This window comes from Geobacillus sp. CCR (assembly GCF_052906625.1).
In genome coordinates, this window is record NZ_JBREBQ010000001.1 from 1 (window position 1) to 52614 (window position 52614).

At 47.6% G+C, this 52614-nt stretch carries 81 protein-coding genes and 1 pseudogene (1 of these 82 only partly in view); 3 read left to right on the forward strand and 79 right to left on the reverse strand.

Annotated elements, in window-relative coordinates:
• Positions 1–565 precede the first annotated feature (565 nt).
• Positions 566–1402 carry a ParM/StbA family protein gene (locus ACVBDQ_RS00005; protein ID WP_016062776.1) on the reverse strand — a complete coding sequence of 279 codons (837 nt, stop codon included), beginning with the start codon at positions 1400–1402 and terminating at the stop codon, positions 566–568.
• A gap of 213 nt (positions 1403–1615) precedes the next feature.
• On the opposite strand from ACVBDQ_RS00005, the gene ACVBDQ_RS00010 reads away from it, so the two are divergent.
• Positions 1616–1864: a helix-turn-helix transcriptional regulator gene (locus ACVBDQ_RS00010; protein WP_446662932.1), complete on the forward strand. Its 249-nt coding sequence runs from the start codon at positions 1616–1618 to the stop codon at positions 1862–1864.
• A 35-nt stretch (positions 1865–1899) separates the two neighbouring features.
• Here the strand turns inward: ACVBDQ_RS00010 and ACVBDQ_RS00015 are convergent, their stop codons facing one another.
• The 73 genes from ACVBDQ_RS00015 to ACVBDQ_RS00375 all read right to left on the reverse strand — a co-directional run bounded on the left by ACVBDQ_RS00015 (position 1900) and on the right by ACVBDQ_RS00375 (position 45473).
• Positions 1900–2481: a hypothetical protein gene (locus ACVBDQ_RS00015; RefSeq protein WP_446662933.1), complete on the reverse strand. Its 582-nt coding sequence runs from the start codon at positions 2479–2481 to the stop codon at positions 1900–1902.
• An 84-nt stretch (positions 2482–2565) separates the two neighbouring features.
• Complete coding sequence (locus ACVBDQ_RS00020) at positions 2566–2757, reverse strand: hypothetical protein (protein ID WP_446662934.1); 192 nt, start codon at positions 2755–2757, stop codon at positions 2566–2568.
• 62 nt (positions 2758–2819) lie between these two features.
• A complete protein-coding gene (locus tag ACVBDQ_RS00025) occupies positions 2820–3503 on the reverse strand; it encodes an N-acetylmuramoyl-L-alanine amidase (RefSeq protein WP_446662935.1) in 684 nt (227 codons plus the stop codon).
• Positions 3503–3763: a hypothetical protein gene (locus ACVBDQ_RS00030; RefSeq protein WP_446662936.1), complete on the reverse strand. Its 261-nt coding sequence runs from the start codon at positions 3761–3763 to the stop codon at positions 3503–3505. The genes ACVBDQ_RS00025 and ACVBDQ_RS00030 overlap by 1 nt, the downstream gene beginning before the upstream one ends.
• Positions 3763–3981 carry a hemolysin XhlA family protein gene (locus tag ACVBDQ_RS00035; RefSeq protein WP_446662937.1) on the reverse strand — a complete coding sequence of 73 codons (219 nt, stop codon included), beginning with the start codon at positions 3979–3981 and terminating at the stop codon, positions 3763–3765. Before ACVBDQ_RS00035 ends, ACVBDQ_RS00030 begins: the two co-directional genes overlap by 1 nt.
• Before the next feature lie 57 nt (positions 3982–4038).
• Positions 4039–4176, reverse strand: coding sequence for a hypothetical protein (locus ACVBDQ_RS00040; RefSeq protein ID WP_446662938.1), 138 nt, complete (start codon positions 4174–4176; stop codon positions 4039–4041).
• 1 nt (position 4177) lies between these two features.
• Positions 4178–4489, reverse strand: coding sequence for a hypothetical protein (locus tag ACVBDQ_RS00045; RefSeq protein ID WP_446662939.1), 312 nt, complete (start codon positions 4487–4489; stop codon positions 4178–4180).
• A gap of 5 nt (positions 4490–4494) precedes the next feature.
• On the reverse strand, positions 4495–5460 hold the full coding sequence (locus ACVBDQ_RS00050) for a YncE family protein (RefSeq protein ID WP_446662940.1): 966 nt from the start codon (positions 5458–5460) through the stop codon (positions 4495–4497).
• A complete protein-coding gene (locus ACVBDQ_RS00055) occupies positions 5460–6491 on the reverse strand; it encodes a tail fiber protein (protein WP_446662941.1) in 1032 nt (343 codons plus the stop codon). Before ACVBDQ_RS00055 ends, ACVBDQ_RS00050 begins: the two co-directional genes overlap by 1 nt.
• 12 nt (positions 6492–6503) lie before the next feature.
• Positions 6504–7145, reverse strand: coding sequence for a hypothetical protein (locus ACVBDQ_RS00060; protein WP_446662942.1), 642 nt, complete (start codon positions 7143–7145; stop codon positions 6504–6506).
• A complete protein-coding gene (locus ACVBDQ_RS00065) occupies positions 7142–8317 on the reverse strand; it encodes a baseplate J/gp47 family protein (protein ID WP_446662943.1) in 1176 nt (391 codons plus the stop codon). Before ACVBDQ_RS00065 ends, ACVBDQ_RS00060 begins: the two co-directional genes overlap by 4 nt.
• Complete coding sequence (locus tag ACVBDQ_RS00070; protein WP_446662944.1) at positions 8310–8663, reverse strand: DUF2634 domain-containing protein; 354 nt, start codon at positions 8661–8663, stop codon at positions 8310–8312. The genes ACVBDQ_RS00065 and ACVBDQ_RS00070 overlap by 8 nt, the downstream gene beginning before the upstream one ends.
• Complete coding sequence (locus ACVBDQ_RS00075; RefSeq protein ID WP_446662945.1) at positions 8660–9037, reverse strand: Gp138 family membrane-puncturing spike protein; 378 nt, start codon at positions 9035–9037, stop codon at positions 8660–8662. The genes ACVBDQ_RS00070 and ACVBDQ_RS00075 overlap by 4 nt, the downstream gene beginning before the upstream one ends.
• A gap of 1 nt (position 9038) precedes the next feature.
• Positions 9039–9860 carry a phage protein gene (locus ACVBDQ_RS00080; protein WP_446662946.1) on the reverse strand — a complete coding sequence of 274 codons (822 nt, stop codon included), beginning with the start codon at positions 9858–9860 and terminating at the stop codon, positions 9039–9041.
• On the reverse strand, positions 9850–10167 hold the full coding sequence (locus tag ACVBDQ_RS00085; protein ID WP_446662947.1) for a phage baseplate plug family protein: 318 nt from the start codon (positions 10165–10167) through the stop codon (positions 9850–9852). Before ACVBDQ_RS00085 ends, ACVBDQ_RS00080 begins: the two co-directional genes overlap by 11 nt.
• A 1-nt stretch (position 10168) precedes the next feature.
• Positions 10169–10729, reverse strand: a complete 561-nt coding sequence (locus ACVBDQ_RS00090; RefSeq protein WP_446662948.1) for a LysM peptidoglycan-binding domain-containing protein — start codon at positions 10727–10729, stop codon at positions 10169–10171.
• The gene (locus ACVBDQ_RS00095; protein ID WP_446662949.1) at positions 10729–13827 is read right to left on the reverse strand and encodes a transglycosylase SLT domain-containing protein; all 3099 of its coding nucleotides are present in this window, start codon (positions 13825–13827) and stop codon (positions 10729–10731) included. The genes ACVBDQ_RS00090 and ACVBDQ_RS00095 overlap by 1 nt, the downstream gene beginning before the upstream one ends.
• 204 nt (positions 13828–14031) lie before the next feature.
• On the reverse strand, positions 14032–14295 hold the full coding sequence (locus ACVBDQ_RS00100) for a hypothetical protein (RefSeq protein WP_446662950.1): 264 nt from the start codon (positions 14293–14295) through the stop codon (positions 14032–14034).
• Between the two features lie 26 nt (positions 14296–14321).
• On the reverse strand, positions 14322–14726 hold the full coding sequence (locus ACVBDQ_RS00105) for a phage structural protein (RefSeq protein ID WP_446662951.1): 405 nt from the start codon (positions 14724–14726) through the stop codon (positions 14322–14324).
• A gap of 14 nt (positions 14727–14740) precedes the next feature.
• Positions 14741–15751, reverse strand: a complete 1011-nt coding sequence (locus ACVBDQ_RS00110) for a DUF3383 family protein (RefSeq protein WP_446662952.1) — start codon at positions 15749–15751, stop codon at positions 14741–14743.
• A gap of 5 nt (positions 15752–15756) precedes the next feature.
• Positions 15757–16236 carry a phage neck terminator protein gene (locus tag ACVBDQ_RS00115; protein ID WP_446662953.1) on the reverse strand — a complete coding sequence of 160 codons (480 nt, stop codon included), beginning with the start codon at positions 16234–16236 and terminating at the stop codon, positions 15757–15759.
• The gene (locus tag ACVBDQ_RS00120; protein WP_446662954.1) at positions 16233–16574 is read right to left on the reverse strand and encodes a hypothetical protein; all 342 of its coding nucleotides are present in this window, start codon (positions 16572–16574) and stop codon (positions 16233–16235) included. The genes ACVBDQ_RS00115 and ACVBDQ_RS00120 overlap by 4 nt, the downstream gene beginning before the upstream one ends.
• Before the next feature lie 11 nt (positions 16575–16585).
• On the reverse strand, positions 16586–17092 hold the full coding sequence (locus ACVBDQ_RS00125) for a hypothetical protein (RefSeq protein WP_446662955.1): 507 nt from the start codon (positions 17090–17092) through the stop codon (positions 16586–16588).
• Positions 17089–17397 (reverse strand): phage head-tail connector protein, encoded by a 309-nt coding sequence (locus ACVBDQ_RS00130; protein ID WP_446662956.1) that lies wholly within the window; start codon positions 17395–17397, stop codon positions 17089–17091. Before ACVBDQ_RS00130 ends, ACVBDQ_RS00125 begins: the two co-directional genes overlap by 4 nt.
• Complete coding sequence (locus tag ACVBDQ_RS00135) at positions 17397–17618, reverse strand: hypothetical protein (RefSeq protein WP_446662957.1); 222 nt, start codon at positions 17616–17618, stop codon at positions 17397–17399. Before ACVBDQ_RS00135 ends, ACVBDQ_RS00130 begins: the two co-directional genes overlap by 1 nt.
• The gene (locus tag ACVBDQ_RS00140; protein ID WP_446662958.1) at positions 17615–18520 is read right to left on the reverse strand and encodes a phage minor head protein; all 906 of its coding nucleotides are present in this window, start codon (positions 18518–18520) and stop codon (positions 17615–17617) included. The genes ACVBDQ_RS00135 and ACVBDQ_RS00140 overlap by 4 nt, the downstream gene beginning before the upstream one ends.
• Positions 18517–18669, reverse strand: a complete 153-nt coding sequence (locus tag ACVBDQ_RS00145; RefSeq protein ID WP_446662959.1) for a hypothetical protein — start codon at positions 18667–18669, stop codon at positions 18517–18519. The genes ACVBDQ_RS00140 and ACVBDQ_RS00145 overlap by 4 nt, the downstream gene beginning before the upstream one ends.
• 53 nt (positions 18670–18722) lie before the next feature.
• Positions 18723–19592, reverse strand: a complete 870-nt coding sequence (locus ACVBDQ_RS00150; RefSeq protein WP_446662960.1) for a phage major capsid protein — start codon at positions 19590–19592, stop codon at positions 18723–18725.
• Positions 19593–19606: 14 nt separating this feature from the next.
• Positions 19607–20311 (reverse strand): DUF4355 domain-containing protein, encoded by a 705-nt coding sequence (locus ACVBDQ_RS00155; RefSeq protein WP_446662961.1) that lies wholly within the window; start codon positions 20309–20311, stop codon positions 19607–19609.
• 116 nt (positions 20312–20427) lie between these two features.
• Positions 20428–21798 carry a phage portal protein gene (locus ACVBDQ_RS00160; protein WP_446662962.1) on the reverse strand — a complete coding sequence of 457 codons (1371 nt, stop codon included), beginning with the start codon at positions 21796–21798 and terminating at the stop codon, positions 20428–20430.
• A 218-nt stretch (positions 21799–22016) separates the two neighbouring features.
• Positions 22017–23297: a PBSX family phage terminase large subunit gene (locus tag ACVBDQ_RS00165; protein ID WP_446662963.1), complete on the reverse strand. Its 1281-nt coding sequence runs from the start codon at positions 23295–23297 to the stop codon at positions 22017–22019.
• Complete coding sequence (locus ACVBDQ_RS00170) at positions 23287–24153, reverse strand: terminase small subunit (protein ID WP_446662964.1); 867 nt, start codon at positions 24151–24153, stop codon at positions 23287–23289. The genes ACVBDQ_RS00165 and ACVBDQ_RS00170 overlap by 11 nt, the downstream gene beginning before the upstream one ends.
• A 57-nt stretch (positions 24154–24210) precedes the next feature.
• The gene (locus tag ACVBDQ_RS00175; RefSeq protein ID WP_446662965.1) at positions 24211–24588 is read right to left on the reverse strand and encodes an HNH endonuclease; all 378 of its coding nucleotides are present in this window, start codon (positions 24586–24588) and stop codon (positions 24211–24213) included.
• Between the two features lie 2 nt (positions 24589–24590).
• Entirely contained in the window at positions 24591–24878 is a 288-nt protein-coding gene (locus ACVBDQ_RS00180; protein WP_446662966.1) for an ImmA/IrrE family metallo-endopeptidase, read from the reverse strand.
• Between the two features lie 484 nt (positions 24879–25362).
• Complete coding sequence (locus ACVBDQ_RS00185) at positions 25363–25827, reverse strand: hypothetical protein (protein ID WP_446662967.1); 465 nt, start codon at positions 25825–25827, stop codon at positions 25363–25365.
• A gap of 401 nt (positions 25828–26228) precedes the next feature.
• A complete protein-coding gene (locus tag ACVBDQ_RS00190) occupies positions 26229–27008 on the reverse strand; it encodes a helix-turn-helix domain-containing protein (RefSeq protein WP_446662968.1) in 780 nt (259 codons plus the stop codon).
• A gap of 123 nt (positions 27009–27131) precedes the next feature.
• Complete coding sequence (locus ACVBDQ_RS00195) at positions 27132–27563, reverse strand: transcriptional regulator (protein ID WP_446662969.1); 432 nt, start codon at positions 27561–27563, stop codon at positions 27132–27134.
• 146 nt (positions 27564–27709) lie between these two features.
• The gene (locus ACVBDQ_RS00200; RefSeq protein ID WP_446662970.1) at positions 27710–28045 is read right to left on the reverse strand and encodes a hypothetical protein; all 336 of its coding nucleotides are present in this window, start codon (positions 28043–28045) and stop codon (positions 27710–27712) included.
• A complete protein-coding gene (locus ACVBDQ_RS00205) occupies positions 28042–28287 on the reverse strand; it encodes a hypothetical protein (RefSeq protein WP_446662971.1) in 246 nt (81 codons plus the stop codon). Before ACVBDQ_RS00205 ends, ACVBDQ_RS00200 begins: the two co-directional genes overlap by 4 nt.
• Before the next feature lie 59 nt (positions 28288–28346).
• Entirely contained in the window at positions 28347–29141 is a 795-nt protein-coding gene (thyA, locus tag ACVBDQ_RS00210) for a thymidylate synthase (RefSeq protein ID WP_446662972.1), read from the reverse strand.
• Positions 29142–29152: 11 nt separating this feature from the next.
• Positions 29153–29581: a hypothetical protein gene (locus ACVBDQ_RS00215; RefSeq protein ID WP_446662973.1), complete on the reverse strand. Its 429-nt coding sequence runs from the start codon at positions 29579–29581 to the stop codon at positions 29153–29155.
• Between the two features lie 4 nt (positions 29582–29585).
• Entirely contained in the window at positions 29586–29813 is a 228-nt protein-coding gene (locus ACVBDQ_RS00220) for a DUF3310 domain-containing protein (RefSeq protein WP_446662974.1), read from the reverse strand.
• Positions 29814–29827: 14 nt separating this feature from the next.
• Positions 29828–30118: a hypothetical protein gene (locus ACVBDQ_RS00225; protein WP_446662975.1), complete on the reverse strand. Its 291-nt coding sequence runs from the start codon at positions 30116–30118 to the stop codon at positions 29828–29830.
• Between the two features lie 170 nt (positions 30119–30288).
• The gene (locus ACVBDQ_RS00230; protein ID WP_318549334.1) at positions 30289–30465 is read right to left on the reverse strand and encodes a hypothetical protein; all 177 of its coding nucleotides are present in this window, start codon (positions 30463–30465) and stop codon (positions 30289–30291) included.
• Between the two features lie 11 nt (positions 30466–30476).
• On the reverse strand, positions 30477–30656 hold the full coding sequence (locus ACVBDQ_RS00235) for a hypothetical protein (RefSeq protein ID WP_446662976.1): 180 nt from the start codon (positions 30654–30656) through the stop codon (positions 30477–30479).
• Between the two features lie 17 nt (positions 30657–30673).
• Positions 30674–31327 carry a hypothetical protein gene (locus ACVBDQ_RS00240; protein ID WP_446662977.1) on the reverse strand — a complete coding sequence of 218 codons (654 nt, stop codon included), beginning with the start codon at positions 31325–31327 and terminating at the stop codon, positions 30674–30676.
• Between the two features lie 236 nt (positions 31328–31563).
• A complete protein-coding gene (locus tag ACVBDQ_RS00245) occupies positions 31564–32076 on the reverse strand; it encodes a dUTP diphosphatase (RefSeq protein WP_446662978.1) in 513 nt (170 codons plus the stop codon).
• On the reverse strand, positions 32033–32266 hold the full coding sequence (locus ACVBDQ_RS00250; RefSeq protein WP_446662979.1) for a hypothetical protein: 234 nt from the start codon (positions 32264–32266) through the stop codon (positions 32033–32035). The genes ACVBDQ_RS00245 and ACVBDQ_RS00250 overlap by 44 nt, the downstream gene beginning before the upstream one ends.
• Positions 32267–32692: 426 nt before the next feature.
• On the reverse strand, positions 32693–32875 hold the full coding sequence (locus tag ACVBDQ_RS00255) for a hypothetical protein (protein WP_446662980.1): 183 nt from the start codon (positions 32873–32875) through the stop codon (positions 32693–32695).
• Between the two features lie 12 nt (positions 32876–32887).
• Positions 32888–33055: a hypothetical protein gene (locus ACVBDQ_RS00260; protein WP_200899930.1), complete on the reverse strand. Its 168-nt coding sequence runs from the start codon at positions 33053–33055 to the stop codon at positions 32888–32890.
• A gap of 208 nt (positions 33056–33263) precedes the next feature.
• Complete coding sequence (locus ACVBDQ_RS00265; RefSeq protein WP_446662981.1) at positions 33264–34091, reverse strand: ATP-binding protein; 828 nt, start codon at positions 34089–34091, stop codon at positions 33264–33266.
• The gene (locus ACVBDQ_RS00270; RefSeq protein ID WP_446663006.1) at positions 34033–34803 is read right to left on the reverse strand and encodes a hypothetical protein; all 771 of its coding nucleotides are present in this window, start codon (positions 34801–34803) and stop codon (positions 34033–34035) included. Before ACVBDQ_RS00270 ends, ACVBDQ_RS00265 begins: the two co-directional genes overlap by 59 nt.
• Before the next feature lie 322 nt (positions 34804–35125).
• A complete protein-coding gene (gene recT / locus ACVBDQ_RS00275) occupies positions 35126–35971 on the reverse strand; it encodes a recombination protein RecT (RefSeq protein ID WP_446662982.1) in 846 nt (281 codons plus the stop codon).
• 15 nt (positions 35972–35986) lie between these two features.
• Entirely contained in the window at positions 35987–36163 is a 177-nt protein-coding gene (locus ACVBDQ_RS00280) for a hypothetical protein (RefSeq protein WP_446662983.1), read from the reverse strand.
• Between the two features lie 126 nt (positions 36164–36289).
• Complete coding sequence (gene ssb / locus ACVBDQ_RS00285) at positions 36290–36775, reverse strand: single-stranded DNA-binding protein (RefSeq protein ID WP_446662984.1); 486 nt, start codon at positions 36773–36775, stop codon at positions 36290–36292.
• Positions 36776–36847: 72 nt separating this feature from the next.
• The gene (locus ACVBDQ_RS00290) at positions 36848–37399 is read right to left on the reverse strand and encodes an HNH endonuclease (protein WP_446662985.1); all 552 of its coding nucleotides are present in this window, start codon (positions 37397–37399) and stop codon (positions 36848–36850) included.
• Positions 37396–37845: a hypothetical protein gene (locus tag ACVBDQ_RS00295; protein ID WP_446662986.1), complete on the reverse strand. Its 450-nt coding sequence runs from the start codon at positions 37843–37845 to the stop codon at positions 37396–37398. The genes ACVBDQ_RS00290 and ACVBDQ_RS00295 overlap by 4 nt, the downstream gene beginning before the upstream one ends.
• On the reverse strand, positions 37829–39079 hold the full coding sequence (locus tag ACVBDQ_RS00300) for a replicative DNA helicase (RefSeq protein ID WP_446663007.1): 1251 nt from the start codon (positions 39077–39079) through the stop codon (positions 37829–37831). The genes ACVBDQ_RS00295 and ACVBDQ_RS00300 overlap by 17 nt, the downstream gene beginning before the upstream one ends.
• Positions 39079–39336, reverse strand: coding sequence for a replicative helicase loader/inhibitor (locus ACVBDQ_RS00305; protein WP_446662987.1), 258 nt, complete (start codon positions 39334–39336; stop codon positions 39079–39081). The genes ACVBDQ_RS00300 and ACVBDQ_RS00305 overlap by 1 nt, the downstream gene beginning before the upstream one ends.
• The gene (locus tag ACVBDQ_RS00310; RefSeq protein ID WP_446662988.1) at positions 39336–40106 is read right to left on the reverse strand and encodes a DNA-binding protein; all 771 of its coding nucleotides are present in this window, start codon (positions 40104–40106) and stop codon (positions 39336–39338) included. The genes ACVBDQ_RS00305 and ACVBDQ_RS00310 overlap by 1 nt, the downstream gene beginning before the upstream one ends.
• A gap of 4 nt (positions 40107–40110) precedes the next feature.
• Positions 40111–40308, reverse strand: a complete 198-nt coding sequence (locus ACVBDQ_RS00315; RefSeq protein WP_446662989.1) for a hypothetical protein — start codon at positions 40306–40308, stop codon at positions 40111–40113.
• Positions 40301–40456, reverse strand: a complete 156-nt coding sequence (locus ACVBDQ_RS00320) for a hypothetical protein (RefSeq protein WP_446662990.1) — start codon at positions 40454–40456, stop codon at positions 40301–40303. Before ACVBDQ_RS00320 ends, ACVBDQ_RS00315 begins: the two co-directional genes overlap by 8 nt.
• Entirely contained in the window at positions 40453–41049 is a 597-nt protein-coding gene (locus tag ACVBDQ_RS00325) for an ERF family protein (RefSeq protein ID WP_446662991.1), read from the reverse strand. The genes ACVBDQ_RS00320 and ACVBDQ_RS00325 overlap by 4 nt, the downstream gene beginning before the upstream one ends.
• Complete coding sequence (locus ACVBDQ_RS00330; RefSeq protein WP_446662992.1) at positions 41046–41525, reverse strand: siphovirus Gp157 family protein; 480 nt, start codon at positions 41523–41525, stop codon at positions 41046–41048. Before ACVBDQ_RS00330 ends, ACVBDQ_RS00325 begins: the two co-directional genes overlap by 4 nt.
• 95 nt (positions 41526–41620) lie before the next feature.
• Positions 41621–41827, reverse strand: a complete 207-nt coding sequence (locus tag ACVBDQ_RS00335; RefSeq protein ID WP_446662993.1) for a hypothetical protein — start codon at positions 41825–41827, stop codon at positions 41621–41623.
• Between the two features lie 351 nt (positions 41828–42178).
• The gene (locus tag ACVBDQ_RS00340; protein ID WP_446662994.1) at positions 42179–42442 is read right to left on the reverse strand and encodes a hypothetical protein; all 264 of its coding nucleotides are present in this window, start codon (positions 42440–42442) and stop codon (positions 42179–42181) included.
• On the reverse strand, positions 42439–42720 hold the full coding sequence (locus ACVBDQ_RS00345) for an AbrB/MazE/SpoVT family DNA-binding domain-containing protein (protein ID WP_079935592.1): 282 nt from the start codon (positions 42718–42720) through the stop codon (positions 42439–42441). Before ACVBDQ_RS00345 ends, ACVBDQ_RS00340 begins: the two co-directional genes overlap by 4 nt.
• On the reverse strand, positions 42717–43499 hold the full coding sequence (locus ACVBDQ_RS00350) for a Rha family transcriptional regulator (RefSeq protein WP_446662995.1): 783 nt from the start codon (positions 43497–43499) through the stop codon (positions 42717–42719). The genes ACVBDQ_RS00345 and ACVBDQ_RS00350 overlap by 4 nt, the downstream gene beginning before the upstream one ends.
• A gap of 24 nt (positions 43500–43523) precedes the next feature.
• Entirely contained in the window at positions 43524–43934 is a 411-nt protein-coding gene (locus ACVBDQ_RS00355; protein WP_446662996.1) for a hypothetical protein, read from the reverse strand.
• A 44-nt stretch (positions 43935–43978) separates the two neighbouring features.
• Positions 43979–44251 carry a hypothetical protein gene (locus tag ACVBDQ_RS00360; RefSeq protein WP_446662997.1) on the reverse strand — a complete coding sequence of 91 codons (273 nt, stop codon included), beginning with the start codon at positions 44249–44251 and terminating at the stop codon, positions 43979–43981.
• A gap of 13 nt (positions 44252–44264) precedes the next feature.
• Entirely contained in the window at positions 44265–44444 is a 180-nt protein-coding gene (locus tag ACVBDQ_RS00365; RefSeq protein ID WP_446662998.1) for a hypothetical protein, read from the reverse strand.
• A 155-nt stretch (positions 44445–44599) separates the two neighbouring features.
• Positions 44600–45238: a BRO-N domain-containing protein gene (locus ACVBDQ_RS00370; RefSeq protein WP_446662999.1), complete on the reverse strand. Its 639-nt coding sequence runs from the start codon at positions 45236–45238 to the stop codon at positions 44600–44602.
• A 16-nt stretch (positions 45239–45254) separates the two neighbouring features.
• Positions 45255–45473: a helix-turn-helix transcriptional regulator gene (locus ACVBDQ_RS00375; protein ID WP_081130646.1), complete on the reverse strand. Its 219-nt coding sequence runs from the start codon at positions 45471–45473 to the stop codon at positions 45255–45257.
• Positions 45474–45606: 133 nt separating this feature from the next.
• On the opposite strand from ACVBDQ_RS00375, the gene lexA reads away from it, so the two are divergent.
• Positions 45607–46215: a transcriptional repressor LexA gene (gene lexA / locus ACVBDQ_RS00380; protein WP_446663000.1), complete on the forward strand. Its 609-nt coding sequence runs from the start codon at positions 45607–45609 to the stop codon at positions 46213–46215.
• A 59-nt stretch (positions 46216–46274) separates the two neighbouring features.
• A complete protein-coding gene (locus tag ACVBDQ_RS00385) occupies positions 46275–47717 on the forward strand; it encodes a recombinase family protein (RefSeq protein ID WP_446663001.1) in 1443 nt (480 codons plus the stop codon).
• Between the two features lie 26 nt (positions 47718–47743).
• On the opposite strand, the pseudogene ACVBDQ_RS00390 reads toward ACVBDQ_RS00385, so the two are convergent.
• The 5 genes and pseudogenes from ACVBDQ_RS00390 to spoVK all read right to left on the reverse strand — a co-directional run.
• Positions 47744–48307 (reverse strand): annotated as a pseudogene (locus ACVBDQ_RS00390) (AMP-binding protein); the annotation flags it as partial.
• A 3-nt stretch (positions 48308–48310) separates the two neighbouring features.
• Positions 48311–49384 (reverse strand): CaiB/BaiF CoA transferase family protein, encoded by a 1074-nt coding sequence (locus tag ACVBDQ_RS00395; protein ID WP_011230816.1) that lies wholly within the window; start codon positions 49382–49384, stop codon positions 48311–48313.
• A 14-nt stretch (positions 49385–49398) separates the two neighbouring features.
• A complete protein-coding gene (locus ACVBDQ_RS00400; protein ID WP_011230815.1) occupies positions 49399–50544 on the reverse strand; it encodes an acyl-CoA dehydrogenase family protein in 1146 nt (381 codons plus the stop codon).
• Positions 50545–50569: 25 nt separating this feature from the next.
• Positions 50570–52144: a fatty acid--CoA ligase gene (locus ACVBDQ_RS00405; RefSeq protein ID WP_021322296.1), complete on the reverse strand. Its 1575-nt coding sequence runs from the start codon at positions 52142–52144 to the stop codon at positions 50570–50572.
• Between the two features lie 258 nt (positions 52145–52402).
• On the reverse strand, positions 52403–52614 hold the end of the coding sequence (gene spoVK / locus ACVBDQ_RS00410) for a stage V sporulation protein K (RefSeq protein ID WP_011230813.1). Its footprint extends 721 nt past the window's final position; the window shows 212 of its 933 coding nt (coding positions 722–933); its start codon lies off the right edge, out of view; the stop codon is at positions 52403–52405.

Sequence of the window (52614 nt, forward strand, 5' to 3'; positions counted from 1 at the left end):
TTTTGTGTACAATTCATCTGAAGTCCTCCTTGGTATGGTGAGTGATGTGTTTGACACCCCTGCATCATACCAAGAGGGCTTTTTTTGATCAAGTCCCCGGAAAAGCTCCTAACGGGAATGCTCCTTTTTGGTCATACCGCTCCACTGAATTTGTCGAACGGTAGGTATGGCTGAACAGGCATATTTCTCATCCACCGTGCATACGCTATTACCGCAAGCGGTATCGCGCGGTACTAGCGTGGCTCCGGCTCAGACGGCCGGGGCCGTTTCTTTTGCGGCGATGGTATGACTGGAAATGAGGAAACAGTCATACCAATCAAAACGGCAGTATTACCAGTGAGTTAGGATGCTGTTTCGTGTTCTTCGGATCAGCTGCTATACAAATTCGCTAACTATCCTCACATCAAACGATGGTTTGGTTTCGACAGACGAAACGGAGTGGCTACCTTCCATATCGCGCTGGATCAGCGACTTCACATAGGCAGAAAAATTGGTGTGGCGACTCGCGTGTTCATATAGCCTCCGTTGATGCGGATCTACCACATTGAACGATACGCCCTTGGTCTTAATGTCTTTCCCCATACAACACCTCTCCGATCCGATAAAAGGCTACGACATTGGCGAATACCGGAGACAATACTTTTCCGTTGTGCATTGGTTGCAATAATTCACAATTCGGGAAATAAGCTCGCAAATGGTCAATCAACGGGATCGCTCCGCCTCCAATTAACTTCACGATGTCAAACTCATTCCATTTAGTTAGTGCAGTGTTGGCGATTTTGCGAGCCAACGCGGCATAGTCGCGGGATTTGATCGTTTCTAACCCGAATCGCTCTGTAAAGCTGTCTCGGTCAACTAATCGCATATCGTCAACCGTGCCAAAATTGATCGTGCCACTTCCAACGTCGATGATCCGTACAAGTCCGTGCGTCGGCTGTGTCAAAACGGCGGAACATCCCTCAACGGCCACGCGAACACGGCGGATGACGATTTTCTTTTCAATGAACCCATCTCCATAGTCCACTGCGAGGATGTGTTCCCCTTTCAGCATATCAATAATTTTCTTCTTTTCTTCCTCGGTGTGCGTGCTGATCGGCTGGCCGACGACAATGTCATTGACCATGTCGCACGAGTAGCGATGGATAGCTAGCAGCACGCGTAGTTTGGCTTCCTCGTGCGCTTTGGTTTCCCCTTTTCGTGTACCGACAAATTCGGATTCATACAGCGCTAGCGTTCCGGCAAATCCTCGTCTTCCCTCATACTCAAACACCATGTCATCTTCGCCAAAACGGTCTTTCAGCCGCCGTTCCCGATACTCGCCCATCGCCGACTCGAATAAATACGCTCCTTCGGCCGTCACCACCTTCGTTTTCCGATTTCCCGCGTCAATGCCAAGTATCATCGTATCCCTCCTTTGAAAATGGTTAAAAAGCGGTTGAAAACTTCGTCTGTTTTAGCGGCTTAGTTGTAATCTGTTCGCTATCTGGTTTAAACCTATGAACCATTGTTTGTCCGTTAGAACTTGTCCTATGAAATTTATTTCATCTCTTTGGAACAACATTCAAAAAAGGGGATCAAGTCGCTATGTAGAATACCTTAAAATGAGGTGATTGATATGGGGGAGCAATTGAGGTTCGAATGCCGATTAAGAGTGATACTCGCTGAAATTAAAGCAAAGGACCCGTCATTTACAAATGAGAAATTTGCTAAGCGTGTAGGAATTGGAAAGAATACATTAAGCGGAATTATTAATGGTCATGCTCTACCGAATCTCGAAAATGCATACAAGATTGCGAGGGAATTAACCAAAATCACAGGAAAGAACGTGATAATCGAGGATATCTGGATTGTAAAAGAGGAGTAAAACAAAAAGAGCCTACTCAAAACGAGTAGGCTTCATTAATTCCATTCACTTGGTAAAACATCAATATTGGAAATATCAAATTTCTTATCAAACGTAATGTCATGTACAAATGTATCTCCCCAATTCTGGGTTTCCACTTTGGTGTCTTTTGTAGTCGTTATTCCCAGTCCTTTAAGTATTTCTTCGAGTGATTTATCGGTTTCAACTTGAAGATGAACCAATTTTCCTTGATAAAAGGTTGCTGTAGCATATGTAAACAATTCGGATTTGCCATACGTTAAGTAATCCGCGTTTATGGTTGAACCGTCTTTTAATTGAAACTTGCCATTCTCATACTGTTTTTCACTAGAATCGAGCTTAAATCGTTTATTAAATTCATCTTTAGTCAAAAAGGTTTTGTTGGTTGTCTGTTGTTCTGTATCCTTTTTAGTTTGTTGCTGCTTATCAGTTGTTTCCTGCTGTTTTTCTTGTGTATCCCCCTTCTCTTCCTGCGTAGTTTTTGGCTTCGATGCTGGTTGCGCTTGTTGCCCATCGTCGCTGTTACCGGTCACACTTCCGATAATAAATAAAACCACAAGAATAGCCCAAAACCACCACTTTTTCCATATGTTTTTCATTTTAACACCCCCCTGCCAACATTATACTAGCAAGGGTGTTGCATGAAAATAAAAAAATGTCCTTCTTGAATGAGAAGGGTTTTTCTATTTGAAAAATGGATATTTTAGAAGCATTTTCTGGAATGGGCCTTCATCTTTGATCGGGAGACGGCGTGAAGATTGGTAGTAACATTTTTTGTGGATAATGGTGTTAATAATGTCGAGGAACACTTTTTCATCCGGCTGAACCGGCTCCGAACAAACTGGACAACGTAATCTGCCGACGATTTCGAACACGGAATCACCTCCCAATACTTCATTCCACAAAAATAAAAAAAGCCCTGCCAAGAGGCAGGGGATTAGTCAGTGATAAACACTGGATACCCTTTTTTCTTCAATTCTTCTGCAAGTCGTTCTGCGTTTTTCCGGTCGGCAAACGCCCCGACTTGCACGCGGTATAATTTTTTGTCAGACACTTTTTGTTGTGGTTGAGGGGTCGCTTTTTTCTTGAGACCGAAAGCTTTGACAATGCCTTGTACATGACCATGTGCGACTTGCAAAAGGAACTGTTCACTGTCCAGTTTGGCCGCATCATTTTTGTTGTCGATAAACAAATTCTCTGTCAATAATGCTGGCATATGCGTTTCGCGCAATACTGCATAGTTGGCTCGCTTTTTACCACGATCAGTCACGTTGCCAATTGCTTTCATGATCTCCGAATGAATCACGTTTTGATATGCGATTGTTGCCGAGCTGACGTTTCCGTTATAAATATACGACTCGAACCCCGTTCCGCCTCCGGCGTTAATGTGAACAGAAATGAAATAGTCTGCTTTCAACCGATTTGCAATCTCCGCGCGTTCGGAAAGTTCAAGAAATCGGTCGTCTGTACGGGTGTAATGTACTTCTACGCCCTCGTATTCAGCAAGCAAATTACCGATTTTTTTGACGATGTTCAACGTCAAGTCTTTTTCTCTCAACCCGTTTCCTACAGCTCCGCTATCTTTTCCGCCATGTCCCGCGTCTAAAACGATACGTACCATTATTTATCATCCCCTTCTACTTTTTCAATCGCATATTTAATCGCCGCCACCGAACCAATGCCGTAGAGTGCATATTTCAGCCCGACGATCAGCACGTCAAACGAAAAAGCGCGGCTCTCGAACGCCGAGAATGCCACGCCCAGCACAACCGCGACAAGCGGGATATAGCGGTTCGGGATGTTGGCTGCCTGCCGGATCGCATAAAGCAAGACAGCCAGTGCGATGTAAGCCGTAAACTCGATGGATATAATTTGCTCCATCATTGAATCCCTCCTCTCAAAATAAAAGACAGCACCGCTCCCACGATGCCGCCGATGATCAACCGTAAAATCCACGTTGTGTTGTTTTTGATTGTGCCAATATCTTCGCGCATGTCTTTGATGTTCGACTCGGCAACGGCTAATCTCGTTTTCACGTCTACCATGTCGTTGCGCAACATATCTACGTCTGCCTCCAATTTTGCAATCCGCGTATCCATGTCATCACCTCGACATAAAAAAATACGCCTCCCCGGCGTTTATTGCACAGTATCGTCCTATTGTGTAATTAAATCTTCGCGTCCTTTTTCACGAAGATAAGCGTCGATTCCTTCTTTTAAATCCGGTCGCCGACTAGTGACAAAATCATAAGTATAAGCTCCATCAATGATACGTTGCGCTAAATATGCCGCCATTTCACATACCTCCTAATAATAATTCATCCATTGCTTGTTGCATTATTTCGATTTGATTTTTTAATTCTCGGTTTTCTTGTTCAATTAGTTGTAGTTTTTCTTCTGGTGTTAGTGGTCTGTCTCGATATTCAACTGATACTGTTTTTGTTGCTGGGTCTGCTACTAAAACGCCATATTTACCCACCAACGTATTATCGATTGTTGGCAACGAGTCAACAAAAAATCCTCTTTCTTTCATTTCATCCGTAATCAACCGGTGGTCATATAAAATTGTTTCAACTTCATGATTATCTGAACGATAAACAATGAACATATTAATTACCCCCTTAATGCATAATAAAAGTCTAATACTTGAATCATCGAGCCGACTGAAAAAGGTTTTTTAACTCCGTATAAATTTTCTAATGTAATGTTAGTCTGTACATAAATACTTACTTGATGATTTTCTTTGCCTGTAAAAGTAACTCCGCTTTGTCCACTGTAATATATAAAAGAATTTCCAAATCGGTCAAAACCTATTCGATTAGCGGTGGTGCTGAAATTTTTTGTTCCTATAACTGCTCCTGTCTGTTTGTCAACTTTCGTAATCTGATTAGCAGTTGTTATAGCAAAAATATAGTTTTCGCTCTGTTTAAGAAATGAAGGGTTACTACCATTAACAGTTAATCCCGTTACTGTCCATAACTTTTGTTTTGTTACAGGGTCAATTTTATAAAGCTCTCTGTTCAAATCATAGACATAGAGATAGCCGTCTTTATCCATTTCCATAAGTGTAGCTGATGCTGTAATAGGAATAGTGTTTTCTAATTGACCGGATGAATTAATAACCTCAATTCTTAACAAATAGTTATTAATTCCATAAACCTTCCCATTTCTTACTTGCATAGCAGGATAGACTTGGTTGTTAGGAATAGTAAAAGTCCATACTTGCGTCGGAATTCCGCTTGAAACAATTGGGAATTTCCAAAGCGTTGACGGTCTACTAGAAACATAAAAATGTGTATCATCTCTAGCAACTGATTCAATAGAATCAGCAAAACTAGGCGTTTGAAATTTTTTATTCAGATTACGGTCAAAACATTCTACGTGGTAATCTCCACCGGTAGAATTGTTAAAAGCAATAAAAATTAGTCCGTCTGCTTCGTCATTATAAGCGGCACGATAACCTCCGTAAAAGAAATTATACGATGTCGATTTTACAATGTTTAGTATAGTATTATCGTTTTTTAAACGCATACCCCCGCCAAATTGCCCACCATGTTCCCTAATATCAATCAATGGCATTATTGTTTCACCTCGCTTATCAAATCGCCGTCAGCATCATAAACAATTGTATATGTGTCAGTCCGAATAACTGTTGTTCCATCGGCGGCGTAATAAGTAATCGTGCGTGTTGTGTATTGCGGGCTTGTTCCTCCGCTTAATACAGAACGAGCAAATAACTTTCCATTAGTCCGTTTGTATTCAACGGTTGTGAAAATACCGTTGCTGTCTTTTCCACTTTTATAAACATTAAAAACTCCTAAATTCCTTTGCATCGCTTCCGGTGCTGTATCTGTGTAGGCTTTTGCGTTTGCTTCTGCGCTGTTCCAAGCCGCTCTTTCTGCGGCTGTTACGTGCTTCGTAGTATCCGCCGAATGCGCAACAACTGCATCATTCACTTGTTTCACCGCATTTGCTGTCGGCGCTTGTGTCGTGCTAGTGCTGGATGTCGAATCAACTAATTGAACAATCCCCGGAGCGCTTGTGCTTGCGCTCGGCAATTGAGATGTTGGCACTTTTGTGCTTCCATCAAGTGAAGCAACGCCGTTCGCTGCGCCTTTTTGCGATGCGGGAATCGCGTCTGTGATCCCATATCCCGATAACGTAGTCGGTTTGCTTGTGATCTCTGCGAATGTATGTGTATGTCCTGCTGGGCTGGCTCCGACATCGGAAGCGGTGAGGGTGACAGCGCCGGTTTTGTTGTTGACGCTTGTCACCGTGTTTCGTTGCGCCCCTGGCTCGATGCCGTCGAGTTTGGTTTTGTCGGACGCGGACATGGCTCCTAGTGTTGTAGGAGTAGCAACCGGTAGTTGGCTTGTTGGTACTTTTGCATTTCCATCCAAACCGGCATACCCGTTTGGCTGTCCTTTTTCGTCCTTGTGTTGTGCGTTTGCAAAAAGAGATTGCAATGCTTTATACACCTTGTTAAAGAACCAGTTGAAATAGTCAGCGGGAGGTTTTTGATTTGGTTGCCAACCATTATCCTTTAAACTTTGCGGCGGTTCTACCCCTTCTTTGTTCCATGTTGGCAGTTGATTTTGGTCAAAAGGCATGCTTTCACCCCTTTACATTGGCAAAGTTTCGTCCATACCGTTGAATGCGGCGCCAAAGTATCCCCCGGTACTCCCGGACAAGTCGGAAAAACCTGATAAGCTATCGTTTTCCATCGCTATTGGTTGTGACGAGAAAGAAAATGTGCCGGCCAATTCAATGCTTGCCACTCGAACTCCTGCCGCTACTGTTTTTTGTACGATTTGCGCGAATTGTTTGGGTGACATTCCAACTTCATTCAACTTTCGGATTGGAATTTGAATAAGTCCAATAGCGGCAGGCTCCGGACGGTTCGTGTCATTGTACAATTCTTGTATCTGAACTTCTTTCGGATCTGCATTGACTGCGATGGAAATGACACGGATAATCGTATTGATCGTACCGTCCGAAAAATTCCGTGCGACCTTGGAACGAAGTAACACCCGGTAAATTTCATCTGTTGCCGATCCTCGCGGTTGTCCCACGTTGACACCCATATCATCCAATACGGCGCCTTCTGCCTTGTCAACATCCTTCCATTCTTCTATGCGGTCAAACGTTGTTTTCAGCAAGTCTAACTCATCTGTTAGAATTTTAATGACTTTTCCAATGTTGCTTTGCGGGTTTTTCTGATATACATCTGTTAATCGGTTCAACATATCAGCAAAGAAACTCATACGACCTGCACCTCAATATCCGCATGAGAAATTTGAGCGACCTCGGTAATATCCATCGTAACGTTGCTTGTTCCCAGTGTCTGCCCTTTCACACCGACAAGTAATTGCACATCCTCAACCCCATCAACACGATATACTTGATTAATAAGTTTCGAGAACACGACAGCTTCTCCCATGTTTAATCCGGTGTAGGACGCCCCATCTGCATCCGTACCGCCAATATATTTAATAATCTCCGTTTTTACCCGTTGGACGCCATCGCCAGGGAATCGATCATTTTTCTTAATCGTAAGCTGAACCGCAATCGGCACTTCCGTGGCTCGACTAAATCCGATGGTATGGGGATATCCAGCCATATCCAACACTTGAACTTGATCCGTTCCGTATGCTTCAATTCCAGCCGCTTTCTTGCTAAAGATGACTTGTGCAATCTCGTTTGCATCACCACCAAGCACGTACACCGAAATGCTTTTTGGGGGCCTTCCCGCCTCATCGGGTGTTGATTTCGTGTTTTCGATGACCACCGCGGCACGGACGCCGTTCAGTTTCAATAACTCTGCGCGGATAGAATCTGTGCTCGTGGAACCCAACCCCGACAATGTTTGTTGGTATCGTTCGAAAAATTCTGCGTCTGTTTCCCGTTCCCGCCCACCTGATGTCGGGGAGGGGTTAGTGACACTCATAATATTTTCGTTTGGATTGCTTATAATCGTGATGGTATTCGCGGCAACATTTCCTTTTGTACCGGCTTCCGTACAAACGACGTCGCCTGTTCCCACTCCGTTTTCGTCGAGTGTAATATCTGTTGTCAGCTCAAACAAAATCCCTTTGTCGGTTTCAAACAGCGTTCCTTCTTCGACGACAAAACCGGGTGTGCCATGTATTTCGATCGTTCCTTGTGCGTTCGCTTCTTGTAAACGGGTAATCCCAAATTCCCATGCCTTGCGATCGAGTTGAATTCCTTCTGCCTTATGCATATAACCACTGTTGTACACCTTCTCTGCTACTTCCCATATGATCGCTAAAAACCATGCGTATAAACGAATGAGGATACCAAGAAACGATTTCTCACTTAAGTTTACATCTTCGCCGAACAACTCCTTAGCTTTTAGCGTCATGTCATCGATCAAGTCGCTGTATCGTTTCCGCTTGAATCCATTTTTATCAAGCAAGGATGCTCACCCCCTCTACTTGGAGCGGCCGCCCGTCTGATTTCACAAACGTGGCGTTCACCGTGAGCTTTCTTCCGTCCCGCTGAAACGTGACGTTCTCCACTTGTTGAATCCGTTCTTCCTGCGCCGCCGCTTCTGCGATTGCGTCAGTCGCCAGGGTCTCGTCAAAACGTTTGGTTAAAAACGGTTCAAAATCCAAACCAAACCGTTCATTGAGAAACCACTCGCCTCTTCTTGTTCGAAAGATGGTTTCAAGTGACTGGGCTAGTTCCTCATCTCCATCCACCATCACGACATCACCGTTTTCAAACACCAAATCCCCATCCATAATCTTTGGCGCTCTCATTTCAGCACCCCCAATACGATGGCATCTTGCACGCTATGGGTGCGGTGATATTCCGGGTCAAATGGGCGGTCAGTCAAGTTGTCCAGCGCGCGCTCGGCAAATCCTACAACCACAATATCGCCTGGTTGCAAGTACGGCATATAGGTAGCGGGTGAACCACTGTCAACTTTAAATCGCTGGAACATGACTGGGACATCTTCTAACATCCCATACGCTTCCTTTGTCCCGTCGGCATATACAGTCATGAACAACAGCTGAATGTCCGCCGTCCTCTTTTCTTCATGAAATCGAACTACCTTTGCCGGAGCGATCGTATGGATGGATAGCTTGATTTGCCGCGCAAAGGCATCGAGAAACTTTGTGTCTTTTGCCACATTAAATCACCTCAAATTCGGTGACAAAGTCATTTCCGTCCGCTCGGTGCTCTCCTTTTCGGACACGGTATTTTCCTTTCGCTGTTTTGCTGCTGATTTCGATGATGCTGGCCGTAGTGATCCGGTGTTGGAGCAGACATTTCACTTTGTATCCCTTTACCCCTTCTTCTTCGAACGGTTCCGGGCTTTCGATCAGTCCGGTATCTTCTTTCAAAATGAATCGTTCGTCTGTCCCCTCCTTAATGCTTCGAATCACCATTTGTCCACGCCGGTAGTACATCGAGGCGCCGCAATCTCTCACGACTTCCTCCAAGTTGTTCAGAATGAGTCCTGTCACGGTATACCCATTTTTGTATACGACATCTTTCGGAAGTTTCATGTAGGCCAGCTTGATCCCTAGGACACTGCATAACCGTTTAATGATCGTAGACGCTTTCGCCCCCTTCTTAAACGCGATTTTCAGCGTTTTCTTATCCGTCGAGCTTTTTTTATCCACCTTGATCCGCGAATAGTCATCGCCTTCCATGACGGTGATGGTCGTAATTTTATCAACTCCATCCCGGCTCGTTAAGACACTTGTCACCTTGCCGCTGGCGATCACTCCATAGTCGCCGCGGTAGCCGGCTTCAATCGTGCAGGTTTGCCCACGCTTGATTCGGTTGATCGTGTCTTGTGATAGGTTAAAAATCTCAACTTTTGATACGTTGGGTTTTGGGTCGTCGTCAAAGGGGACAGAAAAGCGAATCTCTAGGTTATCATTCGTGAACGTGAGACCACTCGTTTTGACTCGGATGACACGGCCAAACAGTTGATTATTCGCCATCGTCAATCACCAGGAATACGGTCACACCGAAGTTATCCCACGACACTCGTGTTTCTTTCCCTGACAAGTCGAGAGGGACGATCGTCGGCGCTGGGAAACGACTGTCCGCAATACCCTGAAACAGCGGCTGGCCGTACATCAGCTTTTCCCCTAATACAAGCGGTTCGGGGTTGTCGTATTGGTATAGGTCGATCGTAAAAAAGTCGCCGGTCTCATTGTAGTTCACTTCCATTGTGAACAGTTCTGTTCCCAGCTCAATATCGAATTGCTCCGGCAGGTTTTCTTTATCAATCTCAATGATTTGCATATCATTTCACCCTAATCTTACTGCCGATTTGCAGTTTTTTTTCGTCAACGGCAGGGTTGAGTTTTCGTAAATTTGTGACCGTTGTTCCGTATTTTTTCGCCAACCACCAATAGGTGTCGCCTTTTTTTATCACATGATAGACAGCGGTGCTCGTTTTTTTGGGTGTTGGTTGCTTTTTTCCGCTGTTGGTAGGAGACTTGGTTTTAGGTTTGGTATACGGCGTCACGGCCACACGGATTTGTTTCAATGATAAAGAAATTTGAACGCCGTTTTTGGCGCTCTTATCCGCGCTGGCTGAAATGCTCTCGATAATGACGTTTCGTAAGATGAAACGACCGGCGTAGGTCATAATTTCGCCTTTGTACATACTGTTTTTGAGTTGATCTAACACCTTTTGATAGTTCGCCCCGCTCAAGAATACCTCAATGTTGAGTGTTTCCGGTTCCGGTTTTACATGGTCGGTAAAAGCAATGCCTTTTTCAACAGGATAAGACGTCGTCTCTACAGAAAATTGAGGCGATTCACTAATGACAAATAGATTATAATTTCCTAGCTTGGCCATTAACGAACCACCTCCGTCGCATAAATGTCTAGGAACATTTGCCACATCTCTTCTAGTTTGCGATTGATCGCCGTTTCCAAGTTGCCCGCCGACTGAACATCCGCCGCCGTCACATGGATGTCTACTCTCGGCGAGAACACAACAGACGGACGTTGATTCGAGTTGTATCCGAGCTCTGTGTTCGCCTGCGACAACAACGACCGCGCCCTGTTTCTTAGTCGCGGTTCAGTCGGGATGATATACTCCTTCCAGCCGCTTTCGGCTAGAGCGGCAATCTGGGGTTCTGTCGCCACCCCACCTTCACGGTATCCGACATATCCTTTTCCCTTCATCATGTTGCGGATTCCAGGCACGTTGAACACAGACCCGTATCGAGCGATCATATATCGAATGGCCGCAACCGCATTGTGGATGGGGTTCCAAATGTCGTTCATCCCCGGCAGTTTATATCGGTTGAATGTTGGGTCGATCGTTTGAAATAACCCTTTCGATGGCGTGCCGCGTTTAGCGTTGACGTCCCATAAGTTGATTGCTCTTGGATTCCCACCAGACTCTTTCATCGCGATGGTGATGAGTGGTCGGAACCAGGAAGCAGGAACGCCGGTAATCGCCATGGCAGCACGAACCCAATTTGACACGCTGTTCGGAACTCCGCTTCCAAAAGAAAGGAACGAATTTAATTTCCTTTTCACGAAGTCGGACGCTTTTCCTTTTATGAGTGACAACGCCCCTTTTATGAGCTCTCCAAGGCCGCCGCTCATAGTTTGGGTTGAAACCCCAAATTGTTCCCACACTTTTTTCATCAATTGACTCGGGCGGGTAATCAAGGACCAAACGTCAATCGCGATGTCCTTCGCCTGCCCGACAACTCCCTTTGCCGCTTCCCACGCCCGATGCAAAAGGCCGTCGCCTGCACCGTCTTTGTAGGCTGGTATTATCTCTGAATTCAACAACATTTTCGTTTTCTCATGCGGCAATACTTCCGTCCCTTTCGGTAAGTAGGTGAGTGTGCTTCGGTTTGGAGACAATCCGACTTGCCCCGACGGTGTGCGAATTAACTCAGGTCCTCCGCCGTCGCCGACAATTGCAAACCCGCCTGGGTGGTGTCGAGTCCCTTTGGCATATTTAGGCGGTTCCCACTTGGGGATACGAGTCTTCACGCCAATTTTGCCCAACACCCAATTGATTCCGTCTACCACATTGTTGATGATTCGAGCCACTTCCTGCGGAATTTTTTTAGCCGCTTTGACAAACCTGCCGAACATGCTGATCGCCCACTCAATCGCATCAGAAACCCCTTGGAATAGTTTAGCCAGCGCTTTTAAGATAGGGCCTACCACTTTCCACATCGACTGAATGGACGGGACAATTTTAGGAATGAGCGGGATGACCACATTTTTAATTAGGAACATCACCACAGTTGACACTGCTTGAAACGCCCTAGCCGCAATTTTTAAAATAGGTGTGATGATGTTAAACGTCGTGGAAATGATGTCTTTCACTGTCGGGAATGACGGAACAACCACCTTTTGGACAAATGTTTTGATGACCTCAATGGCCGCGCCGAATAAATCCACAACAAATCCAATCGCCGGCTTCGCCAGTTTGAACGCACTTTCTATCATTTCTTGTGCTTGAGGCATGAGCGGGATGACCACTTTAACAACAAAATCACGAACCGCCTGTTTTACCACATCGAAACCGTCTCGCACTTGTTGCAAAACCGCATCCATTTTTGCGGCGGTTTGCGGGGAAAAACCCATTTTCGTCAAAATATCCCCGACTTCTCCCGTATCATAAAAAAGAGACATGAAGATGTCATAGAGGCCTTTGAAAGCGTTTTTGACTGTATCTATGACCTTATCCATGCCGAACAACTTATCCAACAACAGAGCCGCGCCTGTTACAAGAAGTACAACCGGATTCATCCGTACAACAGAAAACAACCCCTTCAATAACCCGGTTACTTTTCCAACGATCATCATTGCTCCTAACGCCGAAGCGACCGCTTTGATGCTGCTCGCGTTCTCGCGAAAGAACTGCGCGGCTGGCTGAATGTACCGTTTTGCTGCTAGGCCAAAACCGATGATGCGATCGATTGTCCTTCCCAACCAACTATCGACAGAGCGCACAAAGTTGTTCAGTGCTCCTTTTTCCAGCAAATCGTTAATTTTCCGAAGAGCTCCCCCTAATTCACTGTTCGCCGATTTCCCGGCATCACGGAATGCGATCGATGTCATTTCTTTAAATCGGTTCCATTGGGATAAAGTGGTGTCCCCCATTTTCTGAACAACTTTGTCAGTGATGTTCATTTTGGACAACAATTGATCTAGCGCTTTGACTTGTTGTTCGAATGGCAGGTCTTTAATCGCCTTGACGGCAGAACGAGGCATCTCAAACCGTTCCACCATAGAAACGACATCGCCGCTTGCTAGTTCCCTCATAGCCAAAACGGCTCCTTCGACTCCTTGCGCCGGATCCATGACATTCAACTTTTCTACTACTTTCCAAGCACGCTCCAACGTCTTAACGTCTTTGGTAAGGGAAATGAACGACTTCGAATTCGCGAACATGTCTTGCGAATTCAATACAGGCGAATCCACGGCAACCCGTTGGAGCATCTGCATGTATTCGTTGGCCGCTTTTTGATTGTTGAACATCGCTTCGATCAGCACTTTGGACTGTTCAAATTGTGCTGCTTCTTTAACCGCTCGTCCCAACGCTTGATAGGCGGAAACAGCGCCAAGCGCATGAACGGCCATGCTCTTGAGGGAAGAAACAGCATGGTCCGCGTTATTCGAGAAACGGCCAACGGATCCGCTCGCACGTTCAACAGAAGATTGAAACGAACGGACGGCTTTGCCAGCGCGTTGACTTTCGGATACAAAACGTCCTAATTCATCTCGAAGGCGCCCGTTTGCATCTCGATAGACCCGCTCCATTTTCCGAGCGGACTCACTGACTTGTTCATTCGCTTTGGATGATTGTGTGCCAAAACGGGAGAACGCCGCACGAATGCGATCTGTCGCCCGGTACACATTTTGCAGCGGTCTTGTTGCTTCGTCGCGAAGCACGACGCTGACGACAAATTCACGCAAAGTGTTCATCCTGCTCCACCCCCTCTGGCACTCACCATTCGTATATAAGCAAGAGCCTCCATCACATCTTCGGCCGGCCATTCTTTAACTTCGCGTGGGCTCAAATGAAACTGTTCTGCTACCACATAAGCCCACCAAAATCGTTCTGCAGAAGAGAAATAGCGCTTGGGGATATTGTTGAGTCCCTCAAGCGCCATTAATTCCTTATTCGCCCGATTGAAACGTGAGAGCCGCTTCGCACACCTCTTGCAATTCCTTCAGGTTTGCAAAGTCGTCTACCGTCAAGCCGCTCGGCTGAACCACAATATGTTCCAACACAGCAGCATACATTTTTGAAATAAGCACCTTTCCTTCTGCATTCGTGCTAATGTCCATGATTTCAAGATATTTAGAGTTCGGGACGGTCTGGAACACATATTTTTTGCCGCTTTTGCTCTTAAATTCCTTTTGTTTCGGTTCGAATGCCACACTTGATTCCTCCTTATGCTTTAGTCTTATGCTTCAGTTAGGTCTGCTACATGAATTTGTACTTCCACGCCTTGCACTTCATTTCCCCATGAGCGGTCCGGCATTTTCACAATCCGCGCTTGGCTTCCACCAACTCGATAGGCATTCGTATTGTTATCGACAATTTGGATCGGGAAAATCTCCTTTGATTTTCTCAGCTGTTGCAAGAAAGGCAATGAAGCTGATGTTTGTTTCAGCGTCAACGTGACGGTTCCGGTCTGATCTGCGCTTTCGGCGTAGGTTACACCACCATCCGCACCGACATGTGGTGTGACGTCATCTTCGTTTTTCTCCACTTTGATGACTTCACCGTCCATAAATCCCGTAATATAAGCACCTTTCACAATGACCGACACCCTTTGAAAGTCATAGGTTGTTACTGTAACCGCCATGTGCTATTCCTCCTTTACACCATAAGTGTTCCGCGAATTTCTACTTTTTCAACAGAACCAGCGATTGTCGCAGTCCATGCAATATCAGGCAATAGGCGTTGTGTTCGGGTGTTGACCGGAATTTCCGCCCGCTTCGGTACTGAAATGGTATAAAGAGGATCACCGTTATCGTCCGCGATAATGCCTTGGTTAAACGCCTGCTTCAGTACGTTATCCACTTCGGCGACAACAAGGGCGATGCCGGCGTCGGTATACGGGATTTTTGGGTTAGTCGCCAACAAGCGAAACACAGCCTCTGCCAAACGCGCTTTCAAGAAGTGAGTCGCTTGAACAACATCCATGTATTCCCCGCTCGTCGCCACACCGTGAGACGTGATGTCCATGCCGCTGACGCGGATATAAGTGCAGGCGTTGTTACTGTGGATGTCATTCACTTTTGTATCGTCGTAGGCAACAGGCGAGACGCCTTGAATGGTTTTGAACGTCCATGTATATGAACCAATTTCCTGCGGCGCCAGCATCGCCACCAATCCTTCGGCTGGATATTGCCGCGGTTGGTCATGCACCAGCACGAATACATTGTCATATAGACCGCTTAATGTGGTGTACAACGTTTCGCTTGACGTCGAAACGGCATAGATTTTGTCCTGCGTGCTAATCCATTCCGCCAATTCCGCCACTTCATCGTCTCCTTGTACGGTAGAGACGAGGTAATAAAAATCGTTATGCTGCTGAATCATCGTGTTCAATGCATTAGTGAGTACGGTGGGATCGCCCACTGCTTCGTCATATTGCACGCCATATACCGCAATTTCTGCTGGACGCGGGTTCTGCCCAAACATACGAGATAACAACTTGTAATCTTCGGATGTCGTAGCAAAATCAGCGGCCACTTGGTTAATGTCCGTATAGACTTTATAGGCCAAGTTTTTGGATGTGGCTAACACAAGCGGCAAACCAAAACCTTTTTCGCTCACCGCTTTGGTTTGGCGCGTGATCGTCACGTCTACATAACGATTGCTCACTGTCTTCACTCTCCTTTAAATGTGATGGTTTCTAGCCATTCTGTCGGCGTTTCGACGATCTCTGTCATACGCAACTGAACATCGAACCCATGTTTGTATTCATAACTGTCTATAAGGAATGTCGTACGATTTTCGACATTTCCTACATTCACCACTGCCACACCGTTGTCTTGCAGGAAGGTTTGTCCCAAAAACAAAAACCATCGGCGCAATTTGTTCACTTGGTCGATGGCAGTTTCTGTTTTGTCCGTATAGACATTGAATGACAACGTCACAAGAAAACTGTCTTCCTGCCGGAGATACAGACCGTCTGCCCTTTCTTCTGATTCCACGTTTGGGCGGCCGCGATCCTTTGTATATGGAGCGGTGATATTGTACGTCGCATACGGGAGCGGCGGCACCGGTGCAGTTGTGTTTACCTGCACGATTCGCAATCCAGTGTCCCGATACGCCTGGGCTATGATATTCTTGATTTTTTCCGTCATGCCCCTCGCCACCTCATATAGTAGATATACACATCGGCATAATCGCTGTAGTCTTTGAAATTCTGAATGGTGTAGCGGTCGCCCTTGAACTCGATTTCCGCCCCTAATTGTAGCGGTTGTGTTGTGTATATCTTCTTGTCTTTCGCTTGATACGTTCCGGCTTCGGCGTATTGCAAATCGTCCTCGGACAGCGGCAACACAATGCCGCACATTTCTGTCCATGTTTCTTCGCCTTCTATCCAATCACCTGCATCATTATAGTAGCCATCGGTTTTCTCGATGTAGATAAACGCGACTTTGAATTCATCCACGAAATCTGCAAACGCAAACGGCTTCATCCCATCACCGCCTATTCGATTTCGTGGCGAATGGCGTTAACCAAACGCCCCGTGTCAATCAGCGGATTGTCTGAACCTTTCCGCTCGATGGTCATTTGGCTGTTAGGCGGATTCTTCAAGTCTCGCATTTTCTTCTGAATCAGTCCGGCAAACTCCATGCCAATCGCATCCATAAATAGTCTTGGATTGACGTTTCCTTCGATCACGTCCGGCGCCATTTCCTCGATCTTCTTGGCGATCTTGTTGATGTTTTCATCGTAGCCGCTTCGCAACCATGACCGCTCCGGTATCTTGATGACCGTTGTCTCCTTTCGCAGCGGATACCCGTTTGCCGCAAACCACGCGCGCATCTTTGGCGTCACCGGGATTTCCGCTCCGTACTCGTGCACCGCACCGATCATGACGAGTTCCGAGTCATCCTTGCCGAACAACCCCACTTTGATTTGCTTGCCGCCGAGTTGATGAAGGTTCCTGGTGATCTTATCGATGTTGTTGGTGTCCTTGATGGTCACTTTCATACAAATCGCGCCTTTCGTGCGTACGGTTTTAGCAACCGTTCTACTTCGTTCATCGTTCCACCTTCAAAAAAAGACTTGCTCATATCTCCGAGTGATTGAGAAGCGACCCGCCCATCCTCTTGGAACGCTTTAACCAGTTTGGCAACCGCTTGCTTAACATCACCCGGCAAACCGTCGACAAAATCATCTCGACAGTATCGTTTGACGAAGGAAATGGCGTCTTCTAACGCGACTTGCAAGTAAGCATCTTGTGACGTATCAGTGAGCGGGATTTTTAAGCGGATTTTGAGTTCATCCAATGTCATTATCTCAACCGCTCCTTATCCCATAATCGTTTGTCTGTTTCTGCAATGGCTTTTCTGAGTCGGTCTTCTAGCTCTTTTTTGTTTACGTCTTCACCATTCACATAAACGTGAATGTTGTAAATCGTTTGTTTTTGCTCTTGTAAGCGTTCTAAAGCCATGATTTCCTCAAGCGTTCCTTCCAAAATAACTTGACAATCCCCTACAATCACAGTTTTTTTCATGAACGCAACCGCTCCTTTTTCCATTGTTCAAAGGTCATGCCTTCCAACTCTTTCGCATCGACTTTTTCGATACGTTCCACCGAATAAGTCAGAAAACAGCGGCAATTCACATTCATGGAAGCACCTCCACTCATTTGACCTGGCGCTTTTCCAAAAATGCTTCCTAATTTGAAATCCTTGTCCACCGGAACGGTTTGGCCGTCCAACGCCTTGTGCCGATCTCTTACTCGCTGATCGTGCATGGTGTTCCATGTCTTGAGCATAATAACACCATTTTTATGTGCATGTTCAGCAGCATCGTGTTTCGATGACTCCACAACCCGATGCGCTTCCGTTCGCACAATTCGCATCGCTTTGACGCTGTCGCCTTCAAGCGCCTCTTTCAGACGTTTAGCCATCTGCCTATAGGACTCCCCGTGCACCAAACCCTGTGTAATCTCCTGTTGGATGGTATAAATGATCGCCGCTCGGTTTTTCTCCAACCGTTGAGAAAGTGTGAGCCCGGTAATCGGGTTTTCGATCATCGCAGTAATGGTGGAGGCAGGGACGGCGGAATATGCCAACCGACTTAACGTGTCCGTCTCCACCGCCCAGGCAGTGAGATAGTACCCGTCAAGATAGGACTCGCCAAGAATGTCATAGACAATCTTTTTGATGTCCTTGTACGTTGAGCCAAGGAGCCATGAGATGTATTCCATGAACTTCCGTAGGCGATCGTATTTCGCCATCTCGGCATAAGTCAGCTTTCCGTTCACTTCATATTTTTCATACAGCCTTGCCAGTTCTCTACGCACTTCGTTCAAGAGAATGGCATATCGCTTGACGATCTCCCGCTCGCCCTTTTTGACTAGACGGTTGACGAGTCGCTCGATCATCTCATTCGTCTTGTTCAAGTTGTTCATTCGCCATCACGCTTCGTCTTTTTGGCCGGCTTCTTTTCCTCCGTTTCGACCCTCGTCGGTTCGAAGTCGCCGCTTTTCAACAGACGTTTTACGTGTTCTTCGTCAGCAATAAACCACTTTTGTCCCGTTTTTTGATTTTTCACCCACATCGCTAGCACCTCCTTGTTTCAACACCAAGGGGGAGCGAGCAGCCCCCTCTTGGTTATGCCGGTCGTTTCGCACTCAAGACAGCAAGTGCGTAAGGCCGAACCGTTTTCGCTCCGTAGAGATGAAGGCCCTTAACAGCATCTGCAAACCGTTTTTCCGGGCGATAAGCTTCCACTTGATTCACCTGTTCGGCGAACGACCACGCCATCGGATGACCAGCGATGATTTTGTAGTTTTCTTGTACGCCCGATTGCGCGTCGGACGGCACAACCGGAACATTGTTCGACTTCAGCACCAAAAAACCAGCGGCACGCCCGATGACGCCGTTGACCAACCGATCTTCCGCCGGGAGGCTGCCTGTTTTGACGAAACGGTCGTCTTTCAACATAAGGCCCTCAAACCACGGCGGGACAATGACCCAACGGCCTTGCTCCGGCACGTCTGCTTCGTCGAGTTTCACCGACAAGTCCACAAGGTACTCATAGGCATCCGTTTTGGTCGGTTGCACAGGCGACGTGTCGCTCCCGATCGTGTGAGCGGCGTCGACGTAGTGCGATGCGATGAATTGGTCAGCGGCGTTCCGCAACGCGTATGCAGCCTCCCGCATCGCTTCATCCATGAGCTTCGGGTTTTGTTGGATTTTATCAATGTCGTCAACTTGAAAATTGAAAAACTTCGCCTGATCGATAACAAGCGTCCGCGTTTCGTCCGTCAGCGTTTCCGGGTCCGGCATGTTGGCGTTCTTCGTGTAGTCGCCAACAGAAATCCGGCCAATGTTATTGATTTTTACCGTATCACCGTAAGCGCGAATTTCACCTTCATAATCACGGTTGATAACCGCTGCTTGGCCGTAAACTAACGTTCTTTGCAAGTTTTGAAGCAAGCGAGCGCTCCATACAGTAGGGATGAAGTTATTGATTGCCATGTGTTATCCTCCTCCTATTTGCCTTGTAAGAATTTTTCAATGCGTTCCCAGTTTGCGTTGATTTCCTCTGGCGTCATTTTCTCAATCATCTCTCTTGTCAGCGGCTGGGCGTTGTCGGTGGACGGTTTTGGAGTTCGTCCTCCTTCTTTAAATCGAGCTTCCACCGCTTGTTGAACAGCGGCAGAAAAGACTTCTTCCAACACGGTGAGGTTTTTCAGCGTGCTTTCTTCGTCCTGTCCGACAAAAAAGTCAATCAGTTTTGCCGGCAACTGTTTTTCTGTCGCGACAGACAACGCTTTGTTGCGCAGCGTTTCGCGAATTTTTTCTTGCTCGATCTGTTCAAGCTTTTGTTGCAACTCACGAAGCTGTTTTTGTTCCGGCGTCTCCGGCGGGAACCGCTTCGCAATTTCTTCTTCCACCTTCTTTGGAAGCGTCTTTTTCTCATATGTCTTGATCGCTTCCGTAACACGGGAATCGGTGAGCGATTGCAGCCACTTTCTCGCTTCCTCGTTCTCGTTGACGAACTTTTGCACCGCATCAAGTGTTAGTTGTAACCCTTGTGCGTTGCTTTGTCCGCCTTGTTGCCCTCCATCTTGCTGTCCCGCTGGTGGATTGCCGTCTCCACCATCGCCGCCATCTCCACCTTCTGCAAAGAATTGAAGATCGAGACGTAGCGGCAATTCTAAAGATTTATAGAACGGTTGTTTGTTGATTTCCATTTGTTCATTTCCTCCTCCGTCCTTCGCAGTTGCATAAGCCCCTGCAAAGTCCTGTTTTTGTTCGAGCAGTTTAACGTCATACTCAGGACAAGAACGCAACAAAAAAGAGAACGCCCTCACACGAGTTCGCTCTCTTGGTTTTCTGCATCATCTTGGTTTGTTGTATCGTTTGTAAACGAATCAAGGTCAATCATATCTTCTTTTTCCTGTCTCATAAGCTCTTTCTCGTATTGAACATCATCAATGTAAGGGATTTGCGACAATAACGTATGATCACTATGAATTCCTTTCATTCTCGACGCAAATTCCGCTACATACGCAAGGTCAATCGGAATATTGCGTTTGAATTCCCAAAAGATGTCCAAGTAATCAATGTCAATGTTTTTCTTCTTCCATGCACTGCATAGCACTTTGAATTGTTCACGAAGTCCTTTGCCAAATTTCCTTGCTTTCGTTCCCGCTTTGTTTTCCAATGCAACCAATTTCCATTTGCGGCTTTCTCCCGTTTGTGCGCCACCGCTGAATTTTTCATCAGACATATCCACGCTAGCGGAAAACTTGTGAATGTTCTCGTTTAACGTTTTCTTGTTGTTCTCGACGAATGTGTCATTGATATTCTTGGTAATAAAGAACACATCGCCGTTTTCGTCAATCTCGATACCACCTGTTTGCTTCATTTTCTCAATGGTTTCTTGGTCAATCTGTACACCCTTGAAGCCCATATACGCATTGGCAAACGTTTCGATTTCATTCACGGAGTCACTGACAATCTTGTCATATGCGTCAATCAATGCTTCGACTTTTTCAAAATCCCCTTGTTCCTCATCGTTGTTCTGGAAGCGGATGAGCGGCACATAATCGAATAGATGAGGTTGGCTGCCTTCTGAATCCATAACAAAAACGCCATCATCCTCGATAAAGAACGTGACGTTTTTAGAATCGTACCATTCGACTTTCGTGTATTCATTGTTTTCAAGGTCTTTCACCTTGTAATAGCGGATAGCGTGTGTAATTTCGCCACCATCTTCGATAAACACCGCTTCCCACGGGAAAATGTTCATCGCTCGTTCCTCGCCGTTTTTGTCGATATACAACAAACGAGCGGCGTATCCGCAAATACTCATGATCTTGCCCAACTCTGCATCAAGGTCGTCGATCGCGTTGAGCGCTGTAAATCGCGATAATCGATCGTGATAGGTTTCCAATTTTGACTGGTCATAGCGGCGGCCGTCAATGTTGTAAGAAATGGGCTGACCCCACAAGTATCCGACTACTTGGTTGATAATGTAACCCCGGTAGTCGTTCGGGATTTTGTTGTTTGGTTTTTTCGGATCCGAAAGTTGGCGACTCTGAATCGGAACCCCTTCTTGTCGATACCGGTTGTAAAGTCCAATCATGGCATCGCGGTGCTGCTTGTGCCAATCGATAATTTGTTTGATCAAATCACTCGTTACACTCTTAACTGACAATTGTACAGTCGAACGCACAACATCACCTCCCTTTTTATGCAAGTTTTTATGCATTTTAGTCGGGAAATACCGTTTTTGGGACAACGCAGAAACATTGATAAATCAACAATTCATAAATATACAATTTTGATAAATGACCACAAATGATCGTGGTTGCTGATATATCAACAAAATATAGTTTATTTCTGCTTCCGATAGCTGAAATTATGTTAACTGAATAATGCATACGATATACATCAGTACAAAGACGGAACCGCGCGGGCTTTGTTGCCAAACAGCACCGTATTGACAAAGTAGCGGTCGCCATCCATGTGGTGGTCGTTTTGTTTCGCAGGGCGGTCTTCGCCGCGTTCCGCTGCCTTTTCATCCCACACGTACGAAGCGTATTCCCGGAACGTCTCTTTGCAACAATCGTTGTACAGAATCATTTTGTTATTTAGAGCCGTAGCTACATTTCGGATGCCGTCTAGGACATCATTCTCGGCTTTGATGACTTTCATCCCTTTCTGCCGCAACAAGGCAATAAACGAAGCGGCCGACGGATCCACAATCACCCCTTTTAATTTATATCGTTCAATATCGCCAATAAATTCGACCAAGTCCTCGTAATATTCTTGGTCCGTTTTCTGCCTGTTTTGCTTCCGGCCGTCATAATGGTACTCCTTCACCTTGTACCATATGCCGTTGTACAATCCCCACAGACCGAACGTCGTCGGGTTCTGTGTCCCGTAGTCAATTGACACATAATATTTCTCATACGGACGCGGCACCGTTGGGACGACGTGTTCCTCGTTGTTGAACATGTCGTAAATGATGCCTTCTGCCATCACCCACAGACCAAGAATGTAGCGCTGGTAGAACACCCCTCGATACATTCGTTTGTAGCGCTCTTTCACCTGTTCCGATAATGCTAAATTGTCATCCATAGTGAAGTGGAGATGAAGCAAGTTTTTTTCTTCGAGTTTATCGAGATACTCCGTCTTGAAAAAGTGATACGGTCCCGCCGGGTTGCAATTGAACCACAATTTTGCCCCTTCCACCGAGCACCGAGCGGTGGCTTGGTTGACAAACGACTCCGGCATGAGCGCTACTTCGTCGAAGAACATGCCAGCAAGCGTAATCCCTTGAATCAAATCCTGTGACGACTCGTCCTTTCCGCCAAACAAATAAAAGTAGTTCGTCCGGCCGCGGAAGGTGATTGTCAAGTAATTGTCGGCCCGGTGATCCCGAACCTTGTAACCTCGCGATGTCAACATCCGCTTGAGCGGCGTGATCACGTTCCGGCGAAGTGCCCCAATCGTCTTGCCGGCCATACCAAAGTTTTGTTCATTGAACATCTCCATCGCCCACATGACATAGGAAAGCGACATTACAATTGTTTTTCCAGCACGGATGGAACCATCGCAAATGATGCCGTCTTTATCACTGACCGGCGAAGATGGACGCCACCATGTCAACACTTTCAGTTGTTTTTTCGAGAACGGCTTAAATTGAAATGGTGCGGGTTTAATCTTCATCGTCCCACACCTCTTCGATCTTGCCGTCCAGCGCTTCTAGGAAGCCATCGTCTTCATATTCTTCGTGTTCATCCGGTCCAAACGCTTTGTAGTGAGCAATTTTGAGTTTTTCTTCCTCGATCTTCCGTTTGAAGTTATCCGGGAATAGGTCAAAATACAGCGACAGTTTTTCAAGCGCCTTCATCTTGTCGGCAAGCTTGATAGACACGCCGTCTTTGCCTTGCTTCACTTCTGTAACAATAGTGCCGTCAATCATGTGGGAATCTTTAAAATCAACATAGTTGACCATTCTCGTGATTGGATTTCCTTCCTCATCTTCACCAATCTTGATTTCCTTTTTACCGAACGTAACAAAATCAGTAATATCAGCAAAGGCGATTTTAATGTACTCTCGTAGCACATCCATCGCTTCGATGAACAATCCGCTTGTCATTTCTTGTTTGATGCGTTTGATTTCCGCCGCAACCTTAGCGTTTCTTAGCAACCTGCTACCCTCAACATGAGCACTTTCCGGAGCGTATCCCGCTTTGATCGCCGCTTGAGTAGCGTTAAAATTTTTCACGTAGTAAATGCAAAAAAGCCGCTGTTTCTCGGTTAATTCATTGTTTTCATCTATCTCAATTTCAATTGGTTTATCATCATTTATTGATATATCTTTCAGATTGGTAACGCTCCTTTTCTCAATGGTAACGTTACCTTTCAATTTTTGTTCCCATTGGTCTAGGTTTTTCCACTTTCGGACTTGTGTATCAGATACGCCTAATTGAGCGGCAATATCCTTTAGTTTTATCTCTCCGCCGCTTGCCTTCCATATCTCAAATGCCTCATCTCGCCTTGGGTCTCTTTGTCTTGGCATAATTACATGACACCATCCTCCCTTTCGTAGGTAAAATAAAAAGCCCCTCCAGGCAACTTACTTACCCATCTTTACTCCTAATTCACGGTGAATTTCTGTATGACAGTTCCTGCATAACGTGATTAGATTATCCATGTAGTTGCTACCTCCCCGTGAACGCGGGATAATATGATGTGTGTGCAGATCTTGATTGAACGTCTCGTAGTGTTCACGTCTTGTCATTCCACATCGTTGACAAGTAAAATTATCTCTTTTCATCGCTCTGTCTCTCTGGCGTTGATAATCTTCAACGAACAACACTTCAACGAGCCATTTTTCCGCATGCGTTTTACTACAATACCGCCGTCGTTTATCTTTTAGTTCCGTTCCACACCAGCGGCAATATTGAAACGTAACGGGGTTGTCTTTTTCTTTAACAGGTAAAGGAAATTCCATCGCTAATCACCGAATGTAAAATGGTTATCTTTCAACACTTGGTACAGCACATTCGCCACCCGCTCAATCACTTCCTCATCGTATTCCCCGTATCCCGCTTCTTTGAAACAAGCGTGGAGTAACTCATGTATAAATGTTTGTTCTTTTCTTGTTTGGCAAAGGCTCGCATCAAGTTCAATGATTCCTTTATGGTAGTTGATTTGTCCTAATGTATTGAACCTCTCTAAAATCCCATCCACTTCATGGACTTCGTATTCAATGCCGGCCACTTTGACTTTGCTTGGAATCATTGTTTTCCCTCCAAATAAAAAGCACCCGATTATTCGGATACTCTATTTACCGTATCCATTTTACTTCTCACACACCGAGGGAACAGGCATGACACGATCTGTTTCCCTTGCCATTTAGCCCATAAGCATCCTTTGCATGAATGTTTTTCATATGCTTCATTGACTTTTTCTTCTTCCTCGTCCTGATGCCGTATCATGCCTGTCACCTCGCTTTCATGTGTAAACCGAATTCTTCCCCCATTTTCTTGAGTTTGTCCACCCCACCGCCGATCAGTCCGAATTCTACCCATTGCGGGTATTGGAAACGACGTAATGCTTTCTTGAATTCTTTTGTCTTGATCGCTTGGTCTAATTCCGGCTGCCATTCTCCGTAACACTCGCACTTGTTCGTCGTATGGAATCATATCGCACCGCTTTTCGTTTTGCATTTAGCATATATTTACATATCGGTGGCATAATAAAACGCCTGTCATTTAGACAGACGTTATTCGTTCGGAACCCACCAGCCGCAATTTGGGCAATCGATATAGGGAAATTCATGTGTTTCGGTTTCTGGCAAATCAGGATCTTCAGGGTCAGAATAAAGAATCATTTGTTTTGCTCGGTTTTTGCACTTGGGACATTCGACGATTTTATCAAAACGCGTGTTATGCGGCGCTATCTTTTGCGCCTTCAACACCGCACCCTTTGGGCTGTATTCGATCAGGTTGATTTCGTACCCCTTTTGGATAAGCCGGGTAAAGGTTTTATTTGTTTTTTCTTCTTCAGCTTGGTGTTTGTGCATCACATCAGTAAACTTTTGGTTTAATTCATCTAGTTTTTGCAAGGCTTTTAAGGTTTCATTTGCTTCTCGTCGTAATGCTTTCAATCCCTTTAATGCATCAGATACATCAACATCAACTTTTACCCTTAGTGCATGCAAATTGCTCGGCTCGCGCGTTTCCGCCATGCCGCAACACTCCTTTCTAATGATAACGCCACCCCATTTGGGGTGACGTTGTTCGGCCTGCGACAAGACAGGCAACGTATTTAGATCACGGCGCGCTGGCTACGAAAGAGCAGCGCGGGCAACCGTCGACTTTATGGATAGTAGTTTTTCGACGGGCGTTCTCGCAGTAGACTTCATCTCGCGACCAGTCGCGGAACAATTTCCCTCCGCAACGTGGGCAAGCCATATGCTCCAACTTATGCCACGGCTTCAGCGCCGAGGCGTCGAAACGATACTCACAAGTCGGCGGCGCGACTTCTAACCGTCCAGGCAGAACAACATTACCATCTCCTTATTTCTCAATATCATATTACATCAGAAAATCCCTTCAAAAGTATCATGATAGTATCATTTTCTAACGCTTACCGAAACTTGATTATTGTGGTCACATCATACGTTTCGTTGTCAATTTCGTCCTCCCGATCAAAGTAGATACATTCAGACTTCCCACTTCTTGTCATCCAGCTAGGCATCTCATAGCACCCCTCGCTGTTGATCGCCTCTTTTAGCACTTCCTCGAACACCACGTTTTTGGCGTGTTCGGCAACAAAATCATAAAAACGTTTCATGTTATACACCTTCACGTTGCCATAAATGAACGGGGTGTCTGGGTTTTTTAATGCCAGCCGTAAATATTTATCCACTACCGGATCATCGCTTAAATACATGTTCATCTCCTCCTCGGTCTTTAGTTTTCCGGCCACCCTAACCATTCCATCATGCGTCACCAACCATGTCCCTGCACTTTTTCGTGCTTCGTTGGCCCGGAATTTCCCGCGATAAATCCACTGCCGCACTGTTACCTCTGCCAGTCCCCATTTCTCTGCCGCCTCCTGCGCCGTATAAACCGTAAACAGCGCCGACGGTTTGCCGTCAAGCAGTTCCACCTCAATTGCATATTCGTCGCCAACTGGATAGCAATGAATTTCCACTTCCGCTATCTTATCACCCGATTCGTCCGTGATCTCAACCGTCCGTTTGTGCAAGCCGTTAATCTGCTCGTCAGACAAAACATCATATTCATATGCGCCCGGAATGCAAGAGAATACATCTCCCAAAATGTCCGCAAATACTTCAGCATTTTTTATCGGTTCGCTTACCTGTTTTGTAAACAACATTTTCATGATCTCGCGTTTGTTCATCGTTCTCTCCCCCTCATCATTGTATCTAATCCGTTACACTTATAATATACCACGATTTTGTAACGTATTCAATACATTAAACAATTTTTTTAGATTTTTTTGCAACAAAAAAAGACGCCCCTTTTAGGCGTCCGTCTCTCCTAACATCTCGGCGATTGCATACACAATCTCGTCGCGCCACCGCAAACATGTAATCCGTGACACATGCAGCTGCTCGGCGATCCCGTCCCATGTGTATTTCTGTGGCCGTGTCCAATATTTCAACCGAACGAGCTTCTTCTTTTCCTCCGGCAACGATTCATACACCGTTTTGATCGCACCCGTCACCCGTTCTAACGTGTCGAGCCGCCGGTGCGTCAGCAGTTCGATTGTCATCCGTTCTGTCGGGCTGGACGGGAGGTTGCCTCTCCCGCCGCCTACATTTTCATCCGTCGTGATCTTGACGCCGTACAAAATGTCGTTCCGCAATCGCCGTATCTCTCGAACATAATCGTGATAGTGGTACAGGTTGTGTTCAACGTATCGAACGATACCTTTGTGTAGTTTTGTTGTCATTTAGTCCCCTCCCTATTCCCGTTCGAAGTCCGGTCTTTTTTTATGTCCAGACCTATGCCTTGCAATTCTGCGTTGCTGTCTGGTCATATTGATTCACGAGCTTATACCCATGCAGCTGGTACTGTCTCACTTTCCATTGATGTAGATCATTCGGCTCCCTCCAATGCTTGTAATGCTTGTTCGGCTTTTCGGAGTGCATATATATCACTTGATGCTTCTCTAATATCTTTGAAGATTTCTTTACACCGTTCAATTTTGGTTTGCGCTTGTTGGAGTTGTTGTACAAAACCGACAATAGCATCTAATAAAGCGTTATATTTTAAATTTAGATGTTCAATCTTCTCCGCTTGTTCGATGAGCCAATCTTTATCCTTTTCATCCATTTGAACCATTGAAATAATACCGGTGTCGCCATAAATTTCGAACGGTTTAACGTTCTTGTAGCGAGTTATAATTTCATTCAATCGCTCTTTATCGTTCATGTCTCTCCCTCCAATATCGATTTGATTCTTTTCGCAAATTCCTTTTGCGAAGGTGGCCTAAACCAATCCGCTAGCGTGTAATGCTTTTCACACTCTTCACAGATGGAATCTATTCCTTCAGCAAAAAGAATGCCGATTAAGACCTCTTTGTACTGCCCACAATACGGGCAACGGATTCCTTCTTCCGAAAAATCATCGATAGCCATCTGCCGCGGTATTGTTTTGTTCCAAGGTAGATTCATTCCATCCCCTCTTTTCCCCCATAAACTCCAAATTTTGTCCGCACCGATTAACCCCCTTTTCAAACCGCCACCGTTGCTTTAATCGCCGGATGCGGATCGTAGCCGACGATTTCAAAGTCGTCGTATTCATAGTCAAAGATAGACGGCGGCTTCCGTTTCAGCACAAGCTTCGGCAGCGGGCGCGGCTCGCGCGTCAGCTGCAGTTTCGCTTGTTCCAGATGATTTTTGTACAAATGGACGTCGCCACCGGTGAAAATCAATTCGCCAACATCCAGCCCGCACTGCTGGGCGATCATATGCGTCAAGAGCGCGTAGCTGGCGATGTTAAACGGCAGCCCTAAAAACGTATCAACGGAGCGCTGCTGCCACATGCACGACAGCCGGCCGGCCGCGACATAGAACTGGAACGCATAATGACACGGCGGCAACGCCATTTGGTCGAGTTCTCCGACATTCCATGCGCTCACAAGCAACCGCCGCGAATTGGGGTTGCGTTTGATTTCCTCAATCGTCCTTGTGATCTGATCGATTGTTCCACCGTCTGATGTTCTCCAAGAACGCCATTGGGCGCCGTAAATGCGCCCAAGGTCACCGTTTTCGTCCGCCCACTCGTCCCAAATCGTTACGCCGTTCTCGTTTAAGAAGCGAATGTTCGTATCGCCGCGCAAAAACCACAGTAGTTCATAGATGATCGAACGAATGTGAAGTTTTTTAGTCGTCAGTAACGGAAAACCTTTTTGCAAGTCGAAGCGCAACTGACGCCCGAATACAGAAATCGTTCCCGTTCCCGTCCGGTCTTCTTTTTCAATGCCGTTTTTAAGAATGTCGCGCAACAAGTCCAAATATTGCTTCATAACCCCACCCTCTATTCCTCTGTCGTTATGGACTTAATCATGTCTTTGATCGCGTTTGCTGCCCGTTCATACGTCTGGGCAATCCCTTTCCACGTCACAAAATCCCCTTCATATCCGCCAGCCATTTTCAGTTGCTCGCCCTTCTCGATCCGGCTGTAATATTGCGCGTCTGCGGATGTCTTGCCTTCTTCTTCGCGCAGTCGTTTATATTCTTGTCCTTGCACGATCTCAGCCATGCCTTCATGGTATTTCGCTTTCTTTTTGTACCAGCCCGCAATATGCCATGCCGCGCGTTCTAGCTTGGTATAGACATACTCTAGTTTAGCAAGTTCGTAAGGAGCGAGGGACTCCATCCGCCCCTCCAACTCCCGCGCTTGCTTGAGATATGTCTCATGCATCCGCGCATAGCGCTGGTACTCTTGTGTGTCTGTGTCGTGCATCGTGTCACCCCTTCAGTGCGATCAGCTTCTCAAGATACCACCGCGCTTTTTTCAAGTCCTCCACGCCGTTTTTGTACTGATAACGGCTAATGTATTTTATGATGTTCCCGGTCAGGTAGCCTTCTAACTGCTCTTTCGTCAACTTTGCCGCAATAAAGTCATAAGTCTCAATGCCGCCCACTGTGTAGTGATTCGGATGGTCGACGTTGTCTAGGTCGTATAGTTGCATCATTTGTCCTCCTCTTTTCACTTTTTCATCAACTCCAAAAACTTATCTAAAGGCAACACCACTAGCCACGGTTTCCGATCTGCCTTTAATGCCAGCGCGTCCGGCTTCTCCCTCTCGTCTTCAAGCCACTTGTATAACGTCTGGAAGCCGTTTTTCCGCGCCTTTACCTCCCACCGAATACCTAACCCTTCAACATCGTTCTCGAAGCCTTCTTGGGCGCCAGAAAGGGGAATTCTGCGCCCTCCAATCAGCTTCGCGAACTCCCTTTCCCTTTGTTGTCCTTTCCTGCGTGATTTTCTGCCGCTCATACTTTCCCCTCTCGTATATCCTGAATGATACTGTCAAAGATTTTTATAGCGATTTCGCATGTTTTCTTGTCATCGTCTGATTTTGCACCGGATAGCAGTGTAGCAACGGTTTGCTTGCGTGATTCTAAATACTCGATGAATTTATCTCTCATTCTCCCACCTCACCAATTTCATCGCAAAGGAATCTCGCATTTTATATCTTCATAAGCCCATTTCCCGTCCTTCTTTTTATCCAACATGACAACCACTGTCCCGCTGGATTCACGAACCTCATAGCCATACATAACGTAATCATCGCCAACGCCTAGCTTTTCTCTCGCTATTTTTTCAGCTTCTTTCCATGTCAAAAGTTCCCACCTCACAATAACGACCGTAATTCCGCGATAAACTTTTGCTTCTGCAATACCACCATTTCGCATATCGCATAAAGCACATCATCCGGCTTCGTATTGCGTTTCGTTTCCAGCAATCTTTCAATCTCTTGTTCTTGTTTCCGTATGAGTTGCTGTATCTGTTCCTGCGTTTGTTCTTTTGTCATTTCGCCGATCACCTAACTTATTTGTGTCTGAAAAACCAAACCCCATTTTCTTTTTTCGCTTCGCACCAATCATTCTCAAAATCCAATAACGCCTTTGTTAATGACGGTTTCGGATGTGCATAGTGTGTCTCGCAATGCTCCAATATTTCGCGAATACTCTTCCAATCTCGTTGCCAATACAAATACTCTTTTACTTTTTTGATTGTCAGCTTATATGGCGTGACATGTCCGCCGTTGTTTACTCCACCTTTGACCCATGTTTTTTGTTCTTCGTAAAGGTAATCTTCCCACTTGAACCACTTGAGTTTTTTAGCTGGTCGATTGAATCGGGCAGACATGTAATGTCGAACGTAATTGTAGTGAAAATCCACTGTTAAAATGCCTATTCGTTTGTCTCTCAAAAGGTTTTGTACGAATACTGGAATATACTTTTTGCGTTGTGGAATCGCGATATAGACATAGTGCGCATAGTCCAACCATCTCATCGCTTGTTCGATCAATTCCATTGTTAGTGATGTTTTCATTTCAACGATACATTTCGCTGGACCATGAACTGCTACAATATCCGCCCGACCACACGGCAATTCCACTTCGGCATACACTTCGTATCCTCTTTCCTCAAGCCATTGTTTCACAGGGTCAAATAGGCCTTGTTCTTGCATTTTTGTCATCCTATCAACCACCATCCCCCGTATATGATCGCCGCCCATAAGGGAATGGACAGCGCCACTCCCCATAGGCAGCCGCAGAAAAATTTCATCCTTTCACCTCATGTTCTGCTTTGCACTCGGTACATACGGCAATCAGTCCGTTTTCTGTTTTCTTGATTCGGAAAGCTGTATTACTGCACGGCTTCCCTTCGCTATTTTTTGTCAGACAAATAAGGAATTTATCCATACGCTACACCTCAATAGCCGCTGTTTTGCCGTTCGTGATTGACGGCGTTTTTCCTCATGTACGCTTCTTCTACCTCTTCCCAAGAAAAGCCGAGCATTTCGCCCAAATGAATGAATCTCAATAACAAAAACTCATAATAAAATTTACTATCACCGTCATTGTATAGGCCGATATATAGGTCAGTTACATCGGCCGTAAGGCACAAAAATTGTTCGGTTATGTTGTCTGCTTTGGTTAAATTCCAACTTTTAAGGTCGAGCATGTCCGGCTCTGTGATCTCCAAGCCAACAGACAAGAGAAAATGCAACCCATCACAAAACTCCTCTAATGCCTTCTCGCGGTTGTTTTTCTTGTTACTCCAAAACTTGAAGACTTCCGGCAACTCATTCGCCAGTTCCCCAAGCTCCACTTGAAACGCAAGAATTTTCTTCGCCAGCCGATCTTCCCCCTCTTGACGAGGGTGTTTCTGCTCGATGTATTCATCCAGCTGGCGTTGCATCTCGAATAGTTTTTGTAGATTCATTGTTTTCCCTCCAACTTGGCTTGTACTTATTCACATAATCCACAATGCGGCTGTAGAGGACTTCCCCGATGCCGGGGATGTCCTTCATGCCCTCTACTAGCTCCGCGATCATCTCTACCGCCGCACGTGAGGCTTTTTCTTCTGCTTGCTTCATGCCGTCATGGAAGCCTCGCCAGTAGTCTTTATTCACCTTCTCTCTCACCTCACGTTTAAACCGGTTTATCTCGCCTGTACAGCCGCGTTTCTATGTATGCTATACCTTTCTATTACTCTCGTTGTATCGCGGCTGTACGGGGCGAATACGGGCGTTTATGAGCGCGTCGCCCGTGTGAGTGCCAATTTTATAGATTCAATCTTCGTCATCCCATTCGTCTTCTTCCAATTGACGTTCTAAACTTCACAACACTTCGATCACTTCGCGTTTCTCTTTGTTTTCTAAGTGGCTTGCCAGCACACACCCAACCGCTAAATTGATTGCACGGTATACGTCCATGTGTTATCACCTAGCTAGACGCTTTATTTTGCTCTGTGAGGGGTTTTCCTCACCTTCGGGTATTCCCTATTACCCTTGCAAGAAAAACGCCATATGGGCTAAAATTTGAAGATTTTGAGCGTGTTAGTTTTTTAAACTCCGCAAAAGCTTCAATTGCTTTTCATGCTTCGCCCGCTTCTTGCTGTGCTTCGTGTACTGTATCAGCTTTTCCGTGCGCGCAATATGCCAATCTAGCGATGCTTGCCATACCCATTCGGACGCTCTCGCTAATATCGCGTGTAGCGAGTCTGCTGTTGGTTCAAACATCTTCTTACCTCCTTAATCTTTTAGTTTTTGCATCGCAAGCACATGACGCAACGTGTAGTAGTCCAAGTCGTATACTGACTGTCCGTCGTATTCACGGATTCCACGATCGAGCAGCTGACGAATCATCATTTGGCGTTTCAATTCCCTCGTGATTTGAACTTTTTCATAGAGGATGCCCAACGCGATCACCTTCCTCCCAAGCAATATCCTGCGTGATTCCCAATCGCCCGCATGCCTCTGCCAGTCGTTTGCGCCACTCTCGCAACTTGTCCTCCTCTTCCTTCCGCACTCTCGCTGCATCCTCGCAGTTGCATGAGGTCACCAGCCATGCCCCGTTCATCACTCTTGTGTATAGCCGCCCCGTCCCATCGCATTTCACGCACATGGTTTATGCTCCTTTCAGCCTAAAATCTTCACCTTCGACTTCCAAGAGATATGGACCGCACTGGCCGAGCAGCCGACTGGCAGCTGCATAGCCAATTTTTTCACTCAATGTCCCTCGATCCTCATTGCTGTTGAACACGATTGGCTTTTGCTTCCTGTATCGCTCATTGATGATTTGGTAATACAACGCTTCTTTTGCCTCCGACCATTTAGCTTTACCAATGTCATCCCAAACCAGCACATCCGCGTTGATTGCTCCGTATAGCAGTTGGTTCAATGTCTCGCCTTCGTCGTTCATCATCTTGGCCTGGATCAGCTCGTCCATGAATGTGACGTCAGAGACTACCAGCACATTGAATCCGTCTTTGATCAACCGTTTGGCCAGGGCGATTTGCAAATGGGTCTTCCCCACACCGAAATTGTTGTGCTGTTGCTTCATCTCTGCTCGTTGGCCGGCCGGCAGTTCTCGAAGGCGTTGTTCCCCTAGTACTGCGATGAACCCTAAATTTCTGTCAGACAACTTTTTTGCGCCGTTCTCCACGCTAAATTCTTGCAGGTACTCGACTGTCATGTCATACATATCCTGTTGATATGGTGCTGACCGTCTGAAGTTTTCGAAATTCGCGTGCACGAATTCGTCCGGAATGAGTGCCTGCTTGAACCGCCGTTTCCACGCCTTCCGTTCCCGGCATTCGCAAGGTCTGGCGAATTCATACCCACGCTCGTCTCGATAGAAGAGGAATTCGGTATCTTTGCATCGGGAGCACTCGTAGTCACCCTTTCCATCCCCAAGCTCGTCGTGCTGCTTCAGCTTCTCGGAGGATTTGTTCATATGTCTTTCCGCCTTCTTTCGCAGGTCGGCCAATACCTCGGCGATGTTTGTGAATCGTTCCGCCATCCGCGCTCTCTCCTTTTTGCTCGTGATATTTGCTTAGCAACACTTTGCGCACGTATTCGAAAGAATGGATCTCGTCACCGTTGAATTTTGGTTCATACTCGTCAAACACTTGGTCGATCAGCGAAAGAATGTCATCCAATGGGATTGGCTCTCGCAGAAGCCCTTCTATTGCTTCCTCATCTTTAGGAGAAAGCGATAGTCCTTTTCCTCTGCGTTGGATGTATCTGTTAGCAATCAGTTGGAATGATCGAGCATGGTCGTTGCCTATATCATCATCATCTATTTTTCTATCAGTTATATTTTTTATATCTTTTATATCTTTATTAGATGTGCCGGATGTGGCACTTCTCTCGGACAAATATGGCACTTCTCTATGTTCAGATGTGCCATTTTTGGCACTTCTATCGTCGTGAGATAGGCCATTTTTGTCCTCTCTCTCGTCAAAAGATGTGCCATTTTTGGCACTTCTGTTTTTGTGAACGAACTTCTTCGATTTCCTGACTTTATAAATTTCACCATACGGAGCACGAACCGTTTCGATGTAACCTTCATCTTTTAGTCGAGCAATATTTCTTTTTACGGTCCGCTCGCTTCCGCCAAGTTCGGCAGCGATTTCTGCGAGTTTCACTGGCCGTCCGCCGAGCACGATGCCCAACGTTTCGCCTTCTTCCTGCACTTCCTTGGTTACTTTAGAGATAAGCCATAAGAACTCCCAAATGGCTGGTCCGATCCGTTCTCGGTGTTCGGGGGTAAGAAGCCCCGTATAAACAGGGAAGTAAAAACTGTCGGGCATCGTATCACCTCGGCTTTCCTATTTCTTGATGCATATCGCAAACCCGTTGGTCACACGTTTGACGGTCAGTTCCGGGTACCTCCGCATATACTCTCGTACCAACTGTTTGAAATGCTCCTTGTCTTTGGCCTCCTCCCAAATCCATCTTGGGAGGAGGACTTTATATGTGGGCGGATTATTCAGCATCGAAGACGATCTCCTCTTGTTGAGGTGTTTCTTCTTGCGGCTGCGGATCGATCACCTCGTATGCCTCGGCTTCGATGTAGTCAACCGGTTCCGGATCGGCTGTGATGTCCTTCTTCACCGTCTCGTCTTGCACAACGGCTTGCTGAATTTCAATCGATATCGGCAAGTATTTCCACATATGACGGATGACCGTCTTTTTGGCCATTTCCTCATAGTCTGTTACCCACGGACCGTTATTGGCTGCCCGAGAGCGTTTGCGACGTTTCTCAATTTCCTCTTTAGGCATGAATTCGAATTGATAGCCGCCGTCTTTGAAATGAGCAACGGCATATGCACCAATGAACTCACCACGGTTTGTCATTGCCGGCTTATGAACGAGCTTCGGATGTAAGCCGTACTCGTATTCGAACGTGTCGTTTTCGTAAACAGCATGAGCATAAATGCTTTCGATGTTTCCACTGCGCCGTGCCAGGTCAATCATGCCTTTATAGCCGATGATGAATTGCACGTCAGATTGCCCTGTTTTCCCGTTCTTGAACGGAACGAAATAGCAATGTCCAATGAGTCCCGGTTCTAACCCAAGCTGTGCGGCCTGCATGACTGCGCCGAGAAGAGAAGGAACCGAGCATTCCAACAGTTTCGGATTGGTCCGGATCGTTGTCAGCGCGATGCGCGCCATCCGATCAGCATCCATGTGCTTTGGTAGAGCCTTTTCAATCTCCGGACCCATCTTTTTCAGATATGCCGCGATTGTTTGAGCTGGGGAAGGAGGCGCTGCCTCCGTGTTTTTTGCTTTGTTTGCGAGTTGATTTTTAAGCGTTTGGTTTGTTGCCATACTCTTATGACCTCCCTATTTCCTTTTGAATTGCTGCGCCGCAGGGCAAGTTGCCCAGTGAGGCATATGCCCTTTGACCACTTCACCCTTCGAAGTCACTATTGTTATGACCTCGGCGTCCACCGGCATGGCTTTGCCGGCCGGTGTCTTGATCCACTCGATTTCTCTTCCACAACCTTTGCATTTCGCCAATCCGCTCACCCCCTTTACGCTTGGCAAGCCCGTCAGAAAGGAACATAGATTTTATGTCCGCATTTCACACACGTGCCAATTTCGAACCAATTGTCATCATAGCGATAGCGATATTCGTGTCGGCACTCAAAAGGGAAGGTCATCATCGTTGAATTCAACCGGTTCTCCTCCAAACGGATCGTCATTCCCCCACTCCATTTCCGGCGGCTCCGAGAAGGCCTCTCTCGCGCCCGTAGAGGTGTTTTTCTGTTGACCTGCACCTTTACCATTCCCTTGTGCTTTTCCTTCGTTATTCGAGCCGCTGCGAGCCAAAAACTGCACGTTATCCGCCACCACTTCCGTGACATACACGCGCCGGCCGTCCTTCTCATAGCTGCGGGTTTGCAATCGTCCGTCCACCGCAACGAGGCTTCCTTTTGTCGTGTAGTTCGCCACGTTTTCGGCTGTTTTCCGCCAGGCGATCACATTGATAAAATCCGTTTCACGTTCCCCTTGTTGATTTGTGAACGGACGGTTGACCGCAAGCGTAAAGGATGCAACAGCCGTTCCGTTTGGTGTGTAGCGTAATTCAACGTCTTTTACCAAGCGACCAACTAATACTACTCGGTTCATAACATCCCTTCTCCCTTCTATTTGTCCGCGAATACTATGAAACTCGCTTTTTTTGGTTTGCTTTCCACCGTCTCAACAACCACCAACGTATCCCCGTCCGCCGTCTTCTCCGTCCGGACGATTACGTACCATTTGCGCACGGCGTTCCTCCTCTCTCATAAATTTTTCAAACGCCTCCTTTGTTGTGTTGGGTATCAGTCCGGCCTGGAACAAGTCGTATTCATCAGCCCAGTACCAAATGCCGTACCGTTCTTCCCTCTTTTGACGGAGCCAATCAGCAAAATCCCGATCCTGGTGCGCAAGTTGGTGATGGATTTTGCATAGCGGCGCGAGGTTTCGCCACTTTCCCCTTCCGCCTTGTGAGCGGAAACGGACGTGATGCGCTTCTATGGTGTATGTACTGCCGCACACAAGGCAGGCGTTTCCAAACTCCTCCACCATCCGGGTGTACTCTCGCTTGCTCACGCTCCCACGCACCTTTCGAGCGGGGATGACGCGGCCTTTATACATCTGAACCTTCCCTTTCCGCTTCTTCGGCTTCTTCTCCCGCACCAGCGGCTTGGGCTTGTCCTTCCTTTGCTTCGCCGGCTTTGGCACAGGATGAAATTCGTGTGATAGGTTCAAGCTTTCACCTCCCTTTCGTAAATGCCGGCCAGCGCCGGAAATTCGTCGTGTTCCCTTTTCAATTCTCGAAACGATCGGAAACGAACCCCCACGGCCATCGGGAAGTCCATCGGGTACTGATGGCAGTTTTTCGGCCATTGCTGAAAAACACGACAGAAAAAGTGTGTAGCTTCTTCTTCATTTCTCGCAAAGACGAAAGCAAAACGTCCGTTTTCGATCTTCATGGCGTATACATGGATTTCATCAATGCCAAGCGGGTTTTGTTCCATGAGTTCGCCGATCGCTCGGTTGTCCTCTTCTGTCGCCTGGGCAAGCACTTCGTCTAACTTATCTGCCGGGTCGTCATATCGCAATTTCCCGGCAGACAGAAAATGCCGAATCGCATAGACAAGCACTTTGATTTCGTCCCTCATCGCCTCCTTGAGCAATTCACGAATAGTAAACATCATCAATCACTCCGGTGTGTTCGTTGTATCGCACTTTCACTGTTCCAACAGGCCCATTCCGGTTTTTGCTGACGATGATCTCAAGCGTATCGTCGTCGGACTCTTTGTTGTAATACTTGTCTCGATACAGGAACAGGATGATGTCTGCGTCCTGCTCCACACTTCCCGACTCGCGGATGTCGGACATCATAGGGCGTTTGTCTGACCGCTGCTCTACTGATCGGTTCAATTGAGCCAGCGTCACCACTGGACAGTTGAACTCTTTCGCCATTTCCTTCAGCGATCGGGACAATTCTGTGACTTGCAAATGAGCGTTGCCACCGTAAAAATGAGCTGGGCGAATCAGTGTGAGATAGTCGATAAAGACAATCGGCTTTTTTTCAGGAAACCTATGAAGAATTTTCCTTGTTTTCGCTCTCATTTCCGCAATCGTTTGGCCGGCTCCGTCAAATATCTGTATGTTCGTCTGCGACACCCTCCCGATCACATCCGGCCAGCGCTTCTTTTGCTCATCCGACAGCCCTCTATACAAATCGCGCATCTTAGTTCGATTGAAACCTCCAACAGACGCGATGAGTCTGTCGCGTATCATCGAGCTTGGCATTTCAAGTGAAAACACGATAGGTAAATATCCTTGCCACCCAGCTTGTTTCGCTAGGTGTATCATCACATCGCTTTTCCCCATGCTCGGCCGGGCAGCGATTACGGTTAGCGAAGCATCTTGAAATCCGTTGGTCATCCGGTCGAGCTTCACAATCCCGGTCGGCACACCTCGTTTCTGCTCGATCGGCGTCCACGGCGCGTCATAAATCTCCGCCGACAAGTCTGTGATCGATGAATAATCATCCAGCCTCGCTTGGTTCAGCTTGTCCAATTCCGACGTGATGCGGTCAATCGGCCAATCTTCTTGTGCGGCCACAGTCAAAATGCGCTTTTTCTCCCGCTCCTTCCAAGATTCAAGGACAAGCTGCTCGTATTGCTCAAATTTCTGTTCATTCGCATAGTCAGCCAGCTCATTGAGATACGACACGCCGCCCAGTTCGGCGATGTCCGCCGCCATCGCAAGTGATACGATGTCCACCATCTTCCCGTCGTTCACAAGTTGTTTCATCGTATCGAACAAACGGCGGTGCCGCGCTTCGTCAAAATGGTGTGTGTTTAAAATGGTGTCCTTTAGGAGATACTGGTGTTCAAGGAATGTTCCCAGTATCGCCTTTTCTGCCGTAACCGACATCACCAATCCTCTCCGGCATTTGGATCATGTACGTATTCCTCAAAATATGGTGGTTTGATCTCTTTGTAGCAAAGGTCAGCGATCGTCGGAGGGAACGGTTTTTGTTTTACGTGTCTTTTCACGTTGTGTAAGGCGTTTTCGAAAGGCTCATCAGCAAGCAATTCATGCCAAACGTCCACCTTTTCCGACGACACTTCAAAATTCGGATAGACATAAGCGATGATCTTGAAAATTTGCTTAACCTCATCCCTTGTCATTACAATGCCTCCCAATCTACTTCGTTGGCTGCTTTTCTCAACTTGCCAACACGTTTCGTCTTCTGATCGTGAAGCTCGTTGTATTCTCGAACAGCTTTTAGGGTGAACAATCCCATGTATTCCAAGTTTTTAAGGATCGAAGAAATGTATTTAGCTGGGTTCCTAGGTGCGTTTTCTCTAGCTCGTTTAATCACTTCGCAAATGATGGCTTCCGGTTCTTGAAATTGCCCCTCTGAAATAACATGGTCGAATTCTTGTTGCAAAATGGATGGCGGTAAATATCCGAACGCTAACTCAAACTCTTTGATCGGATTGGGACGATCATCATCATTAATTAATTCATTATTAGTTAGTTCATTATTTAGTTCTTTATTATTTAGTAGGGGGTCGATTTTCGACCGTCGGTTTTCCGACCGTCGGTTTTCCGACCGTCGGTTTTCCGACCGTCGGTTTTCTAGCTCTCGGTGATCCTCATCAACAGGATGTTCATACACAACGGTCTCCCACCCGATAAACTTCCCTTTTTCGTCCTTCACTCTCTGTCTGACCACGTATCCATATTGCTTCAGCTCGTTCATCGCCGATTTAAATGTTGAACTCCCATCCGGCGAGTGTTTCATCAATTCTTCGTTATAAAACGTCCAGTTATCCGGCATGGAAAGCATATAGGCAAGCAGCCCTTTCGCTTTCCAACTTAACCGATCATCATGTAGGCCGACTTTGCTCATTACAACATAATTGCTGTTTTTCTGTACTCTAATGACTCCCATGCGGTCACTTCTCCTTTACACAAATCGCCTTCCCTTTTTCAATCCGCACCACCCGAAAACCGGGATGGGACGCCCGGACGTAGCCGCAGGCATACGCGATATACTCCTGCTTTGTCCGGGCTATCCAGGTGTAGCAGTGCGGGATGGCGACTTCGTACTCCAGCCCCGGTTTGTATGCTTTTTCAACAGGTTTTTTAGCCACGCCACCACTCCCACGCGGATTGCAGGAACATGATCGTGATGAGCACGGCCCATAAAATCAACATCGCCACAATATCTTCCTTGGCCGATCTCAATGCTTCACGCCGCTTTTGGCGTGAGAGCCATTTTTCCGCGTCGTCTATTCTCATTTTTGCCGCTCCTTCCCGGTCAGGATAGAAATTGCCCGACTGGCTTCTTCAACTGTCCAATCCTCCATGTCGTGTGTGACGCCCATTTGTTCTTTCAACCGTTCATAGAGCGCTTGCTTCGGATACTTGTCCGACGCCTTTTTGTTGAGCAGGCTGTCGATAAAGTTGAGCTGTTTCTCGCTCGCTTTTTGTGACACGCCTGCTTCAGCCGCGTTGGCGTCGTCATCGTCCTCCGCTGCAATCCCCAGCGCCGCACACAGGGAGTATCGCCTTGCGTATGTCACGGCGCTTCCCGCCCCTTGTGCCGTCACCTTGCCCATCGGGAGCTTGAGCGGGTCGCTTTCGATGTACTCCCCGCTTGTGTGCAACAAGAGTGTGGTCACACAAATGTAGTCGCCTTCCGTTGTTGTAGATTGGAAGAATGACAGCCCGTGCTTGGCAAGATACGGCTTGATCGTCGTGACGATCTCCTCAAGCGGGCTGTATTTGCTTTGAAAATGCGGGTTTACCGCTGTTTTTTTCGGCGCCGGGCATTCAGCTTGGAATTGGCACAGTGCTGATGCGATATTGGCAATGCTTTCTGAACGTTTCATCGGATCTGTACTCCTTTCGTCTGCTTAAGTGCCGCGCCAGGCACGTGCTCGCCGTTTTTGAGCCGTTCAAGGATGGCCCTTTTATCCACCTTGGCCGGTTGTGGGATAAGGAAGTCTGCCGGGATCAGCGTTTCGTCAATCACGTCAACAGAAGGTGGATTTTTTCGGATGGAAACCGTGATCGTCGGCCGTTTCACTTTTTCAATACCGGCCGTTTCAAGTTGTTCCTGTAGGTACGATTTCAGCCGTTCGATCTTGTTTTCAATCGCCTGCCTCCGCTCGGCCAGGCGTTTTTCTTCGTCGCGGATGACCTTGACGTCCGCCTCAAGATTACGGATGAGCTTCCCGATATTCTCAGCCTTGTCCTCGATCGCCTCTTGCAAGGCTTCTAATGTATCCACAATCGCCTCGCTGTCCATTTCCTCAGCCATCTCTAGCAGCTTGGCATAGTTTTCGGCCAACTCATACAGTTTCAATGCAGTTCCCTCCTATTGATTTTTCTTGCGCCATCCGGTACGATGGTGTTGAACGTTTGTTTAGGGTTGGTTCCCCGCTGGCTCGCGGGGATTTTTCATTTCCACACCGCTTTCCTCTCGCCATTTTCCACGCAGAACGCCATCGCGCAGTATCGGTCGTAGTGGATCATCAACCCATCCGGGAACTCGATGATGCTTTCTCCCTCGACGATCTCACCGCCGCACCCCTCGCAATATCCGACGACGCGCGGTTCCTCTTGACGGATCGGATGCCGGTCGGAAATGATCGGGTTCTCGATCATGCGGGTTCACCTCCTTTCTGGTGCGCATCGGCAGGCACAAGAACGCTGGAAAAGGGGGGGTAGGGAAACAGCGCTCCTGTACCTGACGACAGGCACCAGGCCTGTCCTTGTGTTGGGAAATGGAAATGTGCTATATTGTGATTGGGCCGGTGTTTCTTTTGTGTTGCAACGCCGCTTTGAGGCATTTGCGGCGGATTGCAACTTTTTGTTTTTCCCGTTTCAGCACGGCCACTTCATGCCAATTTCGGCGTCGGATATGAAGCTCGATTTCTTGCGCCAAACGGGCTTCCCAGCACAAGAGATTCATATATTCATCCCAAGATGGGCTCAAATAGTTCGGTGTGTACGTCATCACTCATTCCCCTTTCTGATAATCGCTGTAATATTGATTCCGCGTTCTTGTAGCGTCGCGATCAGTTCAGCTAGTTGGTCGTGTTCTCTCTTCCGCCGCAGGAGCTCGTCCAACTCACGACGACAGCGTTGGTATTCTTCAACCCAACGATCGGCGGACTGCAAATCTCCGTGTTCCAATTCAAGATAGGCGCGAGATAGATAGAATTTGCAGTGTTCGAGCAAGCTGTTGCCATGTTCTAAGTCGCCTGGGAGGAGGTTCATTGTGCTCCCCCTTCCTTCACATACGCCACGATGTCATCAATCATCGTTTGCGCCTGTTTATCGCCGCTTGTCTCGACGACATGTCTCAAATACTCCAATTCCTCAAGGATCGCGAGTCTTTTCTGATCGACGCCATATTCCCGCAGAAACACCCCTTCGTTAGTTGCGAACATTTCAATTGGCGTCCCTGTTTCCCAACCGCGAATGCGTCGAACTTCCATTGGAATGACGATTCTTCCTAAATGGTCAAGTTTACGAACGATTCCAAGTGGTTTCATCGTGTAACAACCCCCATTTCTGCTTGGATGATCTCTTTAACACGACGTTGCCATTTCAGTTGATACACCATTTTCCCGTTTTCCAACTGAATCGGCTCCGAGCTGCTGTATTTCTTCCCTTCCACCGTCGCTACCCATTCGCCGCCGACGCGCCATTGCAATCCGGCTTTTTGGAGAAGTTTATTGACTTCTTTTCCGGAAAGCGCCGGTTCAAACATCTTGCCGATCTGCGTTGGTGTGACCAGCTGCATTTCAAACTCATCCGTCAAGCGCTTCTCGATTTTGTTTTCCAGTTGCTCAATGCGGCTGTTTTGACGCGCATTGTCTTCTTCCAAAGCTTTGAGCTTTCGTTCCGTCTCCACCATTTGCTGTGCGTACATCAGAAGCATTTCTGCCGTCGTTTTCGGTTGGATCGCTTGTTGTTTTTGCAGTGCCTCTTTCATGCGATTGAATTCGTTAATGTATCTGATTTTAATCATCATTGCCTTTGGTGTTGTATATCCCATTGTCACCAACATAAACGCATCGAAATTCAACAGGTACTTTGTGTATATTTGCTTGTTTTGCGGATGTTGATATGGGGTCTCATAAAATTTCAAGACACCCATGTCGATACCCAATTCCTTTACTTCTTCGGATTCTTTTAACTTTTCGATATTTTCGATTGTTCGGCGAATATCCGCCAACACGTTAAAATGCTCTTTCCCAAAAGTTTCAGCGATCGTCAGACTGTCTGTAAGTACTTGGTTGTTATCAATGAACACTAACTGTTTATTCATCTTTTCTCTCCTCTCCCACTTGCTTTATTCAGCTGTATAGTGTGGTGAACGACAGTGATAACAAGTTGCCTTTTCTTTCGCCGCTTCGATAGCAGTTTTCAAATTTATTGGCGGTTCATCGTTCCATTCCCCGAAAGAACAATGATGAATAATTTGTGCTTGTGCTGTTTCATCACCGATAGAGCAAATTTTCATAACAAAAATTTCAAAATCTCTACGGTGGTGGTCGGCTTGTATAATAATGTCTCCAACCGAGACAATAAACAGCGCATGTTCGCCGCAAGATAAATGACCGCGTCGTTTGACATAAACAGGTTTTTTCGGTGATCCGTCTGCATTGCAGATGATTTGTGAAAATCCTGTATTAGTCATCCCACCACCGCTTTCCCAAAGGGCTGGATGCCCTTTTTTTGTAAAGTGAAGTTTGATTACCATTTGTTTCACCTCTACTTGTCCACTTTTTCGCCAAAAGGAATGCCCTAGAGGGCAGCTTTCACACGTGCTTCCAACCCTGCATACAACGGCCATCCGTCGCGAGACATCGTATTCCGCGCTTGGTCATACGTGATCTGGTGATACTCGCCACCACCAAGCACCTCGATGCGATATGTTTCGTCCAGCACGATTTCGCCGCTTTTCGTCTCAAGTGAAACGGTATCACCATCAATAATCAGCGTGCCGAGTGTGTAGCGCTCAAGAAACGCGTCAATTTCATGCGTTGTGCGTTTGATATGATCGCTGAGAACGTACATTTGCGGTCACCTCCTAGAGGGCAGCCGGATCATATTCCTTGTCAATGCGCTCATGCAGTTCCCGCTTGAACCGCATGAGTTCGTCATGCATACTCCGGTCGCGGTTTTTCATCACTTCCGCGACCGTGCGGGTGTAGAATGTGATCGCGGCTTCGAGTGTTTCAAAGTCATACGCACTTGGTAGTTTTTTCATGATCGTTCACCTCCTTCTTTCCAGTCACTTCTTCCCATGTCAGTTCACCGCGTTCGATTTTAGTGATGATGCGCGGGATGGATGTACGGAGAAAAAACGTGTAGATACGCTTCATCGTTTCACGGGATGGTTGATTCACTTTTATCAGCCCCTTCTCAAGAAATGTATTTGCCGTAAATGGTTTTGCTGATGGAAATATCGAGCCCGAACTTTTCTTTAATCGCCATGAGATTGACCGTATCCTCTAAAATCTGCTGACGGTCAATCAGCATATCTGGTGTCATATCGCTTTTCTTAACCATTTTCGGATAGCCGTACTTTGTGGAAACCGCTTTGTTTGCTATGGTGTTGGCTTTGATATAGTCCACCCGTTCCGGTTGGTTGAGTGATTCTCTGAGTTTCTGCATCATTTCTTTTTGATGATCTTTGTCTAACATGCGAAAGACTTGGAATCCTTCAAGGCCGGATGATTGGCGGAGTGTCTTCAAGATGTCGTAAATCCAAAATCTAAATTCAACCGCTTCTTTCTTGCGACTTTGTGTGATCGCCTCATAAATCCCGTATTCATTCACAATTGTCATTTCCTGCGGCCCGCCAGACGTCGGAAGGGTGTGACTTGAAATCACATCCTTTTTGACTTGTTTTTCAATCGCCTTCAAACGTCTTGCAACTGCTGCTGTTTGTAAACCCAAAGCCTTTGCAATATCAGCTAGTACGGCACACCAATCACCGGCAACCCTTTCAACAAAGCGAATTTGATGTTTATTCCACACTTCAGTACGGATCGTTGTCATTTTTGAACCTCCTTTATTACGCGCTTTTGTCACCATTTTGGTGACTACGGGGTAAAAAAATATCTTCAATGCGCATGTCAAAGAAATCGCGTAATTTAAACATTTCATCAAGCGTAAATTGGCGCTCTCCGCGTTCCTTCATGCTGTACGCCCTTGTAGATATACCTAAATAAGAAGCAAGTTCTTTTTGAGTGATCCCTCTTTTTTTGCGGAGCAACAATAATTTTTCTTGCATGTTCCTCACCTCCTGATTTAATAATATCACCGTTTTGGTGACTAGTAAAGTACTTTTTGTTATTTTTTTAGATTTTATATTCCAAAACGGTTACTTTTATGATATTTTTTTAATGGAGGAAGGAGGTGAAAATGTGAATCTTCAGAAATATGTAGGTGAAAAAATAAAGGAATTCCGTCTAAAAAAAGGAATGAGCCAAGAGGAGTTGGCTGATCTGCTACAGACGACGAAACAGACGGTCAGTCGATACGAAATCGGGGAAAGAAAAGCGAACCAAGACGTATTATTTAGGTTGTCAGAAATCTTCGGGGTAAGCATTGATGATTTCTTCCCCCCGAAAGAAAAGCGATTATCCTTTTCTATGCTCCCTGTAGTCGGTAGGGTGTCGTGCGGAAACGGGGTTATCGCATATGAGGAAATTGAATCTTATGAGCCTGTTCCTAATGACTGGATCGATGGAGGAGAATATTTCTTTGCCAAGGCAAAAGGCGACTCCATGATCGGCGCGCGGATTATGGACGGCGATTTGCTCCTCATCCGCCGCCAGGATGATGTCGATAACGGAGAAATCGCCGCTGTGTTGATTGATGATGAAATCGTGCTGAAAAGAGTATACAAGACCGATGATACTATTATTCTACAAAGTGAAAATCCGGCGTACAAGCCTATTGTCGTCCGGCCGGAAGACACAAAGAATGTGAGAATCATAGGCAAACTGAAAAAAGTAGTCCTAAATTTCTAGCGCTAGAAATTTAGACGGGCGGGCGACGGCTCGCCCATCTTTTTTAGGAGGGAACAGGTATGCGAACCGCATTGTATATCCGCGTGAGCACGGAAGACCAAGCGCGGGAGGGGTATTCCATTCAAATGCAAAAGGAAAAACTCCACGCCTATTGTGTTTCGCAAGGCTGGGACATTGAAGGATTTTATATTGATGACGGCTACAGCGCAAAGGACTTGGAACGGCCGGCGATGAAACGGATGATCGAAAACATCCAACAAGGGCTGATTGATTGCGTGTTGGTGTATCGTTTAGACCGCCTGACCCGTTCCGTTTTGGACTTGCACAACCTTTTAAAACTATTCGATGAACATGACTGCAAGTTTAAATCGGCAACCGAAGTCTACGATACCACCACTGCCACCGGGCGCATGTTTATTACGTTCGTTGCCGCGCTTGCCCAGTGGGAACGGGAGAACACGGCAGAACGTGTGAAAGCCAACATGCAACAAATGGTTCATGAAGGAAAATACCCGGGCGGGAAAGTGAATTTTGGGTATCGACTAGAAGGAAAGAAGATTGTCATTGATGAGCAGGAAGCCGCTGTTGTACACAAAATGTTCGACTTGTACCTTGAGGGAAACGGAGACAACCGGACGGCCACCCTGTTGAACCGCATGGGGCATCGAACGAGACAGGGGAGGTTGTGGACAGGCAAGCAAGTCCGTGACGTTCTGACCAATCAAGTGTATATCGGGCGTTTTTTCTATATGGACGAGTACCACGATGGCATTATCCCACCGATCATAGAACGCGAGAAGTTTGAAACAGCACAGAAGATGAGGGAGGGAAGGAGAGGGAAGCATCCAAGACAAGTCGCGAGCGATTATATCTTCTCCGGCGTTCTGCGGTGCGCTCGTTGCGGCCGCGTGATGCCAGGCAAGCTATCCAATCACACAAAGAAAAACGGCGTTTATGCTCGCAGGAAATACACATGTCGGGGGACGTTTACGAAATTGTGCGATATGCCCATGTTGGACGAACAGGCGATTGAGGAGGTGTTTTTGCAATATATCCGAGAAATTCGTGACGCTTCAGCCGCGTCCGAGGTGGCCGCATCGTATGAACAAGACAGCGATCACATCAGCCGACAAATACAAGATATTGAAACACAACTGGATGAAATTAAGAAGCGCCGGAAACGATTGCAGTTGGCCTTTGCAAATGAAGTGATCTCACTTGAGGAGTTGAAAGAGCTGACCAGTGAGGACCGGAAAATTGAGAAGGAACTGCAAAACAAGCTGGAGGAATTGAAGGAACAAGAGGAATCCAGCGAGGTTTCACCTCAAGAGCTGATCGAGATTCTGATGCAGTTCGGGGAAAACTGGAATCACCTGTCGGATAAAGAGAAAAAGAATCTTATCAGCATGTTCATAAAGGAAATATATGTCCAGGCGGAAAACACCAGGCCAAATAGATGGAGAAAACGGAAAGTGTGGATTGAGCGTGTGGAATTCTTGTAATTCTACACATTCTTTTTTATTACGTTTGGATTTCCCGTTGTCGCCGACGTATAACACATACCAGCCGGTTGGTATTCATCGAGGTCTTTCAAGAACGGAAATGTTGGATCGCCCTCGGCAAGCAGTTTCTCGTAATGGTACACTGGCGACAACGTTGTTTCCGGCAGCTCGTCGGCATCGGTCATGACGATGAAAGCGCGTACGTTCGGGATCTCGTCCTTGATCGCTTCAATTGCCGGCAGCAAATCATCATCGATCAGCAGCACACGGTCATCGGCGTGGTTGATGATGTAAGAGATATGCTGCGGCGAGAGGCGGATGTTGATCGTATGGAGCACAGCCCCGATGCCGGGAATGGCAAAATACGCTTCCAAATGGCGGTGATGGTTCCAAGCGAACGTGCCAACGCGGTCGCCGACTTCCACCCCGAGCCGCTTCAACACGCTTGACAGCCTGCGCGTCCGCTCGCCGATCTCCTTGTATGTATGGCGGACGACGCCTTCTTTCATGCGCGAAACGACTTGCTTTTTTGGGAAAAACAACTCCGCCCGCTCAAGCATCATGGAAATGTTTAACGGTGTTTTCATCATCGGTCATTCCTCCCCCTTTACCAAATGCGCATGTTCATTGACTTTAGGCGGCTCCCCGCCGCCCCATTGGCCGTCCGGCCCATGTGCGGCCGTCCATGCGCCGCCCGGCTGCAGCCGAACGAGATGGCGGAGCCGGCTGTCAGCAAACAGCGCCTTCGCCTCACCCGTCTCCAGCACCGGGGCAAGGCAGACGTCGACCGCTTCGGCGAACGCGCTCCACTCATCCAATGTCTTTTCACGGAACAAGGCGGCGAGCTCGTCATATACGGCTTCCCCCGATCGCGCCGGCGCCCATTGCGCCTCCGTCCATTCCGGATGGCCGACCGCCTCGCAAAACCGCTGCCAAAAGTGCGGCTCGAGCGCCGCTAAACTCATATAACGGCCGTCTTTTGTCTCATACAGCTGGTAGCACACCACCTCCCCAGACAACTCGGAAAGACCGGTCTTCGGCCCACCGCCGTGTTCAATGGCAAAATGGCCAGCCATCATCGCTGCCAAGCCATCGACAAGCGAAACATCAAGATGGGCGCCTTTGCCGGTTCGCTCGCGTGCAAAGAGGGCAGCCAAAATGCGCTCGGCCGCCGCCATGCCGCCGATAAAATCGGCAAGCGTGATCTTCGGATGAACCGGGCGGCCGCGTTCATCGGCCAGCTGCGCAAGCAAGCCGGAGAGCGCCATATAGTTTAAATCATGGCTGCCAAGCAATGAGCGGCTGCTCTGTTGACCGAAGCCGCTGATCGAGCAATAGATGATTTGTTCGTTCATGCGGCACATATCGTCATAACCGAGCCCAAGCCGCGCCATCACCCCGGGGCGGAAGCTTTCGATCACTACATCGGCGCGGGCGGCGAGCCGCCGGGCTTGCTCGCGACCCGCGTCCGTTTTTAAATCCAACCCGATGCTTTTTTTGCCGGCGTTATAGGCGGCAAACAACCGGCCCTCGGCGAACGGGCGCAGCCGATCGCCGGATGGGGGCTCAATTTTGATGACTTCTGCTCCGAGCTGGGCGAGCCGCCAGCTGGCAAATGGGCCCGGCAAGTAATGGGAAAAATCAACGACTACAATGCCACGAAGCATATCTTTCCCTCTCTCTACAAATCTAGCTGCCGGGCGATGATTGTTTTCATCATCTCGTTCGTCCCAGCGTAAATGGCGCTTACGGGAATGTCGCGATAGCGCCGGGCGATCTCATATTCTTCCATATAACCATAACCGCCGTGCAGCTGCATCGCCTCGGCTGCGACACGTTTTGCCATCTCGGTAATCCACCATTTCGCCATCGACACTTCCGTGACGATCTGTTTTCCCGCCATATGCTCTTCAATGACGCGGTCGACAAACGTGCGGCCAAGGGCGATTTCCGTCGCCATCTCGGCAAGGCGGAACTGGACGGTCTGAAACTCGCTCACCCGTTTGCCGAACGCCGTGCGCTGTTTGACATATTGCTTCGTCAAGGAAAACATCACTTCCGCCGCCGTTTGTGCGGCAATGGCGACAACGAGCCGCTCCTGCTGGAGCTTTTCCATCAAATAGTAAAAACCTTTTCCTTCCTCGCCGAGCAAATTATATGCCGGCACTTTCGCATCTTGGAAAAACAGTTCGGCGGTATCTTGGGCGTGCAGCCCGACTTTCTCGAGCTTCCGACCGCGCGTAAACCCCGGCGTATCCCGCTCCACGACGAGCAGGCTGATGCCGCGGTGCGGCGGCTTTGCCTGCGGGTCGGTTTTGCAGGCGACGACGATCAAGTCGGCATGAATGCCGTTCGTGATAAACGTTTTTTGTCCGTTGACGATGTAGTAGTCACCGTCTTTTACTGCCGTTGTCGAAATGTTGGCCAAATCCGAACCCGCCCCCGGCTCGGTCATGGCGATCGCCGTGATGAGCTCGCCGGTGACGCATTTTGGCAGCCATTTTTGTTTTTGCTCCTCGGTTCCGTACGATGCGATATACGGCGTGACGATGTCGTTGTGCAGGCCGATGCCGACGAGGCTCGATCCGACTTTTTCCAGTTCTTCATTGATGACGACTGAGTAGGCAAAATCGGCGTTTAGACCCCCATACTTCTCATCGACCCACGGGCAAAGAAAGCCGTTCTCGCCCATCTTCGCCCAAAACGAACGCGGAATGATGCCGCGCTTCTCCCAATCGTTATAATGCGGGTACGCTTCTTTTTCCAAAAACTTGCGAAACGCCGCGCGGAACATATGGTGCTCCTCACGCAAATAGCGAGCCGTCACCCGTTCATCCCTCTCTTCTGTTCGGTCACTTTTTCTCTGTTCCGCCCGTCGCCTGTTTTTTCAGCTGTTCGCGCAGCAAAAACTTTTGGATTTTCCCGCTCGCGTTGCGCGGCAGGGCATCGATGAAATAGTAGGCGCGCGGACGTTTGTACGGAGCGAGGCGGTCGCTCGTTTTGCAAAACTGCTCGAGCTCATCGGCGGTCAGGAGGTCATCTTTTTTGACCACGAAGGCGACGACTTTTTCGCCCCACAACTCATCCGGCTCACCGAGCACAGCGACATCGAGCACTTTCGGATGCTCGTACAACACGTCCTCGACTTCGCGCGGATAGACGTTTTCCCCGCCGCTGATCACCATGTCATCGACCCGGTCGGCGACATACAAGTAGCCGTCTTCATCAAGGTAGCCGAGGTCGCCGGAATGATACCAACCTTTGTACAACGCTTTTTCCGTCGCTTCCTCGCGCTTGTAGTAGCCAGCCATCATGCACGGCCCGCGCATCACAATTTCACCGACTTCATATGGCGGCAGCACATCGTCTGGGTCGGACGGCCCGTCTTCACGCGCACGGACGACGCGGATCTCATGGTTCAGGCAGGCGCGTCCAGCGGAACCGGCTTTTTTCAGCTGCTCGTCTTCCAACAAAAACGTCACCGCCGGCCCCATTTCCGTCATGCCGTACGCTTGAATCAGCTCGATGCCGAGCTGCTCTTGGCATTGCCTGACAAGCGCTGGAGCCATCGGAGCGGCGCCGTATAGGCCGAGGCGAAGCGAAGATAAATCGTAACCGCTTACATTCTCCTGCAAGATCATGTTCCACATCGTCGGGGCTCCAAACATGATCGTAATCCGCTCCCGTTCGATCGTTTCAAGCACGAGCTTGGCGTCAAAATGGTGCAAAATGACGCTCGCCGCTCCGGCATGCACGCGCGGCAGCAAGCAGCAATGCAGCTCGGCGCAATGGAACAGCGGCGCTGCCGCCAGCCCGCGATCCGTCTCGCGGATGCGCATGACGCCATGGCAAATGACGCTTTGCTCGATCATGTCGCGGTGACGGTGCATCACTCCTTTTGGACGCCCAGTTGTGCCGCTTGTATACATAATGGCATAAAGATCGCTCTCATCCACATGAACACGCGGCGCTTCCCCTAGGGCCCGCGCGGCCTGCTCGTGAGCGTTTTTGGCAAACGGCGGCGGATCGCGGTCGATCGACCAAAATGACACGTGCGGGAAACGGCTGTGAATCGCGGCAAGTTCCGGTTCCACCGCCCGTTCAAACAGCACGATTTTCGGCTCGGCGTCCGTCAAAATATAGGCGATTTCTTCCGCCCTCAGCCGAAAGTTGATCGGATTGAACACCGCGCCGATTTTGGCGCAGGCAAACAAAGCGGTCGCGAGCTCAAGCGTATTGTACAGCACCGTCGAAACGCGATCTCCTTTGCGGACGCCCGCTTCCAAAAACGCGTTCGCCCACCGGTTCACTTCCCTCTCCCATTCGGCGTACGTATAGCGGCGTCCGGTCGCCGCGTCGACGACCGCCTCCCGGTTTGGAAACTTTCGCACTGTCTGGGAAAACATCTCCCCAATCGTCATGTACAAGCGCCTTTCCCCCTTTTCTCCGAATGGACGCAGGGCGTGCAGATCCACTAGACAGATAATTCAGATAAATAGGTGTATGATGCCCCCGCTGTTTATGTATTCGCTCTTTTTGATCGCATTCCTCTTTTTTGCGGCACAAAAAAGAAAGGAAGACCTCTTTCTTTCGACAAGAAAAAGAAAGAGGAGCCTCCTTTGCTTTTTTTCATCTCGCGCCGAGAAGACCCCCACTTCCACGCGTGAGCGTAGGTGGGAGAGCGTTCAAGCATGAATCACTAAATCGCGGTCACGGATCGTCATCAGCTCTTTTTTGTCGTAGCGCCCTTCATGAAGAAGGCGGACCGCCTGCTTGCGGATCGCTTTTTCGATTAAGTTGCGCACATAGCGGCCGTTGCTGAACTTGAGGCGGCCGGTCGCTTCCAGCGTCCCTTCGAGATGAATGTACAGTTTCCGCTCCGCTTCCGGCGTCATTT

Coding starts and splice junctions, on each gene's coding strand:
- ACVBDQ_RS00220 (WP_446662974.1), bottom strand. CDS start 29,813: ATGATGCAACTATACGACCTAGACAACGTCGACCATCCGAATCACTAC.
- ACVBDQ_RS00005 (WP_016062776.1), bottom strand. CDS start 1,402: ATGATACTTGGCATTGACGCGGGAAATCGGAAAACGAAGGTGGTGACG.
- ACVBDQ_RS00035 (WP_446662937.1), bottom strand. CDS start 3,981: ATGGATACGCGGATTGCAAAATTGGAGGCAGACGTAGATATGTTGCGC.
- ACVBDQ_RS00085 (WP_446662947.1), bottom strand. CDS start 10,167: ATGCAAATCATTGAGATTGATAAAGAAAACCTGCCGGAGCAATTCGAT.
- ACVBDQ_RS00175 (WP_446662965.1), bottom strand. CDS start 24,588: ATGGAATTTCCTTTACCTGTTAAAGAAAAAGACAACCCCGTTACGTTT.
- ACVBDQ_RS00025 (WP_446662935.1), bottom strand. CDS start 3,503: ATGGTACGTATCGTTTTAGACGCGGGACATGGCGGAAAAGATAGCGGA.
- ACVBDQ_RS00245 (WP_446662978.1), bottom strand. CDS start 32,076: ATGAATCTACAAAAACTATTCGAGATGCAACGCCAGCTGGATGAATAC.
- ACVBDQ_RS00185 (WP_446662967.1), bottom strand. CDS start 25,827: ATGGCGGAAACGCGCGAGCCGAGCAATTTGCATGCACTAAGGGTAAAA.
- ACVBDQ_RS00375 (WP_081130646.1), bottom strand. CDS start 45,473: ATGCAAGAAAAATTATTGTTGCTCCGCAAAAAAAGAGGGATCACTCAA.
- ACVBDQ_RS00345 (WP_079935592.1), bottom strand. CDS start 42,720: ATGAAACCACTTGGAATCGTTCGTAAACTTGACCATTTAGGAAGAATC.
- ACVBDQ_RS00325 (WP_446662991.1), bottom strand. CDS start 41,049: ATGAAACGTTCAGAAAGCATTGCCAATATCGCATCAGCACTGTGCCAA.
- ACVBDQ_RS00125 (WP_446662955.1), bottom strand. CDS start 17,092: ATGAAAGTGACCATCAAGGACACCAACAACATCGATAAGATCACCAGG.
- ACVBDQ_RS00145 (WP_446662959.1), bottom strand. CDS start 18,669: ATGTGGGTGAAAAATCAAAAAACGGGACAAAAGTGGTTTATTGCTGAC.
- ACVBDQ_RS00150 (WP_446662960.1), bottom strand. CDS start 19,592: ATGGCAATCAATAACTTCATCCCTACTGTATGGAGCGCTCGCTTGCTT.
- ACVBDQ_RS00215 (WP_446662973.1), bottom strand. CDS start 29,581: ATGCACGACACAGACACACAAGAGTACCAGCGCTATGCGCGGATGCAT.
- ACVBDQ_RS00235 (WP_446662976.1), bottom strand. CDS start 30,656: ATGACAAAAGAACAAACGCAGGAACAGATACAGCAACTCATACGGAAA.
- ACVBDQ_RS00295 (WP_446662986.1), bottom strand. CDS start 37,845: ATGTTTACTATTCGTGAATTGCTCAAGGAGGCGATGAGGGACGAAATC.
- ACVBDQ_RS00140 (WP_446662958.1), bottom strand. CDS start 18,520: ATGAACAACTTGAACAAGACGAATGAGATGATCGAGCGACTCGTCAAC.
- ACVBDQ_RS00225 (WP_446662975.1), bottom strand. CDS start 30,118: ATGAGCGGCAGAAAATCACGCAGGAAAGGACAACAAAGGGAAAGGGAG.
- ACVBDQ_RS00360 (WP_446662997.1), bottom strand. CDS start 44,251: ATGTACGTTCTCAGCGATCATATCAAACGCACAACGCATGAAATTGAC.
- ACVBDQ_RS00335 (WP_446662993.1), bottom strand. CDS start 41,827: ATGATCGAGAACCCGATCATTTCCGACCGGCATCCGATCCGTCAAGAG.
- ACVBDQ_RS00320 (WP_446662990.1), bottom strand. CDS start 40,456: ATGAGAATAGACGACGCGGAAAAATGGCTCTCACGCCAAAAGCGGCGT.
- ACVBDQ_RS00015 (WP_446662933.1), bottom strand. CDS start 2,481: ATGAAAAACATATGGAAAAAGTGGTGGTTTTGGGCTATTCTTGTGGTT.
- ACVBDQ_RS00165 (WP_446662963.1), bottom strand. CDS start 23,297: ATGAAGATTAAACCCGCACCATTTCAATTTAAGCCGTTCTCGAAAAAA.
- ACVBDQ_RS00170 (WP_446662964.1), bottom strand. CDS start 24,153: ATGCCAAGACAAAGAGACCCAAGGCGAGATGAGGCATTTGAGATATGG.
- ACVBDQ_RS00300 (WP_446663007.1), bottom strand. CDS start 39,079: ATGTCGGTTACGGCAGAAAAGGCGATACTGGGAACATTCCTTGAACAC.
- ACVBDQ_RS00055 (WP_446662941.1), bottom strand. CDS start 6,491: ATGCCTTTTGACCAAAATCAACTGCCAACATGGAACAAAGAAGGGGTA.
- ACVBDQ_RS00115 (WP_446662953.1), bottom strand. CDS start 16,236: ATGACGGAAAAAATCAAGAATATCATAGCCCAGGCGTATCGGGACACT.
- ACVBDQ_RS00265 (WP_446662981.1), bottom strand. CDS start 34,091: ATGAACAAATCCTCCGAGAAGCTGAAGCAGCACGACGAGCTTGGGGAT.
- ACVBDQ_RS00180 (WP_446662966.1), bottom strand. CDS start 24,878: ATGATTCCAAGCAAAGTCAAAGTGGCCGGCATTGAATACGAAGTCCAT.
- recT (WP_446662982.1), bottom strand. CDS start 35,971: ATGGCAACAAACCAAACGCTTAAAAATCAACTCGCAAACAAAGCAAAA.
- ACVBDQ_RS00340 (WP_446662994.1), bottom strand. CDS start 42,442: ATGAACCTCCTCCCAGGCGACTTAGAACATGGCAACAGCTTGCTCGAA.
- ACVBDQ_RS00045 (WP_446662939.1), bottom strand. CDS start 4,489: ATGTTCATTGTTTATCGTTCAGATAATCATGAAGTTGAAACAATTTTA.
- ACVBDQ_RS00205 (WP_446662971.1), bottom strand. CDS start 28,287: ATGAATCTACCTTGGAACAAAACAATACCGCGGCAGATGGCTATCGAT.
- ACVBDQ_RS00155 (WP_446662961.1), bottom strand. CDS start 20,311: ATGGAAATCAACAAACAACCGTTCTATAAATCTTTAGAATTGCCGCTA.
- ACVBDQ_RS00195 (WP_446662969.1), bottom strand. CDS start 27,563: ATGACAACAAAACTACACAAAGGTATCGTTCGATACGTTGAACACAAC.
- ssb (WP_446662984.1), bottom strand. CDS start 36,775: ATGAACCGAGTAGTATTAGTTGGTCGCTTGGTAAAAGACGTTGAATTA.
- ACVBDQ_RS00305 (WP_446662987.1), bottom strand. CDS start 39,336: ATGACAAGGGATGAGGTTAAGCAAATTTTCAAGATCATCGCTTATGTC.
- ACVBDQ_RS00240 (WP_446662977.1), bottom strand. CDS start 31,327: ATGACAAAAATGCAAGAACAAGGCCTATTTGACCCTGTGAAACAATGG.
- ACVBDQ_RS00370 (WP_446662999.1), bottom strand. CDS start 45,238: ATGACAACGATCCGTACTGAAGTGTGGAATAAACATCAAATTCGCTTT.
- ACVBDQ_RS00120 (WP_446662954.1), bottom strand. CDS start 16,574: ATGAAGCCGTTTGCGTTTGCAGATTTCGTGGATGAATTCAAAGTCGCG.
- ACVBDQ_RS00200 (WP_446662970.1), bottom strand. CDS start 28,045: ATGAACGATAAAGAGCGATTGAATGAAATTATAACTCGCTACAAGAAC.
- ACVBDQ_RS00070 (WP_446662944.1), bottom strand. CDS start 8,663: ATGAGAGCGCCAAAGATTATGGATGGGGATTTGGTGTTTGAAAACGGT.
- ACVBDQ_RS00105 (WP_446662951.1), bottom strand. CDS start 14,726: ATGGCGGTTACAGTAACAACCTATGACTTTCAAAGGGTGTCGGTCATT.
- ACVBDQ_RS00040 (WP_446662938.1), bottom strand. CDS start 4,176: ATGGCGGCATATTTAGCGCAACGTATCATTGATGGAGCTTATACTTAT.
- ACVBDQ_RS00310 (WP_446662988.1), bottom strand. CDS start 40,106: ATGGGAGTCATTAGAGTACAGAAAAACAGCAATTATGTTGTAATGAGC.
- thyA (WP_446662972.1), bottom strand. CDS start 29,141: ATGAAGCAATATTTGGACTTGTTGCGCGACATTCTTAAAAACGGCATT.
- ACVBDQ_RS00130 (WP_446662956.1), bottom strand. CDS start 17,397: ATGACATTGGATGAACTCAAAATCCGCTTAAAAATCCCGCTCACTGAT.
- ACVBDQ_RS00135 (WP_446662957.1), bottom strand. CDS start 17,618: ATGAAAAAAACTGTGATTGTAGGGGATTGTCAAGTTATTTTGGAAGGA.
- ACVBDQ_RS00060 (WP_446662942.1), bottom strand. CDS start 7,145: ATGAGTTTCTTTGCTGATATGTTGAACCGATTAACAGATGTATATCAG.
- ACVBDQ_RS00090 (WP_446662948.1), bottom strand. CDS start 10,729: ATGGCCAAGCTAGGAAATTATAATCTATTTGTCATTAGTGAATCGCCT.
- ACVBDQ_RS00190 (WP_446662968.1), bottom strand. CDS start 27,008: ATGAACAAACGCGAGATCATGAAAATGTTGTTTACAAAACAGGTAAGC.
- ACVBDQ_RS00050 (WP_446662940.1), bottom strand. CDS start 5,460: ATGCCATTGATTGATATTAGGGAACATGGTGGGCAATTTGGCGGGGGT.
- ACVBDQ_RS00080 (WP_446662946.1), bottom strand. CDS start 9,860: ATGGCGAATAATCAACTGTTTGGCCGTGTCATCCGAGTCAAAACGAGT.
- ACVBDQ_RS00030 (WP_446662936.1), bottom strand. CDS start 3,763: ATGGAGCAAATTATATCCATCGAGTTTACGGCTTACATCGCACTGGCT.
- ACVBDQ_RS00350 (WP_446662995.1), bottom strand. CDS start 43,499: ATGAATAAACAGTTAGTGTTCATTGATAACAACCAAGTACTTACAGAC.
- ACVBDQ_RS00010 (WP_446662932.1), top strand. CDS start 1,616: ATGGGGGAGCAATTGAGGTTCGAATGCCGATTAAGAGTGATACTCGCT.
- ACVBDQ_RS00365 (WP_446662998.1), bottom strand. CDS start 44,444: ATGAAAAAACTACCAAGTGCGTATGACTTTGAAACACTCGAAGCCGCG.
- ACVBDQ_RS00255 (WP_446662980.1), bottom strand. CDS start 32,875: ATGTTTGAACCAACAGCAGACTCGCTACACGCGATATTAGCGAGAGCG.
- ACVBDQ_RS00395 (WP_011230816.1), bottom strand. CDS start 49,384: ATGCTTCGTGGCATTGTAGTCGTTGATTTTTCCCATTACTTGCCGGGC.
- ACVBDQ_RS00355 (WP_446662996.1), bottom strand. CDS start 43,934: ATGGTAATCAAACTTCACTTTACAAAAAAAGGGCATCCAGCCCTTTGG.
- ACVBDQ_RS00385 (WP_446663001.1), top strand. CDS start 46,275: ATGCGAACCGCATTGTATATCCGCGTGAGCACGGAAGACCAAGCGCGG.